Genomic DNA, 57,423 nt, shown 5'->3' on the forward strand with positions numbered 1-57,423 from the left:
ACCATCGTGCTGACCGGATACCTGGAAGGCGGCGGGTGGTTCCCGATCGCCGTGGTCATCAGCGTCACCGGATGGGCCTTCGGCGCCCGCCTGCAACGCGCCCAGACCCTTTCGCTGCGCAACCGCGACTACATCAAGGCCGCGAAGGCGATCGGTGAACGCCCGTGGCGCATCGTCACCGTCGAACTGGTGCCGAACCTCGGCGCGATCATCATCTCCGGCTTCCTCTTCACGTTCATCTTCGCCATCCTCACCGAGGCCAGCCTGTCGTTCCTGGGCCTCGGCGACCTCGGCGGCACGTGGAGCTGGGGCACGACGCTCTACTGGGCGCAGAACTCCAGCGCCTTCACCACCGGCGCGTGGTGGTGGTACATCCCGCCCGGGCTGTGCATCGCACTCGTGGGCGCCAGCCTCTCGCTCGTCAACTTCGGTGCGGACGAACTCATGAACCCGCGCCTGTCCCCGGTGGCCAAGCGCGAGCGCAAGCGCCGCCGCCACGCCGCCGGCCCCGTTCTCGGCGCCGCGACCGGTGCGGCGGCCGGGGCCGACGGGCCCGTCCCGCCGGCCCGGGGCGACGCGCCGGTGCCCGCCTCCGCAGGAAAGGAACCGACGCCGTGACCGCGACCGAGATCACCGCCGCATCCGCGGCACCGGCCGACCGCCCGGCTCTCGGGCGCGAACCCCTGCTGGAGATCCGGGGCCTCACCGTCGACTACGGCGAGGGTCCGGGGGCCGTGCACGCGGTCGACAACGTGGACATCACCCTGCACCGGTCCGAAACCCTCGGTCTGGCCGGGGAGTCCGGGTCGGGCAAGTCGACGCTCGCCCATGCGGTCACCAGGCTGCTGCGGCCGCCGGGGGCGATCACCGGCGGCCAGGTCCTCTACCACCGCCGAGCCAAGGAGGGCGCCGCGGCCGGCGGACACGTGTCGGCTCCGGTCGACGTACTCGCCATGAACCGCGCCGAACTCCGGGCGTTCCGCTGGGAGGAGATCGCGATCGTCTTCCAGAGCGCGATGAACGCGCTCAATCCGGTGCACAATGTGGTCGCCCAGATCAGCGACACCCTGCGCGCCCACCGGCCGGGCATCACGAAAGCCGAATGCCGGGAGCGGGCGGCGCAGTTGCTGACGACCGTGGGGGTGCCGGCGGCACGGATGCGGGCCTACCCGCACGAACTCTCGGGCGGCATGCGGCAGCGCGTGATGATCGCGATGGCGCTGGCCCTTGACCCCGACGTGCTGGTGCTCGACGAGCCGACCACCGCGCTGGACGTCGTGGTGCAGCGCGATGTCCTCGCGGAACTCGTGCGGCTGCGCGAGGAGTTCGGGTTCGCCGTGCTGTTCATCACGCACGACCTGTCGCTGCTGCTCGAAGTGGCCGACCGGGTCGCGATCATGTACGCGGGGCGCCTCGTCGAGTCGGCGCCCGCCTACGAGATCTACCACGACCCCCAACACCCCTATACCAAGGGGCTCGTGGGGTCCTTCCCGCCGCTGCGCGGGCCACGCCGCGAACTGACGGGTATCGGGGGCTCGCCCCCGGACCTGCGCTCGCTGCCGCCCGGTTGCGCGTTCTCGCCGCGCTGCGGCCACGCGTTCGACCGCTGCACGCGGGACGTTCCGCTGCTGCGGGTTCCCCCGGACGATCCCGAGCGCCTGGTCGCGTGCCACCTGGACGATCCGAACGGGAGCGCCGATGACAACCCCTGAGCGGAACACCCCGCAACTGGACGGACAGCCGGGCACCGCATCCGGAACAGGCCCCTCCCCGAGCGGGCCGGTCCTGGAGGCCCGCGACATCTCCCGCCACTACCCGGTCCGGCACACCGGGCGCGACGGGCTCATCGGCCCGCGCCGCGTGGTGCACGCGGTCGACGACGTGTCGATCGCGCTGCACCGGGGGCGGATCACCGCGGTGGTCGGCGAGTCGGGCTCGGGCAAGTCGACGATCGCCCGGGTGCTGGCACGCCTCGAGGCGCCCACGAAGGGCGAGTTGCGGCTCGACGGCCGGCCGGTGGGCAAGCCGCGGGGCCGGGCGTTCCGGGACTACCTCGGCCAGGTCCAGATGATCTTCCAGGACCCGTTCGCGTCCCTGAACCCGATCCACACGGTCGAGCACCACATCGCCCGGCCGCTCCGACTGCACGGCCCGCGGCGCACCAAGGCGGAACTGCACGACGAGGTGCTGGCACTGCTGGAACGTGTCAGCTTGACCCCCGCGGAACAGTTCGCCCGCAAACGCCCGCACGAACTGTCCGGCGGGCAGCGGCAGCGCGTCTCGATCGCCCGCGCGCTCGCGGTACGCCCCGAGGTGATCCTCGCCGACGAACCGGTGTCGATGCTCGACGTGTCGATCCGCCTCGGCGTGCTCAACCTGCTGCAGGGGCTCGGCCACGACGACGGGCTCGCGCTGCTCTACATCACCCACGACATCGCGTCGGCCCGGTACTTCGCCGACAGCGTCCAGGTGATGTACGCGGGGCGCCTGGTCGAGGGCGGCCCCGCCGAGGCGGTCACCCAGGAGCCGGCGCACCCGTACACGCGCCTGCTCATCGACTCGGCACCCGATCCGGACCGCCGGGGCTCGTTGGCCGGCGCACGGGGCGAACGCCTCGGCGAGGCACCCGACCTCGCCGATCCGCCCACCGGATGCCGCTTCCACCCGCGCTGCCCGCTGGCGATGCCGGTGTGCGCGGAGAAGGAGCCGCCCAAGTTCCCCGCGAAAGCCACCGGTTCCGCGGCCGCGGCCGGGACGGGGTCCGCGCCCGGGGCGGGGGCCGCGGGGGGCGCAGGGGGGACGGGGGCCGTCGGCGGTACGGGGGCCGTCGGCGGCGAGGAGCACTGGGCCGCGTGCTGGCTGCACGCCCCGGAGCAGGAACGGCACGACCAGCAGGACCAGCACCCGATGACGACCGGACGGCGGTGAGTGCTCGTGCTCAGATTCGGCAGGCCAGGCAGGCTCGGCGGAGCAGGCGGGACAGGCGGTTTCGCGGGGTTCGGCGGCATACGCCGCTCCCGGGCCGTGGTCCGGACCCTCGTGGGCGTGACGGCGCTCGCCCTCGCGGCGACCACCGCCGCGTGCAGTGACGAGAGCAGTTCGTCGGGTTCGACGATCCTGAACGTGGCGGGCGCTCCCACGGGTCCGTTGCAGCGCAACTTCAACCCGTTCCTGACGACGGGTCCGATGAACCTCATCGGCGGCGTCTCGATGATCAACGAGCCGCTGTTCATCCCGAGCGCCGTCGAAGTCGGCAAGACCACGCCCTGGCTGGCCAAGTCGTGGAAGTACTCGGCCGACGGCAAGGAGCTGACGCTCGACCTGCAGAGCGGCGTCAAGTGGAGCGACGGGCGGCCGTTCAGCGCCGAGGACGTCGTGTTCACCTTCAACATGCTGCAGAAGAACCCGGCGATGAACGTGTACGGCCTCGCCCTCGGCCCGGCGCGCGCCGAAGGCCCGGACAAGGTCGTCCTCACCTTCCCGGTGCCCGGTTTCACCCAGGAGGCGTTCATCGGTGCGACGTACATCGTGCCGAAGCACATCTGGGAGGCGGTGCCCGACCCGGCCGCCTTCACCAACGAGAACCCGGTGGGCACCGGGCCGTTCATGCTCGACACGTGGTCGCCGCAGGGCTATCTGCTGAAGAAGAACCCGGGTTACTGGCAGGCCGGGAAACCCAAGATCGACGGTCTGCGGTACGTCGTCTACAACTCCAACGTGAGTGCGAACCTCGCCTTGGCGCAAGGCGAGTTGGACTGGGCGGCGAACTTCGTCAACAACATCGAGAAGGAATACGTCGCCAAGGATCCGGCCAACAACAAGTACTGGTTCCCGCCGGTCGCGCCGACGTTCCTGGGGATGAACCTGACGAAGCCGCAATACCAGAACACCGACGTGCGCAAGGCGATCAGCCTCGCCCTCGACCGCGAGAAGCTCGTCGAGGTCGCCGAGCAGAACCAGCAGCCGGCCAACACGACTCCGACCGGCCTCGTATTCCCGCAGCACGAGAGGTTCGTCGCCGCAAAGTACAAAGGCGTGACGCTCAAGCAGGACATCCCCGCGGCCAAGGCGCTGATGGAGAAGGCCGGTTACCGCATCGGCGGCGACGGATATGCCGTCGGCCCGGACGGCAAGCGGTTCACGATGACCCTGCTCACCTCGTCGGGGTTCACCGACATCATCACGATGTACCAGGTGATGACGGACCAGCTGAAGCAGATCGGCATCGAGGTCAAGGTCGAGACCAAGGCGACCAGCGAGTTCATCGCGAACCAGTTCGTGGGGAACTTCGACGCCTCCACCGTCGGACCGCTGACCGGGGCGTTCACGCCGTTCCACGCCTACGAGCGCACGCTCGCCGGCTACCTGACGCAGGACATCGGCAAGCCGGCGTTCGCGAACCAGGTCCGGTGGAAGGACACCAGGACCGACCAGCTCCTGCAACAGTACGCCGCGACGCAGGACCCGGCCGCCCAGCAGGCCGCCTTGGACGGCATCCAGGACATCATGGTCGAACAGGTCCCGGTGATCCCGCTGTTCAACTTCGTCGCGTGGGCCGAGTACAACACCCGCAAGGTGGTCGGCTGGCCCGACGCCGGGAACCCGTACGCCACGGCCACGCCCATCGGCCCCGGCTCGGTCCTCGTGGCCACCTCGCTGGAGCCGAAGGCCAAGTAGGGACGTGCACGGCGGCGCGCAGGGGCCGCCGCCGCGCACCGGAACGGCCGGCCGGGACCTTGGAGGGTCCCGACCGGCCGTTCGCCGTCTGTGCGGGCCGCGAGCGGCGTGCCCGGGCTACCTCAGCGGGCGCCCAGCGGCACGTAGTCGCGGATCGGCGTACCGGTGTAGACCTGGCGCGGGCGGCCGATCTTCGACGCCGGGTCGGCGATCATCTCGCGCCAGTGCGCGATCCAGCCCGGCAGGCGGCCGAGCGCGAACAGCACCGTGAACATCGACGTCGGGAAGCCCATCGCGCGGTAGATGAGGCCGGTGTAGAAGTCGACGTTCGGGTACAGCTTGCGGGACACGAAGTAGTCGTCCGACAGCGCGACTTCCTCGAGGCGCATGGCGATGTCGAGGAGCTCGTCGCGCTTGCCGAGGCGGCTGAGCACGTCGTCGGCCGCCTTCTTGATGATGCGGGCACGCGGGTCGTGGTTCTTGTAGACCCGGTGGCCGAAGCCCATCAGACGGACGCCGTCCTCGCGGTCCTTGACCTTGCGGACGAACGCGTCGACGTCGCCGCCGTTGGCCTTGATGCCGTCGAGCATCTCCAGCACGGACTGGTTGGCACCGCCGTGCAGCGGACCCCACAGCGCGCTGATGCCCGCGGAGACCGACGCGAACAGGTTGGCGTGGCTGGAGCCGACCATGCGCACCGTGGACGTCGAGCAGTTCTGCTCGTGGTCGGCGTGCAGGATGAGCAGCTTGTCCAGCGCTGCGACGACGACCGGGTCCGCCTTGTACTCCTCGGACGGCACGGCAAAGGCGAGGCGCAGGAAGTTCTGCACGTAGTCGAGGGAGTTGTCCGGGTACAGGAGCGCCTGGCCGACCGACTTCTTGTACGCGTACGCCGCGATGGTCGGCAGCTTGGCGAGCAGCCTTATGGTCGAGATGTGGACCTGGCGCTCGTCGAACGGGTCGTGGCTGTCCTGGTAGAAGGTCGACAGCGCGCTGACCACCGACGAGAGCATCGCCATCGGGTGGGCGTCGCGCGGGAAGCCGTCGTAGAAGCGCTTGACGTCCTCGTGCAGCAGCGTGTGCTTGGTGACCTCGTCGCGGAATTCGTCGAGCTCCGACGGGGTGGGCAGCTCGCCGTAGATCAGCAGGTACGAGGTCTCCAGGAAGCTGCCCTGCTCGGCCAACTGCTCGATCGGGTAGCCGCGGTACCGCAGGATGCCTTCTTCGCCGTCGATGAAGGTGATCGCGGATTTACACGCGGCGGTGTTGACGAATCCGCCGTCGTACGTCACCAGACCGGTTTCGGCACGCAGCTTTCCGATGTCGATGGCGTTGTCGCCGATGGTCCCTGGGACCACCGGGTAGGTGTGTTCGTTCCCCTGATAGCGCAGTACTACCGAGTCCTCGCTCATGGCTGGTCCCCTACTTCTCGGCTCAGGCTCCGACACCCGTCCGGATCGTGTCCGGTCGGCCCCGGCTTTCGTGACATGTGTGCACCAGTACGAATAGCAGGCGCACAATGCCGCGCCGCAACCGGCTCCCAACTCGCGGATCAAACCGTGAGCCACATCACGTGACGGATCGTCACATGAGAATCATGCCCGGGTGGGCACCCGCATATCCCCTCGGAGCCGGGTCTACCTGCGCGGACCGCACGGTGGCGGTCCGACTCCCGCCCACGGTACGGGGTCGCCACAGGCCGGACCACTTGGGCCGAACGGGTTCCGCGGTGCACACGCAGTGTGACCGCGCGTGCCATCTCACGCCGCACGCAGGGGCGTTGTGAGATCGGGGGCCGGGGCGGGAACCGGTCGGGAGCACGTCGGAGGCATGGCGCCGGGGCCGGGCCGGGGGTCGGTGTGGGACGGGTCACGCCCGTCCCACAGGTCCACCGGGATCACTTCCGCACCGGCTCCAGCACGCCGGAGGTCAGGCCTTCCAGGAGCCCCGTGCCCAGGCGCGCACCGAAGTCCCCCACGCGGCTCAGTGCGGTGTTGAAGCGGTGCAGGGCGCGGAAGGTGGCCCCGTAGCTCCGCTGGACGTCCAGGGGCAGCAGGGGCACCTCGAAGCGGCGCACGTCCAGGCGGACGATGCTGGAGCCGTACGTCGCCTGCCGCGTATTCGCCGGGGCGGCCAGGAATCCGGCCAGGAACCACGCGTCGAGGACACCGGGGTCCGGGCGCAGCAGGTGCAGGTTGGGGCCGAGCAGCGCGCCCGCGTCGGCTGCCTCGGCCACGCGTACCGCGGTGCCCTCGGCGGTGAACACGGCGGGGATCACGACGTCGCCCGGCTCGATCCGGGTGCGCCGGTCGGATCCTGCGTCGCCGGGCGGCCACGAGCCGCTCGGGGCGGTCCCGGCGGTGACGTCGGCGGCGGTCAGGACGCGGTCGGCCGGGGCTCCGCCGGCGCCCGTGGCGGCGAATTCGGACTCGCCGCGGCCGGTGCGCACCGGCCCGCGGAACAGCGCCACACCGCCGCCGCGCGTCAGGTCGGCGATGGCGACGCGGCGCCAGGCCGGGGCGCCGGACCCCGCGCGGCGGGTGTCCGGGAGGAACTGCGGGACGGATTCGAGCGCGTCGGCGAGTGCGCCGCGCATGTCGGCGACGACGTCGGCGCTTTCCGTGCCGGCCGGGAGCGGCAGGTTGTGGGCCGGGGTGAGGTCGACGGCGTCGTCGAGGAGGTCGATGACGGGCACGGCCTTGCGTACGCCCGGGATTTCGGCGAGTGCGGCCGACTCGGCCGCGAAGGACCGCCAGGCGTCGACGGCGATTTCGGACAGTGCCGTCCAGTCCGGGTCGCGGCGGGAGTCCGGGGCGTGGCCGGCCGCCTCGTTCGCGGCCGCCGAACGGGCCGGGCCCGGCCGCGGCGCGGCGGCGGCGGCCTCGTGCGCGGCGGTGTCCACGAACAGCACGTGCGAGGAGGCCGTGCCGGGTTCGGGGCGGACGAGCAGCCAGATCTGCAGGGCCACTCCGGCCGGCGGCGCCGCGCCCGCGGGCAGGCCGACAACCGCGCGCAGGGCTCCGCTGCGCAGGAGTTCCGCCCTGATGCGGCGGCCCGATCCGCGTGAGGCGACGGCCGGCGGCATCAGGACGGCGACCGTGCCGCCGACCCGGGTGTGTGCCAGCGCGTGCTGGACCCAGGCGAGTTCACCCTCGGTCTTGGGCGGCAGGCCGTACTCCCAGCGCGGATCGTAGGCCAGTGCGTCGTGACCCCAGTTGCGTTCGTTGAACGGCGGGTTGCACAGGACGGCGTCGAACCGCACCGCCGGCCAGGCGTCGTGCCGAAGCGCGTCGCCGACGGCCACCGAGGGCGCGGCCACGGCGTCCGGACCGCGAACCGCGGCCGGATCGCCGCGGGTTGCCAGGAAGGCCAGGCGTACGGCGGCGAGCTGCGCCAGGCCCGCGTCCGGGTCCTGGCCGGCGACGGCCTCGGCGCCGTGGCCCGCGCGCCGGGCCGCGAGCAGCAGGTCTCCGGCGCCGCACGAGGGGTCGAGCACGGTACGGGCCGGTCCGAGCGCGGTGGCGAGTGCGGTCATGAGGGCGGCGGGGCCCGGCGGTGTGGTGGCGGCGGGGCGCGCGCCGGAGTCGGTGTAGCGGGCGTACAGCTCCTCGAACACCCGGGCGGAGCCCACCTCTTCAGCGCGGCGCGCGGCGTCGCGGAGCACCGCGGCGCGCGGTCCGCCGCGGGCCGGGTCGGACGGCTCTCCGGCACCGGGCCGCAGCAGGTGCTCGCCGACCTGGGCGAGCACGGCAGCGTGGTCCTCGTCGCCGGCCGCTTCGACCAGGGCACGCCACAACATTTCGTCGGGCGCCACTTCGGCGATCTTGCCCTGTTCGCGCAACCACCCCTCGACCTCGGCGAGGGAGAAGGTGGGGCTCGTCTCGGTGCCGCCGACCGGCTGCGGGAAGTCCGGGAATCTGCGCCGCCAGTTGCTGACCGCGGCACGGCCGACTCCCGCGATCCGGGCGATCTCGGCGGCGGTGACCTGGGGGCCTGGCATTCGCGGCGCCCTTTCGCTGGAGGGTCGTGAACTACTCAGCGCGAGCCTACCCTGACGTATTGCCGCCCGGACGGTTTGCCTGTTGACACTATTCACAGACGTTGTACATAGTGGCTACGTCATCAAGGAGCCAACATGAAGTCCGTGGCCACACCGGCGTCGCGGGCACCGTCGGAGGAGAAGATCCGCATGTCGCACACCAAGGCCCGCAAGCGCGTCGGCGTCATGGTCGCGGTCGGTGTGGCCGCCCTGCTGGCCACCGCCTGCGAGAGCAAGGACGAGAAGAACGCCGACAAGGCGCCTGCCGCGGCCACCGCCGGCGCAACCGACGGCGCCGCGAAGCCGAGCGACTCCGCGAAGGACGGCGGCGCCACCTCGGAGAAGCCGGCCGACAAGCCGGCGGTCGGCGACAAGGGCAAGTACACCGCCGACCTCAAGGCGTACCTCGCGACCACCAAGCTCGGCGCCCATGTCGTGGAGGTCCGGGCCGACAAGCAGACCGGCTCCGACTACACCATCACCGTGAACACCGACCTCCCGCCGACCCAGGGCGCGACCGACGACGCCGCCGTCAAGGCCATGGCCATGGGCGAGAAGCTGACCAACGAGGCCCACCAGTGGGTCCAGGAGCACAACGACCTGAAGGTCGGCTACATCGAGGTGCTCGACAAGGAGAAGGGCACCGCGGGCAACGAGAACCTGGACAACAAGCCCAAGGACAAGGCCGCCAACGACGCGTACGCGCAGAAGGTCGCCGCGGGCGTCAAGGGCACGACGTACGGCTCCGCGGTCACCGCGGTCTTCGTCTACGCGGGCCCGTACGGCGGCGACGGCAAGGTCGTCATCAACTCCACGCTCCCGGCCGCCTCCGACGACGTGGACGCGGACCTCGCACGGATGGACAAGGCGCAGAAGCTGGCCACCGAAGCCAAGCAGTGGATCCAGGACAACGCGGGCGTCAAGGTCGACTACATCGAGGTCCTGGACAGCGAAAAGGGCGTCGCCGGCAACGAGATGCTCTGACCTGGCACTTCACGACGCGAGTCGGGGGTCCGAGTCGGGGGGCGGGTGCGCTGGGGGCGAGCCCGGGGCTGAGCCGGGGGGCTGAGCCGGGGTGGGTGCGCGAGGGGGGCGAGCCCGGGGGTGGGTGCGCTGGGGGGAAAGCCCGGGGCTGGGCAGGGGGGCTGAGCCCGGGATGGGTGCGCTGGGGGGAAAGCCCGGGGCTGGGATGGGGGCTGGGCCGGAGTGGCGGGCTGGGCGTGCGCCTGGGGGGAAATGTGCCGCAGGCCGGGGTGGCGTGGCGCGGGGCCGGGCGGCGTCACGCGCCACTGGACTGCGGCGGCCCGTCCGGCAGATGGTCGCCGGGCCGCCCCGCACGCAGCAACTGCCGCCAGCGGACCGGGTCGTGGTCGGCGGCGGCGGTGGCCTCCACGAACTCCTCGACGGCCTTGGCGAATCCGGCGGGATCGTCGTGGTGCGGGAAGTGCCCGGAGTCGGGGAAGACCCGGAGCAGGCTGCCGGGCATGGCGGCGTGCGCGATGCGGGCGTGGGCGACGGGGATGACCGGGTCGAGCGCGCCCCACAGGATCAGCGTGGGCAGTCCCGCCGCCAGGTAGCTCCGGTCGAGCATCGTGATGACCTGGCCGCGGGCGTCGACCCCGGCCCGCAGCGTACGCAGGAATGCCTGGCGGGCAGTGGTGTCGGCCAGCGACTGGTACCGCCCGAGGACATAGTCGAAGTCCGCCCCGAGGCCCAGCCTGGTCCAGCCCGACAGGCGCCCGTCGCCCCACCGTCCGATCCCGCGCAGCAGCGGCACGAGCGCGCGGACCAGGCCGCGGACCGGCCCCGCGGTGGCGAGCGGCAGCGTCACCTCGGCCCCCGGCCCCGCCGCGAGGCGCAGCAGCGGGTGCACGTCGCGGCCGATGCCCGCGGTGCCGACCAGCACGAGGCGTTCGCAGCGCTCGGGGAACTGGTACGCGAACTGCATCGCCACCCCGCCGCCGAGCGAATGCCCCACGACCGTCACCCGCTCGATGTCCAGCACGCCGAGCAGGTCGCGCATGCCGCACGCGTACGCCGCCACCGCGTAGTCCGCCCGCGGATGCGCCGAACTCCCGTGCCCCAGCAGGTCCGGGGCGATCACGGTGTGCCGCCGGGCGAGTTCCGCGACGACGGGCAGCCAGGTCTCGGAGCTGTCGCCGATGCCGTGCACGAGCAGCAGCGGCGGCCCTTCGCCGGCGATGCGGTAGGCCCGCCGGTAGCCGTGCACCTCGCGGTACCGGAGCGGGATTTCGGCGCTGTCCCGCAACGACGCGTCGGTGAGGGGGCCGATCAGCGTCTCCCCCACGGCAGGAACGGCTTGGCTCATGCGCGGCACCCCGCTTTCGCACCCCTGTCCGGCAGGCCGAAGTCGCTGCCCGCAACCGATGGTTCCGAAGGGGCCTGTGGGTCCAGTACCCCCGACCATGGTCCGACCGGCCGGTTTCGTGGACACTTCCGACGTGTAAGGGCCGGGTGACTTCCCGTCATATCGGGGGCTACGCCCGGGGCCGGCCGTCGGGACCGCCACCACGTGCTGCCGGTGACGGGCCGCTACCCGGGGAAGTTCGGCTACTGAAGCAGTTCGACTACCGACGAAACCCGGCTACCAAGGAAGTTCGGCGAGCGCGGGCGCGGCGTCGTCGCGCAGCACGGTCCCCTCGATCAGCCCGTAGGGCCGGTCCGCCGCGTGGTAGACCTCACCGGGATTGTCCTGCCCGTACGGCGAGAGGTCGACCAGGAAGTGGTGCTTGTTCGGCAGCGCGAACCGTGCCTCGACAAGGCCGTTCTGCTCCGCGAGCACCGCCTCGCCCATCGCGTACAGGGTCTGCTGGAGCGCGAGGCTGTGCGTGTCGGCGAACACCCGCAGGAGCGTGGCGCGGGCCCGCGCGAACGACGCGCCCCAGTCGGCGGCCACGCCCGCGTGCCGCCAGCGCGCCTGGACCGAGGTCGCCAGGATGCGGTCGTCGGTCGGTCGGAGCGTGGTGTACCGGTCGGTGAGGAACCCGTGGAACTCCGAGCCGGTCGACTTCAGCACGGTGACGTCCTCCAGGCCCGACACGACCTGCGTGCCGTCGGGGCCGCACACCACCCCCGCGTACCGCGTGCCCGCCCCGCGTGACCACGCGTGCGGATGCGGCCCGTTCGCGGCGGTGATGCGCTCCCATGGGTAGGCATGGACGCGTACGCGTGCGGTGTGCACCGGCGCGTACGCGGCAACCAGGTGCCGGGCCAGCCGGAGCGCGAACTCCTCGATCTCGCCGACCGGCCACTCCCGTGCGAAGGAGTAGACGATGCCGCGCATGGTGTCCGTCGGCAGGACGTTCGCGTTGTCGCCGACCAGATGCGTCGCGGCGAGATCTCCCGACAGTGCGATCGACACGTTGAGATCGGTGATCTCGTGGCGCACGGCGTCCTCGCGGACGACGCGGACGAGCCGCACCTCCGCCTTGCCGTACCGGTTCGGCCCCAGCACGATTCCCATGCGGCCCGCCTCCTCGCGTTTCTCCCGATCATCCCCCGCCGCGCACTCCGGCCATGCCGACCCGCCCGTGCGTCGCGGCGGAAGCCCCGGATCGGTGCAACGCCCGACCACCGGAGCCGGGAGCGCCCGGGTCCGGAGCATCCCGGACGCTCCGTCACATCCCGGGCGCCGACCCGCGTCACAGCCTGGGAACAGCTGGGTGCCTCCTGTGCGGCACCCTCTGCCGCGGCTTCCGGCCGACGGTAGGCTGCCGCTCATTCACCGGACCCCACCTGCGCGTTCGCGGGCATTGCGCGACGCGTGGCGCGGCAGGCAGGGGCCACGGAAGGTCGGTCGGCGGAGTACGGAGGGCGGGCAATGGAAGCGCTGAAGCCGGGCGACCCGGGGGTGGTGGGCCGGTACCGCCTGTCCGCGCGACTCGCGCAGGGACGGCTCGGAGCCGTCTTCCTCGGAAAGGCCAAGGACGGTGGCACGGTCGCGGTCCGCCTGGTGCGGCCCGACCTCGCGTCGGACCCGAAGTTCGTGGCGCGGTTCCACCGGACCGTCGCCGCCGTGCGCGAGGTCGACGGCCTGCACCTGGCCCATGTGCTGGACGCGGACGCCGAGGCGAAGTGGCTGGTCACCGAGTACGCCCCCGGGCTGCCGTTGGACGCCGCGCTCCGCGAACACGGGGCGCTGCCGGAGGAGTCCGTACGCTCGCTGGGCACCGCGCTCGCCCGGGCCCTCGTCGCGGTGCACGAGGCCAAGGTGGTGCACCAGGGCCTCGGGACGGGCACCGTGACGCTCACCCAGGACGGCCCGCAGATCACCGACCTCGGACTGCCCGCCCTCCTCGGGGCGGACGCCGTCGGCGTGTTCCCGGCGCCGGAGCAGGCGACCGGCGGGTCCGTCTCGGCCGCGACCGACGTGTTCGCGCTGGCCGGGCTGTTGTGCCAGGCGGCGGGCGTGCACCCGTACGGCAAGGGCACTTCGGCGGAGTTGGCGCAGAAGGTGCTGCGTACGAACCCCGATCTCGCGGGACTGCCCGAGGACCTGGCCGAGGTGCTGGCCCGCTGCCTCGCACGCCGTCCGGACGCCCGGCCGACGGCGGCCGAACTGGTCGAACTCCTCGACGGCGCGGACGCCTCCGGCATCGCCTGGCTGCCCGAGGCACTGCGTGACCCGGTGACCACCGCCGCGCACAAGCCGCCGCCCAAGGCGGCGTCGAAGGCCCCCGCCAAGGCACCGGCGAAGGCGAAGGCCAAGAGCGGCGTGGCAAGCCCCCCGGCCAAGGCTGCCGAAGCGGACGAGGCGCACGAGGCACCCGCCGCGGGCGGGGCGGCGGCTTCCGCCGGCGTTCCCCAGCAGGCCGCGGCCCCGGCCGCACCCACGGTCCAGGTCCGCAAGCGCGAGGCGGGCAAGCCCGATGCGGCGGCCTCCCCCGAAGCCGTGGATGCCGTCGAAGCCGCGAAGGCCACCGTCGAGGCACCGCGTCGCGCCGCCGTGGCACAGGCCGCGGCCGTCTCGGCCGCCTCGGCCGACGATGCGGACACAGCCGAGGGCTCTGAGGCGGCGACCGTCGAGGTGCCCAAGCCGGCGGGCGGTGCGGCGCCCACGGTCCTCGCGGCACGTCGGCCGTCCACCCCCGCACAGCCGACCGACGCGGACACCGACCAGGACGGCGACACCACCGTGGAGGTGGACCGGGGAGCCGCCGCCGCGGGAGTCGCCGCACGCGCGGCCGCGGAGTCCGCGGTCGAAACCGTGCTCGCCGGCCAACCGCTCGACCAGCCGCGCCTGGTCAAGCCCCGGACCTCGGAACCCGGTACACCGGACGCCAGGCCGGCGGCGGCTTCCGCGGCACCCCCCGCGGCGCCTGCCGTTCCCACGCAGCGCGCTGACGCGGGTCCCCGGTGGAGCCCGGCGGAGGCTCCGGCGAGCGCGGCGTCCGCGGCCGCCGCGCCGACCGAACTGGCGCCGCGCCCGCCGGTGGCCGCCGCGTTCCCGCAGGCGGCCCCGGTCCAGGCCGCGCAGGTTCCGGCAGTCCGGGCCCACGCGCAGGCCCCGGCAGTCCAGGCTCCGGCAGCTCAGGCCCCGGCGGCCGCACAGCCGAAACGCCAGGCGAGCAACGCCGTCTGGTACGCCGTCATCGTGCTCGTCGGCCTGACCTCCGTCGGGCTCGCGGTCTACCGGCTGCTCGACAGCGAGTGGCGCGACCTGCAGAACCCCCTCATGGGACTCGTTCTGCCCGGCGTCTCCCTGGTGTTCGGCCTCGCCGGAATCGTCGTGCTGGCGCTGGCGGTGGCCCAGCGGCGGAAGACGCAGCAATCGACCTGATCGGGACGACGAGCCGGCGCGGTGTGCCGACGGGCTACATGTCGTGGTCCCGTCGGCCCGCCCGCCGGTCGACGGCCGTATCGGTCACGGCAGTATCGGTCACGGCAGTTCGCCGGTCGGTGCCCTCGCGGGCCTCGAAGAGCGCGTCGCCGTACTCACCGATCCACTGGGCCATCGCCACCAGGGGCCCGTCCACCAGCGATTCCCCCAGCACCGTCAGGCGGTACTCGACGCGGGGCGGGGCCTCGGCGTACGCCTGACGCGCAATCAGACCGGTGCCCAGCAAGCGGGTCAACGACTCCGTGAGCACCTTGTCGCTGATGCCGCCGATGGCGGAGCGCAGTTCGCCGCGTCGCCTCGGCCCCGAGCGGAGCGCCGCCAGGACCACCGGATCCCAGGTGTGGGCGAACAGCTCGGTGGCGGCACGCAGACGGCAGTCGGCGACAAAGCCGTGCGCCGCGGAGTCACTTGTCACGCCCCCATGGTCCCCCACGCGTTACGTACCGTTCGGTGCGGAACGAGTTGCCTACCGTGAGTGCGCCCGACAACACTCACGAGTTTGGAGCGACCATGCGCATCGGGATATTGGGGACCGGAACGCTCGCCACGGCGCTGGGCGAGGGCTGGGCCGGCGCCGGGCACGAGGTGGTGATCGGCGGGCGATCGGCCGCCAAGGCGGAGGAGGCCGCCGACCGGCTGGGACGCACGGCGCGCGCCGCCGCACCGCGCGACGTTGTCGCGGGGGCGGACGCGGTGCTGCTCGCCGTTTCCTGGGACGGCGCCGAGGAGATGCTGCGGACCGCGGGCGCCGGCGACGGTTCGCTGCGCGGCACCGCGCTCGTGGACCCCACGAACGCGGTGCGCCACGGCGTCGGCGTGCTGCTCACCGAACCCGGGGAGGCCATGGCACACCGGATCGCGCGGGCGGCTCCCGGGGCGCACGTCGTCAAGGCGTTCCACCTCTTCCCCGCCGCGCAGTGGACGCGGGCACGTGGTGTCGGCGAACCCCCGGTGACGGTGCCGATGTGCGGCGACGACCCGGAGGCGCTGCGCGTGGTCGGCGAACTCGTACGCGCGGTCGGCGGCTCACCGGCGGTCCTCGGCCCACTGGACCGGGTCCGTCAGCTCGAAGAGGTCGCGGGCTTCACCATCGGGCTGGCGTTTGCGGGCGTGGACCCCAACAGCGCGATCCCGCGCCTCGGGTAGCGGGAGGCAGCGCGAGTCGGCGCGGGTCGGCTCAGGTCGATGCGGGGTCAGCGCATCACCACCGCGCTCTGCATCTCGCTCTGCACGAACGTCGTCAGCGCGACGCCGTGCAGCCCGCCCAGTCCCCCGCACACCACGGGGACGAACTGGTCGGGCCGCTCGGCCACCGCGACCCGGCCCTTGTCGTCCACGCGGTCCTTGGCGGCCAGGATTTCGGCGTTCGCGGGGCGGAAGGCGTCGATCGGCTGCCAGGCGTGCTCCCACACGTACGTCTGGAAGTCCTCGGCCTTCGGGAACGCCGCGCCGAGGCGGCGGGCCCACATCGGATTGAGCAGCAGCACGATCTGTCCGCTGCTGCCGGTCAGTTCGAGGAACCAGTTGTTGAGCGGGAAGGCCACGGTCTTGGCGACCGCGTACGCGAGGTCGCGGGGGTCGTCGTTGTTGACGTCGGCGAACGGGAAGACGCCCTTGCCGCCGTGCACGGTGACGACCTCGGCGTCCGGGGACAGTCCGCGGCGGGCGGCCAGCGAAGGCCACGGCGAACGCTCCTCCCACTCGCCGAAGCACAGTCCCGTGCGGGCGGGTTGGCCGAAGACCGTACGCGAGGTCACGCCCGCCCGCTGGCCGCCGATGTTCCGCAGGCACAGGGCCACGGCGCGGCCGATGGTCATGGATCCGCGCCCGGCCGCGCCGCCGAGGCAGCCGGCCCGGTAGTCGATGCGCAGTTCGTCGCGCTCGGGGCCGTTGACGATGAGCATCGGGCAGACGCTCGACGTCGTCGTGGTCAGTGCCACCGCGTTCCACTCGGGGACGAGCATGGCCTCCAGGGCGGCCAGCACATAGGGGAAGGCATGCGGTTCGACACCGGCCAAGGCGGCGTTGACCGCCACCAGTTCGACCCGGGCCAGGCCGAAGCGCGGTGGGAGCGCGCCGAGCACGTGGTCCCCGGGGTACGGCGTCGCGGCGAGCAGCGCCCGCACCCGGTCGTCGGTGGCGGCGAGGACGGGCGCCCCGTCGCCCCAACCCCCGTGCAGGGAGGCCTCGTAGAGGGCGTGCCCGCCGTCGTCGTCCACTTCCAGGACCTCGGCGGTCAGCTCGTACTCCCCGGTGCCGCGCCCCGAGCCCGCCCCCTTGTCCCTCCCCTTGCCCTTGGCCTTGGACTTGTCCTTCGACTTGTCCTTGGCCCTGTCCTTCGCTCTGCTCGCTCTGCCGGATTCTTTGTCCTTGCCCGCTTTGCGGTCGCCCTTCGCGTTCACCTTGTCGCTCCCAGGAGTTCCACGAACCTCGGGTAGTACTCGGCGGCTATGCCACGCAGTTCGTCCGTAGGCCGGGCCTCCAGCGGGTACGGCAGGACGAGGATCTTGAGGCTGGGATGGCCCAGGTACGACGCCATGTTCCGGGCATGGGTCTCGAACTCGCTGCACACCGCGGCCACGGCCGGCCTGCGCAGACGCTCCAGCGCCACGGCGTCGCTCACGCTGTTGGACGTACACGAGCCGCACGTGCCGAGCCCGGACACACCGCAGTCGACGCTCTCGGCCCAGGCCGCGACGTCCTTGCGGGTGCGCTCCCCCTCGTCGCCGACGCGGCCTTTCGCCAGCAGCACGGACGGTTCGGCGCCGTCGTCCCGCAGGTAGCGCTGCCATTCCTCGACGATGGTGATCCAGGAGCGCCACGAACCCTCGTGGCGCAGGCCCACGGTCCGGCCGCGCAGCGGTCCGTCGACGGTGAACGACGGCGCGCCCACGTCGGACGGCGGTCGGGCGACCGGCAGGCGTACCCGCAGTTTCGGGCGCGGCGACGGGATGATCCCCATGGTTCCCCCTCCGGAGGATTCGGCAGAGAGGCGTCCGGGACGGGGACGCCTCAGGTGTGCCCGGCCGGGGCTGAGCTGCCCACTCAGGGTTCGGCCGTGTCCGGCTTGCGCCGGGGGTCGTGCAGGACGAGCTCGAACTCCTCTGCGAGGTCGCGGCGCAGGACGTCCGCCACCACCTCGGCGAGCCGGTCCGGCGGCAGGATGCACTCCGCGCAGCCCACGCCGTCCAGTTCCAGGCGGAGTTCGACGAGCGCGGTGCGGGGGTCGGCGCGGACCAGGACGAGGTCGGCGCCGTCCGCGCGCAAGGGTCGGCGAAGCTCCTCGACGGCGGCGGTCACGGTGCCCTGGTCCATCGCTCCTCCGGTGCTGCCGTATCGCCGTACCGCGCGCCGCTCCACACACCGGTTCGTTGGCGTTCCCGTGTCGCGGCGGCGGACTGATCTTGCCCACATGCCATACGTAGCACGGGAATTGACGGCCCGTCGACCTATCGGGACACAGTCCGCGAACTTCCGGTGAATCGGATCGCCGGGGATTCCGCACGGTATTCGGCACGGTACGCCGCGCGGTCGGCCCGCCGCCAGGCCGCTACGCCTCCACCCCGAACTCCGCGAGGACTTCGGCCGTGTGTTCGCCGACGGCGGGCCCCGGTGCGCCGATTCGGCCCGGGGTCGCGGAGAGGCGCGGTGCCGGCGCGGGCATCAGGACGCCCCCCGCCTCCGGGGTCGCGACCGTGCGCAGGTTCTCCCGCGCCGCGACGTGCGGGTCGGCGAGCAGTGCCGCCAGGTCGTTGACGGGGGCGACGGGGATGCGCGCGGCGACGAGCGCCGCCACGACGTCGGCCCGGTCGTGGCCGACGACCCACGCGGCCACCAGCGCGTCGAGTTCGTCGGCCGCCGCGAGCCGGGCCCCGGAGGTGCCGAAGCGTTCGTGGTCCTCGGCGCTGTCGCGGCCGATCACCCCGAGGACGCGGGCGACCTGGCGGTCGGTGGTCCCGGAGACGACGACCCAGTGGCCGTCCCGGGTGCGGTAGACGTTCCGCGGCACTCCGCCCGCCACGCGGCTTCCGGTACGCGCGGGGGCCGCGGCGCCGGGGTCCCACCCCGCGATGGTGGGGCCGAGCAGGCCGAGCACCGGCTCGTACATGCTGACGTCGACATGCTGTCCGCCGCCGCCCAGCACCTCCCGGTTGCGGCACGCCAGCAGGACCCCGATGACCCCGGAGAGCGCGGTGAGGCTGTCGCCGAGCGGCAGCGAGGGCAGCGTCGGCGGTCCGTCGGCCGCACCTGTGAGGTGGGTGAGCCCCGCGAACCCCTCCGCGAGCGAGCCGTTGCCGAAGCGGTCCGCGTACGGGCCGTCCGTGCCGTAGCAACTGACGCTCACCACCACGAGATCCGGGTTCAGCGCGTGCAGCGACGCACGGTCGGCCCCCCAACGCCGCAGCACCGGTTCCGGGTGGTTCGCGACGACGACGTCGACACCCGCGGCCAGTCCGCGCAGGGCCCGGGCACCCTCGGGGGTGTCCAGGTCGAGGACGACCGACCGTTTGTTGCGGTTGATGTACGGCCACAGCATCGACCGCCCGTCACGCTGCGCGCCGATGCGCCGCAGCGGATCCCCGCCCGGCGGCTCCCACTTGACGACGTCCGCGCCGAAGTCGCCGAGGATCGCCGCGATTTGCGGCGCCGCCAACAGTGTGGACAGGTCCAGGACCCGCAGTCCAGCGAGCGCTCCCGGGTTCGTTGTCGGCACGCCGCGTCCCTCCGCTCCCTCGCGCCTCGCACTCCGCCGACCGGGTCAGCGCAGGCGGCCGACGCCTCCGTAGTGCAGGATCAGCCGCAGTTCCTCGTCGGTGGGGCCGTCGCCGTCCGGGCGCCACAGCGGCAGGCGGACGATCCCCGGCTCCACCAGGTCGAAGCCCTCGAAGAACGCGGCGATCTCGGCGTGCGTGCGGCCGGTGACGCCCGCGGAGGCGTTCTTGTAGACCTCGACGGCCGCGTCGCCGAGGTCGTCGTCCACGAAGTCGCCGGTGCCGTGCGTCATCAGCATGTACGAGCCCGGCACCATCGCCTCGCGCAGCACCGCGATGATGCGCTCGGGGTCGTCCTCCGGCCCGATGAAGTGCATGATCGCCAGCAGGTTGAGGCACACCGGGCTGTCGAAGTCGATGACGTCGCGCACCTCGGGCGACGCCAGGATTTTCTCCGGCTCGCGCAGGTCGCCCTGGCTGAACGAGGTGCGCCCACGCCCGTCGGACGACATCAGCGCGCGGGCGTGGGCCAGCACGATGGGGTCGTTGTCGACATACGCGACGCGCGCCTCGGGCAGCACCGCCTGCGCGACCTCGTGGGTGTTTCCCGAGGTCGGGATGCCGGTCCCGATGTCGAGGAACTGCCGTACGCCCGCCCGCGCGACGTGCCGCACCGCCCGGCCCAGGAAGGCCCGGTTGGCGAGCGAGGTCTCGACGATGCCGGGCATGATGCCGATGATGCGGTCGCCCGCGGCGCGGTCGGCGGCGAAGTTCGTCTTGCCGCCGAGGAAGTAGTCGTACATCCGGGCGGTGTGCGGCGTGGACGTGTCGATGCCGGGCGGGGCGTACGTCTCGATCTCGTCGCCGCGCGGCAGACGCCACGCGGCGGCGGCGTCGTCGCGGTCCTCTGGCGTCATCGCGCGTCTCCCGGTCCCGTGCGGTGTGGTGTGCTGCGGTGTGGTGAGCGGCAGTCAGTTCTTGACCGCGACAGCCCCGAACACCGTGGTGTCCTCGAGCTCTTGCGGAGTCTGCTCCGGCGCGTCCGGCCCCGGGCGCCACTGCGACACACGGACCAGGCCCGGTTCGACCGGGGTGAACCCGTCGAGCAGCCCGGCGATCTCCTCGTGGGTGCGGGGCACGACGGGCGCGCTCGCGCGGTCGTAGACCGCCTCCGCGATGCGCTTCAACTCTTCGGTCTTGTACGTGACATGACTGAGAATCAGCACACTGCCGGGGACGAGCGCGGCGCTCAGCCGGGCGACGATGCCCGCCGGGTCCTCGTTGTCCCGTACGAAGTGCAGCACCATCGCGAGCACGAGCGCCACCGGCTGCCCGAAGTCGATGACGTCGCGCACCTCGGGCGAGCCCACGATCTTCTCCGGGTCGCGGAGGTCGGCCTGCACGAACGTGGTGCGGCCGCGCGGGTCACCGGTGATCAGCGCACGGGCGTGGGCCAGCACGATGGGGTCGTTGTCGACATACGCGACGCGCGCCTCGGGATACACCGACTGGGCGATCTCGTGGATGTTCCCCTCGGCGGGGATCCCGGTGCCGATGTCGAGGAACTGGCCGATGCCGTGTTCGGTGGCGGCGCAACGCACCGCGCGGGCCAGGAAGTCGCGGTTGGCGCGGACCACGTGCCGGGCCTCGGGCGCCACGTCGAGGATGAGTTCGGCGGCCTGACGGTCGGCGGCGAAGTTGTTCTTGCCGCCGAGGAAGTAGTCGTACATACGCGCGGGATGGGCGGTGGAAGTGTCGATGCCCTGGGGAACGTGGGTCTCGACTTCATCCCCTCGTGGCAGGCGCCACGGCTCCGATTCCCGCTGCGTCACGGCTTATCACTCCCGCCCGTACGTCCTGGGCCGCACGTCCCCGAGAGCTTACCGGGTGCCCTGCGGCGATAGTGATCCAACCCTGCGGCGCAACCGGTGTTTCAGGCTGGACTGCGCTGGTCTGTCCGGTAATTCCGCTGCGCTGGAGTGCGGGAAACCCCTCGAATCGGCGCCACAGGTGGATCGTGTGACGCCGCGTGCGGACCATGGGATCCGTCGGGGGGCGCGAACGCGGTGTCGGGGGGCGGGGTCTTATGCGAACGACCGGGATGCGGCGAGCAGTTGTCGCCTTGTTGGTTCCGCTGGTCGTGGCGGTGGCCGCGTGCTCCCCGGGGGACCGCCGGGTGGCTCCGGTGGTGCTGTCGTCGCCGTCGCTGGTACCGGCCGCGTGGCCCGCGACGGACGCCGACTACCCGGCGGCGTCCGGGGCCGCCGCGTGCGACCCGCGCGAAAGCCTGACCCCGCTCTCGACACTCCCGAAACCCGGCAACATGCCGCCGGGTTCGACGATGGAGCGAATCCGGAGGGACCAGCGGCTGAGGGTCGGGGTCGACCAGAACACGATGTTCTTCGCGTCGATCGACAGGCTGTCCAAGGAGAACGTCGGCTTCGACATCGACATGGCCGAGGCGGTCGGCCTGGCCATCTTCGGCGAGCCGGGCCACGTGGACTACCAGGTCATCACGCAGGCGCAGCGCATCCCCATGCTCCAGCAGGGCAAGGTCGACCTGGTGGTGGACACCATGACGATCACCTGCGACCGCAAGACGCAGGTCTCGTTCAGCGGCAACTACTACGACGACGGACAGCGGATCCTGGTGCCGCGCGACTCGCCCGCGCAGAACATCGCGGGACTGGCCGGGCAGCGGGTGTGCACGGCGCGCGTGACGACGTCGATCGTGACGCTGCGGAACTCGGGCGTGCTGCCGTACGCGGTCGACAACTGGACCGACTGCCTTGTCGCCCTTCAGCGCGGCGAGGTGGACGCGATCTCCACGACGGGTGCCCTGCTGGCCGGCCTCAAGGCGCAGGACGTCGACACCGAGATCCGGGGCCCGCGCTTCACCGACGAGCCGCACGGGATGGCCGTACCGCTGGGACAGGACGACTTCGTACGCTTCCTGAACCGGTTGTTGGCCGACATGATCGAGGACGGCCGCTGGCAGGCGATGTACGACCGCTGGCTCGCGGTCCCCCTCGCCGATCCCGCGAACCCCGACCCGGAGCCGCCGGTGACCCGCTACCGGGATTGATCCGTCCCGGCCCTGTCTTGCCGCGTGCGCCGCAGGGCAGCACCTGAGAATGAGCCCCATGGACGATCTCGCGACGCGCACCGCCGCCGGGCCGACGGCGTCGGAGCGCGAAAAGGCACGCGGAGTGCGCCGCATGAAGGCGATCGCGGTCGGTTTCCTGGTCTTCGCCACCATTGTCTTCGCGGTCACGCGCTGGCTGGAGTCGCGCGGCGCCGGGCCCTGGGCGGGGTACGTGCAGGCCGCCGCGGAGGCCGGCATGGTCGGCGCGATGGCCGACTGGTTCGCGGTCACGGCGCTGTTCCGCCGCCCGCTCGGCCTGCCGATCCCGCACACCGCGATCATCCCGACGCGCAAGGACGCGCTGGGCGACAGCCTCGGCGAGTTCGTCGGCGACAACTTCCTGTCCGACACAGTCGTGCGCGGCCGGCTCGCCCAGATGGACGTCTCGCGCCGCTTCGGCGCGTGGCTGGCCGACGAGGGCCACGCCGAACGGGTGACCGAGGAACTGGCCGCGCTGGCCCGCGCGGCGCTCACCATCCTGCGCGACGAGGACGTGCAGACCGTCTTCGGCCAGGCCATCACCCGCCGGGTCTCGGCGCGGCAGGTCGCGCAGCCCGTCGGGGCGCTGCTCGGCCGCGTGGTGGCGGACGGCGGGCACCACGGGCTGGTCGACCTGGTCACCGACAAGGCGTACGCCTGGCTGGTCGACAACCGCGAGGCGGTCCTGCGGGTCGTCGCGGAGGAGTCGCCCGGCTGGTCGCCGCGCTTCCTGGACCGCACGGTGGCCAACAAGGTGCACCGCGAACTGGTGCGCTTCGCGGGGGCGGTACGCGACGACCGCGACCACCCGGCGCGGGCCGCGGTCGACGCGTTCCTCGCCGACACGGCCGAGGACATGCAGCACGATCCGCGCATGATCGCGCAGATTGAGGGCCTGCGGGACCGTACGCTCGCGCACCCGCAGATCCAGGACCTGATCGCGTCGGTGTGGAGTGCGGCGCGCGCGATGCTGGTGGAGGCGACCGAGGACCCGGACAGCGAGCTGCGGGCGCGCAGCGCCAAGGCGGTCCGGGCGTTCGGGACGAAGCTGGCGGAGGACCCGCGCATGCGGGCGAAGGTCGACACGTGGCTGGCGGACGGGGCGGCGTACGTGGTGACGAATTACCAGGCGGAGATCACCGCGTTGATCAGCGACACCGTGCACGCGTGGGACCCGGCCGAGACGTCCGCCAAGATCGAGCTGCACGTCGGCCGGGACCTTCAGTTCATCCGCATCAACGGCACCGTCGTAGGCGCGCTGGTAGGGCTGGTGATCCACACTCTCGCCGAACTGGCGGGATGAACGCGGGCACCGCGTCGGGGGACGTGCTGTTCCTGCCCGACGCGGCGTCCCGGGCTGCGACGCGCCGACGCGCGCGTCCCTGGCGGGTCCTATCCGTTCGACAGTTCCTCGGCGCGGGCCTTTGCGGCGCGTAGGTCGACCTTGCCGGCCGCGGTGCGCTCGATGGCGTCGACGACGTGGATCTCCTTGGGCGCCTTGTAGCCGGCGATGAGGGTGCGCACGTGCGCGCTGAGGTCGTCGTACGCCGGCGCGGTGCCCTCGCGCGGCACGATCAGCGCCGTGACGCGCTGGCCGAACCGCGGGTCCGGGACGCCGACCACGACCGCGTCGAAGACGTCCGGGTGCGACTTGAGGGCGGACTCGACCTCGTCGGGGAAGACCTTCTCGCCACCGGTGTTGATGGTGGCGCTGCCGCGGCCGAGCAACGTGAGCGTGCCGTCGGCCTCGATGAGCGCGAAGTCGCCGGGGAGCACCCACCGGCGGCCCTCGCCGTCGACGAGGAACGTGGCGCGGGTCTTCTCGTCGTCGCCGTGGTAGCCGAGCGGGATGTGGCCGCTGACGGCGAGGCGTCCGACCGTGCCGGAGCCGGGCTCGACGGGCTTGAGGTCGTCGTCCAGGACGGTGGTCGTCTTGGAGGACGCGAATCGGGTCGCGCCGCCGGGGGCGCCGGCCTGCCGGGCCGCGGCGCCGGTCTCCGAGGCGCCGAAGCTGTCGATCACGAACAGTCCGGCGACCTTCTCCAGTTGGTTGCGGACCGGGGCGCTCATCGGGGCGCCGCCGTTGCTGACCGCCATGAGGGAGGAGAGGTCGTACTTGCCCTTGTGCTCCTCGTACCAGTCGGCCAGCGGCCTGGCCATGCCGTCGCCGACGACGGAGAGCGAGAGCACCTTCTCCTTCTCGACCAGTGCCATCACGGCGTCGGGCTCGAAGCGGCGGCCGGTCCACAGCAGGTACGTGTTGCCCATGTAGAAGGTGTTCCACATCGACCACTGCCCGCCGCCGTGCATCATCGGCGCGAGGCCCATCATCACGTGGCCGGCGGAGGCGAGTGCCTCGGCGGCGAGTTCCTCGTGTGTGGTGATCTTGGGCTTGCCGACCCGGCCGGCCTGGAGGGCCGCGAAGAAGATGTCCTCGCTGCGCCACAGCACGCACTTGGGCATGCCGGTGGTGCCGCCGGTGTAGAGGCCGTACAGGTCGTCGCCGCTGCGCTCGCCGAAGCCGCGCTCGGGCGACGCGGCGGCGAGGGCGTCCTCGTAGCCGACCGCGCCGGGGACGGTGTGCTCGGTGCCGGTGCCGTCCTCCAGGAGGACCACGTGCCTGAGCGCCGGGAACTTGGGGACGAGGCGGGCGACGGTGTCGGCGAAGGCGCGCTCGACGACGAGGGCGGCCATGCCGGAGTTGCCGTACAGGTAGTCGAGCTCGGCCTCGACGTACCGGTAGTTGATGTTGATCGGCACCGCGCGCGCCTTGTGCACGCCGACCATGGTCTCGATCCACTCGGCCCGGTTCCACGCGTGCACTCCGACGAAGTCCCCGGGCCGCACGCCGGCGCCGATCAGGTGGTGGGCGACGCGGTTCGCCCGCTCGTCCAGCTGCCGGTAGGTCAGGCGGACGTCGCCGGCGACGAGCGCGGCCCGGCCGGGCACGGCGTCGACCACGGCCTCGAACAGGTCGGCGAGGTTGAACGTCGGGCTGGTGCTCATGGGACTCCCCACGCGAGGACTGAGGACTGGCGCGAACTGACACGTGACTGCAACAGGTTTCAGAAACATACCCTTGACAAGGTCAAAAACATAGCCTGAGGCTGGAGGCCGGCACGGCCGACGAAGGTCCGGGCACACAGGGGAACACAGGAGTTTCGGGATGCGCGTTCACGACAAGATCTTCATCGGCGGCGAGTGGGTGGAGCCCACGGGCACCGACACGTTCGACGTGCACAACGCCTCGACGGAAGAGGTGATCGGCCGCGTTCCGGCCGGCACCGAGGAAGACGTGAACCGCGCGGTGGCCGCGGCTCGCAAGGCCTTCGAGGGCCCCTGGGCCGCCGCGACCCCGGACGAGCGCGGCGACGTCCTCGCCGCCCTGTCGGCCGGCATCATGGGCCGCCTCCAGGAGTTCGCCGAGGTCATCGCGCAGGAGACCGGCTGCCCGATCGACAACTCGGTCGGCGTCCAGGTCTTCAGCTCCACGATGGTGCTGGACTACTACGCCAAGCTGGTCCGCGAGTACCCGTTCGAGGAGCAGCGCCAGGGCGCGATCTTCAAGACGCTGGTACGCCGCGAGCCGGTCGGCGTCGTGGCGGCGATCGTGCCGTGGAACGTCCCGCTGTTCGTCACCGTCCTCAAGCTCGCCCCGGCGCTCGCCGCGGGCTGCACGGTGGTCCTGAAACCGTCCCCGGAGACCGCGCTCGACGCATACATGCTGGCCGAGGTCGCCCTCGAGGCGGGCGTGCCGGCCGGCGTGCTCAACATCGTCGTCGCCGACCGCGAGGTCAGCGAGAAGCTGGTCGTGCACCCGGACATCGACAAGGTGTCGTTCACCGGCTCCACCGCGGCGGGCCGCCGCATCGGCGCGCTGTGCGGCGAGCGCCTGCGCCCGCTGACCCTGGAGCTCGGCGGGAAGTCGGCGTGCATCCTCATGGAGGACGCCGACCTCGACGTGGCCGTCCCCGGCCTGCTGCCCGGCTCGTTCAACAACAACGGCCAGGCGTGCGTCGCGCAGACGCGCGTGCTCGCGCCGCGCTCGCGCTACGACGAGGTCGTCGCCAAGCTGGCCGAGCACGTGGGCGCCATGACGGTCGGCGACGCGCTGGAGAAGGGCCTCGCGATCGGCCCGCTGGTCTCCGAGCGGCAGCGCGACCGGGTGCTGGGCTACATCGAGAAGGGCAAGGCCGAGGGCGCCCGCGTGGTGGTCGGCGGCGGCCGTCCGGAGGGCCTCGACAAGGGCTGGTTCGTGCAGCCGACGGTGTTCGCGGACGTCACGAACGACATGACCATCGCGCAGGAGGAGATCTTCGGCCCGGTGCTCGCGGTCATCGCGTACGACGACATCGACGACGCGGTCGCCATCGCCAACGACTCGCCGTACGGCCTGTCCGGCGGCGTGTGGGGCACCGACGTCGAGGCGGCCACCGAGGTCTCGCGGCGCATGGAGACCGGCACGGTCAGCGTCAACTCGTGGGTGGCGATGGACTTCGGGGCGCCGTTCGGCGGCTACAAGCAGTCCGGCCTCGGCCGCGAGCTGGGCCCGGAGGGCCTGGACGCGCTGGTCGAACTGAAGACGGTCGTCCTGCCGTAACCCGTGCGGGGCGCCCCCCGCTACCGAACGGCCCGGAGCCTGGTGGTACTCCGGGCCGTTCGTCGTTTCGGCGGTGACGGCGGCTGCCGAAGCACGCCGCTGCCATGATGGCTCGGGTGGACAACGACGACAGCCTTCACGACAGCCCCGCCCACCCCCCGACGAACCGAACAGGCCCGCGACGCAGCCGTCTTGCCCTCGCCACGCTCGCCCTCGCGGCGACGCTGGCGGCGGTCTCCGCCTGCGGCTCGGACGACGAAGGCGCCCCCGACAAGGCGTTCCCGACGGGCGGCGGCAAACCGACCGGCCCGACGGTGACGGTGGTGCTCGGCGCCCCCACCGGGGCATCCGGCGCCGACCTGGAGCGGGCCCGCGAAATCCTGGACCGGCGCCTGGAGTTGGCGGGCGTACCCGGAACCGTGGAACTGCGCGACGGCCGGCTCGTGGTGACCGGCGCGGCCGCCGACCGGGAGGTCCTGACCGGCATCGAACGCCGCGGACGCCTGGAGTTCCGCCCGGTGTACGCCGCCGAGCCGGTCGGTGCGGCCGCACCCGCCCCGCCGGGCGCGACCGGGAGCGGCGAACTGCCGGGCGTCTCGGCGGAGTTGCGCGCCACGTACGCCGCTCTCGACTGCTCCCAGCCGACCGCGCCGCCGACCACCCTGCCGCCTGCCGACGCCCCCGCCGCCGCATGCGCGCAGGACACGACCGACGGAACGGTCGAACGCTTCCTGCTCGGCCCGACGGCACTCGACGGCGGCACGGTGCAGAAGGCCACTGCCGAGGAGCCGGACGAGATGCCCGGCCAGTGGCAGGTCACCATCTCGTTCAACAGCGCCGGCGCCGACAAGTTCGGCAAGCTGACCACCGACCTGAGCAGCGGCTCGCAGCCCACCGACCGCCTCGCGGTGACCCTCGACGGGGTCGTCCTGATCGCCCCCACCGTGGCCCAGCCGCTGAGCGGCGGCACCGCGGTCATCACCGGGAAGTTCACCCGCGCCGACGCCAGGCGCATCGCGGCGTCGCTGCAGACGGGCGCGCTGCCGGTGCCGCTGACCGTGGAGTCGACCACGTAGCAGCACGCAAGGACACGTGACACGGACCCGGACACGGGCACGAATACGGATACGGGCACGGGCTCGGGCGCGGCAGCCAAGACCGCGACCCGTGCCCGTTGCCTTGCCTTGCCCTGCCCTGCTTTGCCCTGCCTTGCCTTGCCTTGCCCTGCCCTGCCCGGCTCGGCTCGCAGCCGGGGCCGCGCCCAAAGTTCATATTCCGGGCACACCGTGGCCGACGCGCGCATGTCTCTGACACAGACGCGTGCACATCCCTGACCTATATGAGACGATCATGTCTCATATGAACAACGTCAGTCCTGAACCCGATCCCCGGCGGTGGGCGGTGCTCGCGATCCTCGCGGGCAGCCTGCTGCTGATTGCCATGGACACGACGATCCTCAACGTCGCGTTCCCGTCCCTCGTCGAGGACCTGCAACCGGGGTCGGTGCAGCAGCTGTGGATCATCGACGCGTACGCACTCGCGCTGTCCGGGCTGCTGGTCACCGCGGGCGCGCTCGGCGACCGCTGGGGACGCAAGAAGCTGCTGCTGATCGGCTTCGGGATCTTCGCGGCAGCTTCCCTCGGCGCGGCGTTCGCGACGGAGGCGTGGCACGTCATCGCGGCGCGGGCGATGCTCGGCGTCGGCGGGGCGGCCATCATGCCGTCGACGCTGTCGATCCTGCGGACGGTGTTCCACGACCCGAAGGAGCGGGCCCTCGCGTACGCCATCTGGGCCGCGGTCTTCGGCGGCGGCATGGCGGTCGGCCCGGTGGTCGGCGGCCTGCTGGTGGAACAGCACGGCTGGGAGTCGGCGTTCCTGCTCAACATCCCCGTCGCGCTCGCGGTGATCGGCTTCGGGGCGTGGCTCGTACCGGAGTCGCGCAAGCCGCGTGCCGGACGCTGGGACTGGTGGGGCGTCGCGCAGTCGATCATCGGCATGCTGGCGCTCGCGGGCGGCATCAAGCAGCTCGGCAAGGGCGGCGTGACCGATCCGGTCGCCTGGACCCTGCTCGCGATTGCGGCACTCGCCCTGACCGTCTTCATCCGCCGCCAACTGCGCATCGCGCATCCGCTGTTGCAGGTACGGCTGTTCGGCAGCCGGTCCTTCAGCATCGCGGCGTCGGCCATCTTCCTCAGCATGATCGCCATGGGCGCGGTGCTGTTCCTCGTGACGCAGTGGTTCCAGTACGCGGAGGGCTTCTCGCCGTTGGAGGCGGGCGTACGGCTGCTTCCGGCACCCGTGGCGCTCATCCTGACGTCGATCGTCACGCCCGTGCTGATGCACCGTTTCGCGATCCGGCACGTGCTGGGCGTGGGGCTGATGATGATGGCCGTGGCGCTGGCGCTGCCCTGGCTGGTGAACCACTCGGGGTCGATCAGCTACCTGGAGATCGCCGTCGCGCTCGCCCTGCTCGGCGCCGGAGCCGGCATCGCGACGACCGTCGCCTCGGTGACCCTCATGGCGGCGACTCCGTCCCGGGACGTCGGCGGAGCGGCGGCCATCGAGGAGACCTGCTACGAACTCGGCGCCGCCATGGGCGTGGCCATCCTCGGCAGTCTCGCGGCCGCCCTGTACCGCACCCACCTGCCCGACCTGGGCGACGGCCCGGTCGCCGACTCGGTGCAGGACTCGATCGGCGAAGCGGCCCACGTGGCGGCGGGGATCGGCGGCGCGGAAGGTGCGGCGCTGCTGGAGGAGGCCGCCTCGGCGTTCACGTCGGGCATGACCCCGACCTTCCTGATCGCCGCCGCACTCCCCTTCGCCGCCGCGGTGTTGGCCTGGACGCGCATCCCGAAGGACCTGCGGCCGACCGAGAACGCCGAGCACTGAGGCGGCGGTTGCCGCGGCCTCGGCATCAGGTCCCGTCGACGATGCGCAAGTCGCATCTACGCACGCCGTCTTCGACGTGCGCGACGATGTCACCTGCCTCGACCGCTTCGGCGAACCCGTCGAACGGCCATGACAAGCCCCCGCCGATCGACACCAAACCGTCCGCATACACGGAGAGTCCCACGAGCTCCTAGCGACCGTTGGTGCGGTGGAGGACGAGGCGGGTCTGCCCCTCCACCCGGTTGCCGTCGGCCAGTCGGTGAGTGGCTTCACGCGCCGAGTTCAGGACGGGCCGCGTTCGCATGATCAGATTGGTACCGAGATGGTGCGGGTACGGCAGCCCCGTCAGCCGGGCAACAGCCGAGCGATCGATGTGCGGGTATTCCAAGGGACCTGCACGCGGCCGTCGGTCAAGGCGTCGCGGCACGTGCCCCCGGCGATCAGCACCGCCTCGTGACCAGCGGCGTTGCGGAAGAACACGGCCTCCCCAGACATGGCGACGGAGCACGCCCGTTCCGCCGAACCCGGGCTCTGCGGGCTGCTGTTCACCATACTCGCGAACTGCTCGCTCGCCGCTGCCGACAGCGTTACCTCGGTCGGCTTCACCCCCGCGCCCGACCACGGGTATGAGCACAGCAGCGCCCTGCCGGGACGGTCGGGCAGCATCGCCCCCTGCGTCACACCGGGGTTGGACGGTTCGGGCGCCGTGTCCGGGCAGGCGGCAACCGCCGTGCCCGAAGCCTCCGGCGGCACTTTGGTTGTGTCCGAATCCGGCGCTGCGGCGTCCACCTGGTCGCCGCCGCCTCCGCGCCATTCGAACGGGTCGCCCACACCGACGCCGACAGCCGCCCCCAGGGCCAACACCACTGCCCCGGCTCCGACCTGCACCCGGGCCCGCTGCCGTTTGCGCGCCGAACCGGCCACCTGCTCGTACAGGTTGAGAGGCGCGGCAACCTCCGCGACGGCGTGCCGCATGCAGGTACGCAGATCGCCGTCGTCCATGTCGTGTTCCCGCTCGTCGTGTTCCCGGATCATGGGTCCGCCCTCTCCGCCTGCGTCATCGCGTCCTGTCGATCCCGCCGGGCGGCGCGTTCCCGCAACGTGCCCAGCGCCCTGTGCAGTTGGCTTTTGACCGTCCCCACGCTGCACCCCAGCGCCTCGGCGCACTCGTCCAGCGTCAGGTCGTCGTAGAAGCGCAGCACGACCACGGCCCGCTGCCTCGGCGGCAGGCGGCGCAGATCGGCGAGCAGCGCCTCGGCGTCGTCCCACCGGGTGAACGCGTCGCCGCCGTCCGGGAGGGCGAGGATCGCGGCGTCCGCCGCCACGTCGGTCGGGTATTCGCCGTGCCACTTGCGTCTTCGCCAGTTCAGGAACGTGCTGGTCATGATCCGGCGCACGTACGCGTCGACGTTCTCGCCCCTGCTGACCCGCGCCCAGCGCGGCCACACACGTACCAACGCGGCCTGCACCAAGTCCTCGGCCAGGTGCCGGTCCCCGGTCAGAAGAACGCCGATACGCACCAAGTGGTCCCTTCGTGCCGCGACGTACTCCCGGAACCCGGGCGGATCCTGCATGAGGTCGGTCCTTCCTCCGTCGACGTGCCGCCACCCCCTGAACAACCCAGGGCCCCGAAAGCGTTGCCACGGGACGGTCGTGGTCCGTGAATCGCGTATCAGTCACGGAATTCCGAAACCGCCCATCCGGTCGGTCGGATTCCGCTACGGTCGCGGCCTGACCTTGGGGGTGGGGAATATGCGCGTAACAGTCGCGCCCGAAAACAGTCGGCGCCACGGAAGAGCGTTCCGGGGGTGGGACGCATGACGTACCCGTCGCAGCAGCCGTGGGGAGCACCGCCGCCACCGCCGCCGATGCGGCAGCCGTGGCACACGAAGACCGGGTGGATCGTCGTTCTCCTGATCGTGTTCGCGCCGGTGGGGATATTCCTGCTCTACCGCGCGGGCATATGGCGCGGGACCGCGCGGCACGTCGTCGCCGCGGTGGCGGGCATCTGGTTCCTGATCATCGCTATTGGAAGCGCCGCCGGCGACCCGAAGGACAAGGAGGCTGACAAGCCGACCGAGCCAGCCGCGGTCATCAGCACCACACCGGCGGCGCCCGGCAGTTCCGCGCCGCCGTCCACAGAAGCGGCCCCCGTTCCGGCGACCACCGCACCGGAGCCGACGACGGCCGCACCGGAGCCGCCGCCCACGAGCGCACAGCCCGTCACGGTGGCACCGCCGGCACCCGTGGAAACAAAGCCCGCACCGCCGCCCGCGACAAAGCCGGCCCCCGCTCCGACGACACGTGAGCCGACGCCCGAGCCTGAGCCGACTCCGGAGGAAGAGTCCGTCTATTACAAGAACTGCAAGGCGGCGAAGGACGCAGGCGCTGCACCGGTCCGCATCGGACAACCTGGCTACGGCCGCCACTTGGACAGCGACGGAGACGGCGTCGGCTGCGAAAGCTAGTCAGGGCGGTTCACGAATGCGAGTTCGGGCCGGTGCCATCTGTGGCGCCGGCCCGGCTCAACCGTTCGACACGCCGAGCGACGAGGTCAACGCCGACCAGGAGCTCAACGGCAACGCGAGGTGAGCGCGATGAGGCAGCTTGGAGTCGCGGACCAGCATCGCCGAAGCCCCCACGGCAACTTCGACACACTCTCCGCCGTTGCCACCGCTGTGGCTGCTCTTGCGCCACGCGACGGCTTGGGTGCCAGCTTGTCCGCTGTTGCTCATAGTTCTCGCCGCACTTTCTCGATCAACGCCAAGGATTGGACGGGGTCGAGCGCCTGCGCCCGGATGCTGCCGTATCGTGCGGCCAGGATACGAACTTGCTCCTGGTCAGTCACCAGTCTGCTGACGTCTTGCACCTCCACATAGGCAACTGGCTGCCTCCCCTTGGGGGTCAGCAGGATGAACGGGCCCTCCATTCCGGCATGGCCCTCGCAAGTCAGCGGCAACACTTGCAAATGGACGTTCCGCATGGCGCCGATGCGAAGCAGACTCGCGAGCTGATCCTGCTGGACAAGCGCACCGCCGATGCAGCGCCGCAATACCGCTTCCTCGATGACCACGCTGACCGTCGGAAGGGGCCACACGGTCAGGATCTCCTGCCTCGACAGCCGCGCGGCCACTCGTTCGTCGATCTCGCCTTCACCCAGCAGCGGCTGACGAGCAGTGAAGATGGCACGGGCGTACGACTCGGTCTGCAACAGCCCTGGGATCGTCAGCGTTGCGTAGAAGTGCAGTTCGACGGCGGCCTTCTCCAAGCGCGCATAGTCCAGGAACCAGGCTGGGTGCCGCACTCGGGACCGCGACTTCGCGCGTTCGACATCCTCGACCGCGACCGACAGCAGTCCCCTGCCGTCCACCAGGCGGTCGACCGCTTCCAGGAACTCCGGTTGCGGGGTGCGCCGACCGCGTTCCACCGAGAACACCGTCTCCTCGCTGTACCCGAGCTGATCGCCCAGCTCGCGTCGCGACAGCCCCGCGCGTTCGCGCAGCACCTGGACTTGGCGACCGAGTGCCCGGAACAGGTCCGCGCCGCCGGCCTCGTCGAGTGGTTCGTTTTCCGCCATGGGCACCGTGCCTTCTTCAGTCGCGCAGCGCACCCCCACCGGCACTCATCGTAGTCAACGCCACGTCCACGCACGGGGGTTCTCCGTACGCGTCGTACAGTTCGGCGCGTACGTCCCGTACATCCGCGCGGCGTACGGTGGCCGGGACTGGCCGTCTGCCAACCGGAACGTCCACGCTCCTCGCCATGGACACCAGCACACACCGCGACGAACAGCGCCGCACACTGTGTCAGTTCGCCTGCGAGGCCGAGGCCGGTCCGCTCGGCGTACGCCGACTCCGTACCGCCGCCGGGGCCCAACTCGCCGCGTGGGGTTGGCCCGCGCGGTCCGACGTCGCTCAGGCCGTCGCGTTGGTCGTGGCCGAGTTGGGCGCGAACGCGGCGACACACGGGGCCCGAGGCGGCGCGGTGATCGTGCTGCGCATGGGGGTGCTCCCGGACCTCGCCGCGCCTGAAGCAGTGCGGGTGGAGGTGACCGACGCGCGCGGGGACGTCGCGCCGCGAACCGGCTGTCCTTCGGCCGAGGCGGTGTGCGGGCGCGGGTTGCTCTTGGTGTCGGCGCTCGCACGCCGGTGGGGTTGGTACCGGAACGGAGTCGAGGCGAAGACGGTGTGGGCCGAGGTCGCCGTCGGATGACGACCGTCAGAGGAAGCGCGCGACTCGTTCGGCCATCATCACGCAGCCGAGGTAGGTGTTTCCGGCCGGGAGCTTCGGCATTGCGGAGGCGTCCACCACGCGCAGGCCGTCGACGCCGCGCACGCGGCAGCGGGCGTCGAGGACCGCGAGTGGATCGCCGTCCGGGCCCATGGCGCACGTGCTGCCCAGGTGGCCGTAGCTGATGAGGCCGGAGGCGACGAGGGTGGCGGCCGCGTCCGGTGCGCGGAGGTCGGCGACCGGGTGCACGCGTTCGGCGGCGAGCGAGGTGAAGGGCTCGGACTCCTCGAGTTCGGCGATGCGGCCCAACAGCCAGTCGAATCGGGCGAGATCGTGGTCGGTGAGCGTCGGCATGACGACGTCGGGTTCGCTGTCGGGATCCGTGGACGCGATGGACACCCTGCCTCGGCCCGTGACGTCGAGCAGGAACGGCACGACGGAGAAGTGCGTGCCGTGCTCTCCCGGTTCGCCGACGGGGAGGTTGAGGACGTGGAAGTCGATCATCGTCGCCTCGGGTGTCCGACCGACCCAGACGGGCTGAACCGGACCGCCGCGCAACGGTGTTCCTCCCGGGTGGCGGTAGAGCAGGGCTATGCCCAGGTGGTCCTGGAGGTTCGCGCCCACGCCGGGAAGGTCGACGGCCACCGGCACGCCCAGGGCGTCGAGGACGGACTTGGGCCCGATGCCGGAGCGCTGGAGGAGCGCGGGGGATCCGGTGGCGCCGCAGCACAGGACGATCTCGGTTGCGGTGTAGGCGCGGTCGTCGGAGGTGACGACGGAGGTCGCCCGGCCGTCGACGACGGTGACGCGGGCGGCGGTGGCCGCGGTGACGATCCGCAGGTTGGGGCGTGCGCGCACCTCGTCGGGGAGGTACGCGCGGCTGACCGTCAGGCGCTCGGCCCCGTCGGGCGAGGTCGTGAGCGGGAAGATGCCGATGCCCGGCAGGCGGCGCGGGTCGTTGACGTCGTCGGCCCATGGCACGCCGAGCGTCCGCACCGCGGCCTGGAACGCCCGGTGCGACTCGGACTGTTCGTCGAGCGGGGACCGGCGTACGACCAACGGTCCGCTGCCGCCGTGCAGTTCCGTGTCACCGAAGTCGAGGTCCTGTTCCATGCCCCGGAATGTGGCCAGGATGTCGGGCCAGCTCCAGCCGTCGAGGCCGCGCGCGGCCCACGCGTCGTAGTCGGACGGCTGGCCGCGCATGGTGGCGAGGTAGTTGACCGCCGACGTCCCGCCGAGGACTCGGCCCCGCACCATCTGCACGGTGCGGTCGGCGCCGGCGGACATCGCGTAGGGCCGCGCGAAGGGCGTGCCCGCCCACACGTCCCCGGCCGAGGCGGGCCGCAGCACGCTCGCGTCGTACTCGGCGTCGTCCGGCCCCTGTTCGAGCAGCAGGACGCGCCGCTCCGGGTCCTCCGAAAGCCGCGCCGCGAGGACCGCGCCGCTGGTGCCGCCGCCGACGACGATCACATCCGCGTCCATCGCCACTCCCCTGCCTACGCGGGCCGTGGCCCAACTGCTTGACCGCGTCACCTTATGCGGCAAAGGGAGGCGAGTCGAGGGTGATCGGCGTGCCGTCAGGCGGTCGCCGCGCCGGCCGGGCCCTCGCCCTCCGCGGTCCGTTCCGCGTACGCCAGCAGCAGGTCGGTGGTCAGGTTGATGTGGTCGGCCAGCAGCGCCACGGCCCGGTCCGCGTCGTGGGCCAGCGCCGCGTCCATCATCGCCCGGTGCTCGCAGGCGACGTCGCGCGTGGCGGCCTCGGCGGCGAGCGGCCCGGACCAGCGGCGGTACAGCTCGGCCCGGTCGCGCAGGCTCGCCGCCATGCTCCGCAGGCGCGGGCTCGGCGAGGCGCTGATCAGCGCGTCGTGGAAGATCGCGTGCGCGGCCGCCCACTCCTCCGTCACGGTCAGCGTGGCGAGGTCGCTGAGGAACGGGGTGCGCGTGAGGCGGTGGTGCGCCCCGACCACCAGGGACTCGTACTCCACGTCCGCATGTTCGACGGCCTCGCGCAGCGCGGCCCCCTCGATGAGCACACGCACCTTGGTCAGGTCGATCAGGTCGGCCACGTCGAGGGAGACGACGGAGAAGCCGAGTTGCGGGGCCGCGACGACGAGGCCCTGCTCGGCCAGCCGGCTGAGCGCCTCGCGCACCACCGAGAGGCTGACGCCGAAGTCGTCGGCCAGCGCACGCGGGCTCAGGCGCGCTCCCGGGGCGAACCGCCCGGCGAGCACCCGCGCGCGCAGCTCGGTCTGGACCGCGACGGTACGGCTGGGGGCGGCGTCGCCCTCACCCGCCTTGTCGGTTCTGCGGACAGGCCGACGGTCCTTGTCCTGTCGTGCCGCCACGGTTGTGCCCCCTGCCTAGGTTCTTCCCGCCGGCGATACGCGCCGCCGAGCGCTTCGGCCGACTTTCCGGCAGATGACCCTCAACTTTACGCCTGATCGATTTCCTGAGGGTCTTCCCCTCCCCTCCCGGTGGCAGCGGAGACCAGCGGGCAGCCGACGGCCCCGGGCAACAGACCCGACCGAGGTCAGCGGTCCAGGCCGGGGGGGCGGGGCCTGGGCAGGAGGTCGGGCAGAGGGCCACGGTGGGGGCCCGGGTCGGGCCCGGTCGGTGGGAGCACCGGCGGGGGCCCGGTCGGGGCCGGACGGTGGGAGCCCCGGCGGCGGGGGTCCGGGTCGGCCCGGACAGTAGGAGCGCCGGCGGGGGCCCGGTCGAGCGACGTCGGATCCGACATCGGACAGCAGGTCGGCCGATCAGTTCGCCGGCCGGCGCCCGGTCAGCCCCCGTTCCGTGGCCCGGGCCACCGCGACGAGCCGGTCCAGAGCCTCCGGGTCGTCAACGGCGTCGCGGCTCACCGCGGCGTCCGGCTCCGCCCCGAGCAGAATGCGCTTGACCGGCACTTCGAGCTTCTTGCCGGTGCGGGTACGCGGGATCGCGTCCACGGCCAAGATCTCGTCCGGCACGTGCCGCGGCGACGCGTCGCGGCGCAGGCGCTCGACCACCTCGGCGCGGAGGTCGTCGTCGAGTCCCCCGTCGACCACCACGAAGAGCGGCATCCAGTACGTCCCGTCCGGCCGCTCGACGCCGACCACGAGGCTGTCCAGCACACGCGGGACCTTCTCCACCACGTCGTAGATGTCGGCGCTGCCGAGCCGTACCCCCTGCCTGTTGAGCGTGGCGTCGGCGCGGCCGTGGATGACGACGCTGCCGCGCTCCGTGATGGTGATCCAGTCGCCGTGCCGCCAAATGCCGTCGTACACCCCGAAGTAGGCGTCCCGGTACTTGGCGCCGTCGGGGTCGTTCCAGAAGTACAGCGGCATCGTCGGCATCGGGGCCGTCACGACCAGTTCGCCGACGCCGCCGCGCACCGGCCGGCCCGCCGGGTCGTACGCGTCCAGCGCGACGCCGAGCGCCGCCGCGGAGATCTCCCCCGGCCAGATCGGCAGGTTCGGCGCCCAGCCGGCGAGCGCGGTGACCACGTCGGTGCCGCCGGACACGGACGCCAACGGCACCCGGCCGCCGAACTGTTCGCGCACCCACTCGTACGCCGCAACCGAAACCGGCGACCCGGTCGCGCCGATGGCCCGGAGGGCCGCCAGGTCGTGGGCGTCCGCCGGGCGGTGGCCCGCCTTCTCACTGGCCGTCAGATAGGCCGGACTGGTCCCGAACACCGTGACCCGGTGCCGGCCCGCCAGTTCCCACAGCCGGTCGACGCGCGGGTGCGCCGGATTGCCGTCGTACAGCACCAGCGACGCGCCGACCAGCAGCGCCTCGACGCAGAAGTTCCACATCATCCAGTTGGTGGTGGTGTACCAGAACAACCGGTCCCGGTCGGTCATGTCGAGGCCCAGCACAAGCGTCTTCAGGCCGTCCAGGACGACGCCCCCGTGCCCGTGCACGATCGCCTTGGGCACCCCGGTGGTTCCCGAGGAGTAGAGGATCCACAGCGGATGGCCGAACGGCAGGGGCTCGGCACGCAGCGGCCCGGGCGCGGGGTCGCGGGCGGCGTCCCAGTCCAGGACCGGCACCGGGAACTCCGGGGCGTCCAGGCCGAGATGGCGTACGTGCAGCACCGTCCCGACGGAGGGCAGCAGTTCGGCGAGGCGCGCGGCCTCGGCCCGGCGGTCGTGTGTGCGGCCGCCGAAGTGGTAGCCGTCCGCGCAGACCAGCACGGCGGGTTCGAGCTGCGCGAGGCGGCTCGCGGCGGCGCCGGCGGCGTAGTCGGGGCCGCAGCACGACCAGACCGCGCCGATGCTCGCCGCCGCCAGGAACGCGACCACGGCGGCGGCGCAGTTCGGCAGGTACCCGGCCACCCGGTCGCCGGGGCCGACCCCGAGGTCGCGCAGCAGTTCGGCGGCTCCGGCCACCTGCCGCTCCAGGTCCCGCCAGGTCAGGTTTTGTACGCCGCCGTCCTCGGTGACCGCCGTCAGCACCATCGCGTCCGGGGTGCGACCCGTAAACACCCTGTCCACGAAGTTGAGTTCGGCGTCGGGGAACCAGGTGGCTCCGGGCATGTCGGGGTGCGTCAGGACGGTTGCGGGCGCGGGGCCGGGGGCGACCGAGAAGAACGTCCAGACGTCCGACCAGAAGTCCTCGGCGCGGTCCACGGACCACTGCCACAGGTCCTGGTAGGAGTTCAGCTCCAGGCCGCGCCTGGCCGCGACGTCGCGCATGAAGGCCGCGATGGCGGTCTCCGCCACGGCTGCCGGATCGGGGCGCCAGACGGGCTCCGTCCCCTGCCCGGACCCCGGTGTCGCTCCTCGGCCGTTTCCCGCTGTCCCGCTCACGCGCCGCCTCCTGTCGTATCCCGGTCACGCTAGGCCGACTGAGAAACGATTGTCCAGGCTCATAAAATCTTCCGCACAAGAAATCGATTTTGTCTTGACGATGCCCGAAACGAGGCGCAGGCTGACGGCATCCGGCCGTCAGGATGTGGTCACACGGCCGTCACACAACCCCTAGACCGTGCACCGGAGCCCTGAATGCGCATCGCGAACGTCGCCGGACGTGCCACCCTCCTGGACCGGGACGGAGGCGGCCTCGACGTCGAGAAGGCGAGCGGCGGCCGCTTCCCCTCCGACCCGCAGGCCATCTTCGAGTCCTGGGACGCCCTGCGCGACTGGGCAGCCTCCGCCGCCCCCGCGGACTTCGCCGTCGACGAGTCCCAGTTGCGGGCCCCTACGCCCCTGCCGCGCCAGGTCTTCGCGATCGGCCTGAACTACGCCGAGCACGCCGCCGAGGCCAGCTTGTCCCGGCCCGAATCCCCGCCCGTCTTCACCAAGTTCCCCACGTCGATCACCGGGCCGCGCGCACAGGTGGTCCTGCCGAGCGAAAACGTGGACTGGGAGGTGGAGTTGGTGGTGGCGATCGGCCGCACCGCCGTCGCGGTCGACGAGGGAGCCGCCTGGGACCACGTCGCGGGGCTCACCATCGGCCAGGACCTGTCCGAGCGCGTCGTGCAACTGAGCGGTCCTGTACCGCAGTTCTCGCTCGGCAAGTCCTATCCCGGCTTCGCGCCGCTCGGCCCCTGCCTGGTGACCCCCGACGAGGTGGACGACCCGGAGGATCTGGAGCTCGGCTGCGCCGTGGACGGCGAGGTGCTCCAGCACGGCCGCACGGGCGACATGATCTTCGGCGTCGCGGAGCTGGTCGCCCGGCTCTCCGCGGTCTGCCCGCTCCTCCCCGGCGACATCATCTTCACCGGCACGCCCTCCGGCGTCGGCATGGCCCGCGACCCGCAGCGGTACCTGCGCCCCGGAGAAACCCTGGTCAGCCACGTGACAGGTATAGGCGAACTGCGGAACGCCCTCGTCGACGGGCGCACCGCCGATGTACGCGACTGACCGACAGGAGACACGGACATGCCCCTGCACCGGCTGAACCAGATCACCGTCGCGGTGCCCGACGTGGCCGCGACCGGCGCGTACTACACCGACTTCGGACTCTCGGCGGCCCCGGGTGATACAGGCACACCGGCCGGCACAGGCGGTACGGGCACTCCCGACGGTACGGCGGCCTCCGGCGGGGCGGCCCCGCCCCTCGCCGAGCCCACGACGGGCGCCGCGACGTACGCGACCGCCGACGGCGGCGCCCAGCTCGTCCTGGTGCCCGGCCACCGCCGCCGCCTGCTGGAGATCCGCGTCGGGGCGGACGACCCCGACGACATCGACGCCATCGCCTTCCGGCTCGCCCGCCTCGACATCCCCGCCACCCGCGTCCCCGGCGGCATCCGCGCCCAGGATCCGGGGACGGAGGCGGCCGTGGTCGTCGAGGTCACCGCGCGGGTGACGCAGCGCGCGACCCCGACCCCGCCGTACAACGCGCCCGGCGACGCTCCCCGGCTGGACAGCCGCGCGCCCGGCGTGTTGCGCGAGACTCCGGTACGGCCGCGCAAGCTCGGACACGTGGTGGTCGGCTCGACCGACCAGGAAGGCTCGCAGCGGTTCTTCACCGAAGGTCTCGGATTCCGCACCAGCGACACCGTCCCGGGCCTCGCCGCCTTCATGCGGTGCTCGACGGACCACCACAACGTCCTGGTGCAGCAGGCCCCCATCGCGTTCCTCCACCACACCGCCTGGGAGGTCGACGACGTCGACGAGGTCGGGCGGGGCGCGTCCGCGATGCTGGAGGGGCATCCGGAACGCCACGTATGGGGCCTGGGCCGCCATCACATCGGCTCGAACTTCTTCTGGTACCTGCGCGATCCCGCCGGGAACTTCTCGGAGTACTACTCCGACCTGGACTGCATCGTCGACGAGGCACTGTGGAAGCCGGAAACACTGGAAGGCATGCGCGGCCTCTACAACTGGGGTCCACCGCCTCCGCCTTCCTTCCTCGCCCCGGACGATCTGGCCGACCTGATGACCGGCAGCCACGGAGCCGGGGCATGACCGTCGCGGACGGCCTCGACTGCGACGTGGCCGTGGTCGGCTACGGCCCGGTCGGCCAGGCGCTCGCCATCCGCCTCGCCGGACTCGGACACCGCGTCACCGTCGTCGAACGCAGGACCACCCCCTACCTGTTGCCTCGGGCCGTGCACTTCGACGACGAAATCGCGCGGTTCCTGGGCGAGATGGAGCTCGGCCCGCGACTGGCGGACGTCAGCGAGCCGGCCGTCGACTACGACTGGCGCAACGCAGCAGGCGAAACCCTCCTGCACTTCGACTGGTCGGGTTTCGGCCCCAGCGGATGGCCGACCGCCAACATGTTCTCGCAGCCGGCACTGGAGGCGGTGCTCACGGCGAAGGCCGAGAGCCTCCCCGGCGTAACGGTGCTGCGCGGTCACCAGGCCGTCGCCCTCACCGACCGCGGAGACCACGCCGAACTCCGCGTCCGCGCCGCGGGCGCCGACGGTGACCGTGACGGCAGCGACGAACTCACGCTGCGGGCAAGCTACGTCGTCGGCTGCGACGGCGCAAACAGCTTCGTGCGCGACGTGCTCGGCACCACGGTCACCGACCTCGGCTTCCACTACGACTGGCTCATCGTGGACGTCATACCGCACGAGGAGCGCGTGTGGCGGCCGTTCAACCTCCAGGTATGCGACCCGGCCCGCCCCTCGACCGCCGTCTCGGGCGGACCGGGCCGCAGGCGCTGGGAGTTCATGCGCCTGCCCGGCGAGACGATCGCCGACCTCGACGACGCCGGGACCGCGTGGCGGCTGCTCGCGGACTGGGGCATCACTGCGGACAACGCGACGCTGGAGCGCCACACGGTCTACACCTTCGAGGCCCGCTGGGCGGACACGTGGCGGTCCGGTCGCCTGCTGATCGCGGGCGACGCCGCCCACCTGATGCCGCCGTTCGCGGGACAGGGCATGTGCTCGGGAATGCGCGACGTCGCCAACCTGGCCTGGAAGCTCGACCTCGTGCTGAGTGGCAGGTCCGGAGACGCGCTGCTGGACACGTACGGCAGCGAACGCTCCGCGCACGTCCGCAACGCCATCGGCATCTCGGTCGAACTCGGCAACGTCATCTGCCTCACCGACCCGGAGGCCGCGAAGGGCCGCGACGAGTACCTGCTCGGGGCAGGCGGGGATCCGGAGACGGCACTGCCGCCGGTCCCCCCGGCCGTGCTCGGCCCGGGCGTCGTACGGGCCGACGCGCACGGCGCGCCGGTCGGCTCGGCCGGGCAGCCGACGCCCCAGGGCCGCGTCGCCGACGCGGCCGGCCGCACCGGCCTGTTCGACCAGATCGCCGGGCCCGGGTTCGTCATCGCCACCACCGTCGACCCGCGGGACGCCCTCACTGCCGAGGCACGCGCCTTGGTACAGCTGATCGGTGCCCGCGTGGTGCACATCGTTCCGGAGGGGTCGCCTCTCACGGCTGCGGAACCCGTATCGGCGAACGACTCGACAGACTTGGAAATATTGCGAGTTGCCGACGTCGAGGGGTTCTACCTCCCACACATGCGCGCCGTCGGCCACGAGGTGGCGATCGTACGTCCCGACCATTACCTGTTCGGCGCCGCGGCGTCGTCGGCGGACCTCCCCGGACTGCTGGCGGACCTGGCGGCCCGGCTCCACCTCCACCCGCTGGGAGACGCGGCATGACCACGACCACCGGCGCCGCGACCGGCGCGGCCACCCCTGCCTTCCCGGACGCCGCGGATGCAGACGAACTGCTCGCTCGAATAAGGGCCTTGCAGCCCCTGATCGCCGGCAATGCCGCCCAAGGCGAGCGCGACCGCCGCGTCGTCGAGGAGAGCATCGCCGCGCTCACCGAGGCGGGCGCGTTCAGGACCGCCCAGCCGCGGCGGCACGGAGGCTACGAGACGTCCCTCCGGACCATGCTCGACGTCTCCGCGACCGTGGCGGAGGCCGACGGCGGCACGTCCTGGGTCGTCACCTTGTGCAACGTCTGCGCCTGGATGGCCGGGCTGATGTCCGGGCAGGCCCAGGACGACGTCTGGGGCGCCAATCCCGACGCCAAGGTCTCCGGCGTGCTGACGCCGTCCGCCGAGGCCGTCCGCGTCGAGGGCGGGTACCGGATTACCGGGCGGTGGTTCTACAACTCCGGCTCCTGGCACGCGGACTGGGCCGGCGTCGGATTCCCGGTCACCGACGAGAACGGCCAACTCGTGGACCAGGGACTCGCCCTGATCCCGCGCTCGGACCTGGGTCTCGAGGACACGTGGTTCGTCGCCGGAATGGCGTCGTCGGGATCGAACTGCCTCATCGCCGAGGACGTGTTCGTGCCGGACCACCGGATCATGTCGACGGGCGCCGCACTGGGCGGCAAGTACCCGACGGAATACGGTGACGAGGCGCTGTACCGGTCCGCACTGGTGCCCGTACTGGCTCTGGTCCTCGTCGGTCCGCAACTCGGCTTGGGGCGCAGGGCGTTGGAGATCGTGAAGACGAAGGCGGCGGGCAAGAGCATCGCCTACACCCACTTTGCCGCGCAGTCCGACTCCGTGGCCTTCCAACTCCAGCTCGCCGAGGCCGCGATGATGATCGACACGGCACACCTCCACGCGTACCGCGCCGCCGACGCCATCGACAGCGCCGCCCGGGCGGGAACGTACCCCGACGTCCTGGAGCGCGCCCGGATGCGCGCGGACGCCGCCTGGGCGCTGGAGCACGTCACCAAGGCGATCGACATCCTGCTGTCCGCGCACGGCGCGGCTGCGTTCGCGAGCGCCAACCCTCTGCAGCGCATCTGGCGGGACTCGGCGGTGGCCGCCCGGCATGCGGTGACCCTGCCGGCGGTCAACTACGAGATCTACGGGAAGGCGCTGCTGGGTCGGGACGACCAGATCACGCCGATGATCTGAGCGCGCCCCCGACCCTGCGCGCCGGCACCGCGCCACGCCGCGCTTCACCCGTCATCGACCCCACGGAGCAGAACCATGTCCGCCACGCGCCACAGCCTCGACCTTGCCGCGGGACGCATCACCGGGCTGGCCGCCGTGCCCGGCCCGGCCGCCCCCGGCACGGCCCCGGGCAAGCCGCTGCTGGTGTTCGTCCACGGCGGCGGAGCCGGCGCCGCGTCCTTCGACATCCCGGGCCACTCGCAACTCGAGGAGTCCGCGCACAACGGCTTCCCGGCGTTCGCCCTCGACCGGCCGGGGGCCGACGGCAGCCCGCTGCTCCCGTTCGCACCGGATTCGGATGCGGGCCTGATGCGCGCCAACGCGGAGCTGTTGCACGAGGCGATCGCCGAACTCTGGGCGGAGCACGGCCGGGAGCACCCCGGCGTGGTGGTCGTCGGCTGTTCCATCGGCGGCGCCATCACCCTGTATCTGGCCGCCCTATGGGCCGAACGGGCAACTGCCGCATGGCCGCTGCTCGGCGTCGCGGTCGCGGACATCGGGCAGGTCCCGCCGCCGGGTGTCGTCGGCGCCTGGGACGACGGCCCGCTGACGGACTACGGGGACCCCGCACAGCTCTTCGGCCGCGTCGACGTGCCGCCCATGTGGACGCTTCCGGACTACGTACGCGCACGCTTCGCGACCGGCGAGGGCTTCCAACCCCCGGTACGCGCCGAGGTCAAGGAGGTCATCGGCGGCTGGCTGCGGGAGTGGGACAAGGTGGCCGCCGCCGTGACCGTGCCGACGCACTACCGGCTCGGCTCGCTGGACAATCTGTGGGACCCGGCTCCCGAGCACGTGACCGCATTCGCCGCCGCGCTGCGCACGCGTTCGCCGTACGTCGACGCCGCGCTCTTCCCGGGCTCCTCGCACGTGGTCGCCAACAGCGTCGCGGGCTACGAATACCGGTTCCAGGTCCTGGGATTCGCGGAACGGTGCGCCGCGGCGTCGACCACGCCCGAGCTCCTTGGCCCCTGACCACGTGAACGACGTGAATGACGCGAACCACGCGAACCACGTAACGGACGAGAGGGCGCCAATGACCGCCAGGCCCGACCAACTCATCGACGTGCACACGCACTTCGTCACCTCCGAGTACCGCGAAGCGGCGGTGGCGGCGGGGCACGGCCTTCCGGACGGCATGCCGGGCTGGCCGTCGTGGGACGCGACCGCCCATCTGGAGCTGATGGACCGGTGCGGGATCGGCAGGGCCGTGCTGTCCATCTCCTCGCCGGGCACACACTTCGGCGACGACAAGGCGGCCCGCGCGCTATCCCGTGCGGTCAACGAGGCCGGGCGCGGTGTGGTTCTCGCGCATCCCGATCGCTTCGGCCACTTCGCCGCACTGCCGCTGCCTGATGTGGACGGAGCGATCGCCGAAGCCCGGTACGCGCTGGACGTGCTGGGCAGCGACGGAGTCGCGGTCCTGTCCAACGCCGCCGGACGCTACCTCGGAGATTCCGACCTGGCGCCGCTGTGGCGGGAGCTGGACGAGCGCGGTGCCACGGTATTCGTCCATCCCACGTCGCCGATCTGCCACGAGGCGGTCAGCCTGGGACGCCCGCGCCCGATGCTGGAGTTCCTGTTCGACGCCACCCGCACCGCGGCCGACCTGGCACTGGCCGGCGTCGTAGACCGGCACCCGGGCATCAGGTGGATCCTCACGCACGGCGGAGGCGCGCTTCCGCTGTTGGCCGACCGCGTCGAGCTGTTCCAACTCGCCTTCGGCGGAGCCCTCGAAGGGGCGGGTGTCGTCGATCAGTTGCGGCGCGTGTGGTTCGACATGGCGGGAACTCCGTTTCCCAACCAGGTTCCGGCCCTGGTCCGGGCGTTCGGCAGCGAACGCGTTCTCTACGGCAGCGATTTCTGCTGGACCCCGGCCTTCGCCGCACAGGCCCAGGCCGACTCGCTCGCCGCCGCCGAGCAGCCCGACGGTGACACCTGGCGCGCCCTGACCACGCGCAACGCGCAAACCCTCTTCCCCCGGTTCGCGTGACCAGCTCCGGAGCATCGCGGGGAGTCGTCGTGGCCGTGGGTGACGACCTGTACGGCGACGACCGGCCCTACGAGGCTGCCGAGTTGGATCACTGCGTCTTCGCGTGTCTGCACGGCTGATTGACGCCGATTGCGGCTGACGACCGATAGCACCAAAGAACGTCCAAGGGCCTGTGCGCCCGCCGATACGGCGGGGGCACAGGCCCTCGAAGGTTCACCGAATCACCCGGACCACGCGCTCACCCGGTCCGACGCGATCCGACGCGATCCGTGGATCAGACGTACTCGCCCGCCGGCGTGGCCGCGAAGCCCGCGCCGATGCGCAGCGCGTGCTCGTTGGCGCCGCCGAGGGAGAACTCGATCTGCTTGGCGTGCACGAAGTAGCGGTGCACGAAGTACTCCTCCGCGATGCCCATGCCGCCGTGCACGTGCACGACCGCGTGCGCGACACGGTGGCCGCCCTCCGCCGCCCAGAACTTGGCCGTGGAGATGGCCTCGGTGGCGTCCAGTCCCTCGCCGACCTGCCAGGCTGCCTGCCACGTCGTCAGGCGGATCGCCTCGACGTCGATGTAGCAGTCCGCGAGGCGGTGTCCGACGGCCTGGAACGAGCCGACCGGGCGCTTGAACTGCTCGCGCGTGCTGGTGTATTCGGCCGCCGAGCGCATCGCCTTCTCGGTGACGCCGAGTTGCAGCGCGCACAGGCCCAGCGTCGCGCGGTCGCGCAGCCAGACGGCCACCGCCGTGTCGACCGCGCCGCCGAGCAGTGCCGAGTCGGCCACCGCCGCGCCGTCGAGGGTGAGTTCGCCCGCGATCTCCTTGGCGGTGGTCAGCTGCGGGGTCAGCGTGACGCCTTCACCGTCGGGCGAGACCAGGAAGACGCCCACGCCGTCGTCCGTCGCGGCCGGGACCAGGATGACGTCGGCGAAAGTCCCGGCCGGGACCGCGGTCTTGACGCCGTCCAGCTTCCAGCCGCCGTCCACGCGCGTGGCCTTGACCGCCGGCGCGGCGGCGTCGCGGCCCAGGCGTTCGGCGAGCGCGGCGGTGAGGATCTTCTCGCCGGACACCGCGCCCGGCAGCCAGGTGGTCTTCTGCTCGTCGGTGCCGTGCGCGGCGATCGCGGCGGCGGCGACGGAGGAGGCGTACACCGGAACGGGGGCGAGCGTGCGGCCGACCTCTTCGAGGACCAGCACCTGCTCCAGGACGCCGAGGCCCGAGCCACCGTACTCCTCGGGCAGCGAGATGCCGAGGATGTTCGCCTTGCCCAGCTCGGCCCACAGTTCGCGGTCGAAGCGCGGCGCGCCCTCGCCGGTGACCTTCGCCTCCAACGCGGTCAGCGACTCGTGCGTCACGCGCTCGGTGAGGATCTGCCGGACCAGACCCACCAGGTCCTGCTGCTCTTCGGTGTATGCGAAGTCCATTTCGCATCTCCCTTTTCTGACAGTGACAGTGGTTGACGGTGGGTCGGGTTCAGCGCGGCGGACGGGGCATCCGCAGGCCGAACATCGCGATCATGTCGCGCTGGATCTCGTTCGTGCCGCCGCCGAAGGTGAGGATCAGCGCCGAGCGGTACATCTTCTCGATCCGGCCGCGCAGCACCACGCCCGGGGCTTCGGCGGTGAGGTACGCGTCCTCGCCGAAGCACTCCATGAGCAGCCGGTACGCCTCGGTCGCGAACTCCGTGCCGAAGATCTTGGTGGCCGACGCGTCGGCCGGTCCGACCTTCGCGCCGTGGTCGACCGCCCAGGCGATCTTCCAGTTGATCAGCTTGAGGTACTCGACCTTGGCGTGCACGCGGCCGAGGTTGAGCTGCACCTGCTCCTGGTCGATGACCCGGGTGCCGTCCGGCAGCCGGGTCTGCTCGGCCCAGCGGCGCGTCTCGTGCAGCGCGAGCTGTACGGCCGCCGCCGAACACAGCGCCACGCGCTCGCGGTTGAGCTGCCCGGTCATCAGCGCCCAGCCGCCGTTCACCTCGCCGACGACCGCCGAGGCCGGCACCCGCATGTCCTCGAAGGTCAGTTGGCTGACGGTCTGGCCGCCGAGCGTCCTGACCTCGCTCCACGACATGCCCGGCGTGTTCGTGGGCACCAGGAAGATGGTGAGGCCCTTGTGCGCCTTGACGTCCGGGTCGGTGCGCGCGGCCAGCCACAGGTAGTCGGCGACGTGGATCAGCGAGATCCACATCTTCTGCCCGTTGACCACGAAGTCGTCGCCGTCGCGTACCGCCCGCGTACGCAGGTTCGCGAGGTCGGTGCCCGCCTCCGGCTCGGAGTAGCCGATGGAGAAGTGCATGTCGCCGGACAGGATCTTGGGGAGGAAGAAGTCCCGCTGCTCCTGCGTGCCGTACTCCATCAGCGTCGGGCCGACCGTGTTGATGGTCAGGAACGGCACTGCCGCGCCGGCAAGGGTGGCCTCGTCGGTGAAGATCAGCTGCTCCATCATGGAGCGGTCCTGGCCGCCGTACTCCTTGGGCCAGCCGATGCCGAGCCAGCCGTCGCGTCCCATGCGGTTCGCGACCTGCCAGTACGCGCCGTCGCGGCCCTGGAGCGTGGTCTCGCCGGATGCCTGCGACTCGCGGACCTCCGGCGTCATGATCCCGGCGAAGTACTCGCGGAGCTCCCGGCGCAGCTCATCCTGCTCCGGTGTATAGGCGATGTGCACGGTTACCTCCCGGGACCGCGGTCCCTTGTGGATGCGTTCGTCGTACGAAGCGGACGGGTACGGACGGCGGTTCCGCCGGGTTCCGCGAAGTCGCCCCGTACCGGGCGGCCTTGCGGACCCCGACGGCGCCTAGGGGGCCACGGACGTGAAGTCCGCGAACCCGGAGGGATCGTGGCGGCCGAGGCAGCCGTGCTCGAACAGGCCCCAGCCCTCCGCGCCGTCGCAGGTGGCGCGGGCGACGTGGTCGATGATGCTGAACTTGGCGCGTCCGGCGGCGGCTTCGTCGTTCGCGGTGTCGACGACGACGCCCTCGCTCCAGTCCCGACCGCGCCACTGGCCGTGCGTCCAGGTGGGGTCCATGCCGTAGCCGGGGCCGCAGTTGAGGACCACGTGGCCGAGCGGCTCGACCTCGACGACGACCGGCTTGCCGGTCAGGTCCTTCATGCGCAGGGTGGCGCGCACCGGGTTGCGGGTGCCGGAGGCGTACTCGATGTCGAACTCGGGCCAGCCGAGCTGCTCGGGGCGGCGCCCGGTCGCGGCGGGCCAGACGCGGGTGGCCTGGTTGAGGGTGCGGGTGCCGTCCGGCTCCTCCTGCACGATCACGATGATCGCGAAGTCCTCGAAGCGCAGCGGCACGTACGTCCACCACATGCCGCCGTCGGGGTCGCGTTCGGCGGCGGCGCGCCCGGGCGGCTCGGCCTCGCCGCTCGGCCGGATGCCCCACGAGCGGTCGCGGGTGCCCAGCCAGGTGTCGGGCGTGACCGCGTAGTCGGTGCCCTCGACGTTGAGCGTGCCCTCCCAGGTGCCCACCTGCGCGAACCGCTGCGCGTCCAGGATCACCCGGCCGTCGCGCAGCAGGACGTGCGGCTCCTCGTCGACGGCCGGGAAGCTGCCGCGCCACGTGAGGTCCATCGCGATGCCCTGGTCGGACGCGTCGCACACCACGCGCAGTTCGTTCAGCGGCTCCTTGACCTCGATGCGGTACGCGCCGACGGCCGGGTTGAGCCGGTCGTCGTTCGCCGCGTCGAAGGCGTCGGACAGCCGGACGGTGGTGTGCCGCCCGCGCCGGCCGACGGTGACGAACGCGTCCTTGACCCCGAGATTGGGGTAGACGCCGTACCCGGTCACGACGAACACGTCACCCGTGCGGTCGTGCGCGTTGAAGTAGTAGCGGTCGTAGAAGTTGCGGTCGCTGCTGGCGACGCGCGCCATGGACAGCGGCGTCTGGTGGACCGGGAACTCGTCGAGCGGAGCGGGCAAGGCAACGTCCTTTCGGGTGCGGGCCGGTCGCCGGGGGTGCCCCGGCGCCCGGCCCGTGGGTCAGCCGCGCGGCAGTCCGAGGATGCGCTCGGCCACCACGTTGAGCTGGATCTCGCGGGTTCCGCCGCCCAGCAGGACCGCGGGGACCGACAGGTACGCCGTGACCAGTTCGCCCGCGAGCCCGTCCAGGCACTCGTCGGCGAGTCCGGCCTCGGCCACGCGTTCGAGCCGGGCGGTGACCACGGCCCGCTGGTGCTCGGTGACGGCCAGCTTGAGCACGCTGGACGCGGCGCCGGGGTTGAGGCCGGACAGCTGCTGGAGGGTGGAGCGCAGGGTGAGGGCGCGCAGCGCCCAGTTCTCCGCGGCGAACCCGCCGAGCCGGACCGCGGTCGCCTGCGAGGCACCCGCGGCACCGGAGGCCCCGATGTCCTGGAGCAGCTTGCCGAACGCCGCCATGCCGGGGCCGCCCGCGATCATGACGCGCTCGTTGGCGAGCGTGGTGCGGGTGATGACCCAGCCCTGGTTGACCTCGCCGACGACGGACTCGTCCGGGACGAAGACGTCCTCGAGGAAGACCTCGTTGAACTCGGACTGCCCGTTGGACTGCTTGAGCGGGCGTACGTCGATGCCCGGCGTCGCCATGTCGACGATGAAGTACGTGATGCCCTTGTGCTTGGGCACGTCCTGGTCGGTGCGGGCCAGGCAGATGCCGAAGTGCGCCTCGTGGGCCTTGGAGTTCCAGACCTTCTGGCCGTTGAGCTTCCAGCCGCCCTCGACCTTCTCGGCGCGGGTGGCGAGCGACGCGAGGTCGGAGCCGGCGCCGGGCTCGCTGAAGAGCTGGCACCAGACGATGTCGCCGCGGAGCGTCGCGGGAACGTAGCGGTCCTTCTGCGCGTCGGTGCCGTGCGCCATGAGCGTCGGGAGGGCGAACTCGCCGATGACCGTGGACGGCTGGGTCAGGCCCGCGGCGGCGAACTCCTGCTGGATGACGATCTGCTGGGCCGGGTTCGCGGCCATGCCGTAGGGCTTGGGGTAGTGCGGGGACACGTACCCGCACTCGTCGGCGAGGAACTGACGCCGCGCCGGCTCGTCGAGCTCCTTGGCCCGGACCAGGTTGGCGGCCACCTCGGCACGGAAGTCGTCGAGCCCGCCGCCCACTTCGAGGTCGAAGCGGCGCTCCGGGCCGCCGTCGAGCGTGGCCAGCGCGCGGCGGCCCAGCAGTTCGGCCCAGTCGCCGGTGGGGCCGAGCAACTGCGCGAGGAACACGCCGCGCCGCCAGTAGAAGTGGATGTCGTGCTCCCACGTGAAGCCGATGCCGCCCAGCATCGTGATGCAGTCGAGGGCGATCTCGCGGGCTACCGGCAGGCAGACGATCGCGGCCTCGGCGGCGGCCAGTTCGAGCTGGTCCTCGGCGTCCGCGCCGGTCTCGTCGGCGGCCCGGGCGGCGTCCCACGCGGCGGCCGTGGCGACCTGGAGACGGGTGAAGAGGTTGGCGGCCTTGTGCTTGACGGCCTGGAAGGAGCCGACCGCGCGGCCGAACTGCTCGCGGACCTTGACGTACTCGACGGCGGTCTCGAAGCACCAGCGGGCGACGCCGACGGCCTCGGCGGAGGCGAGGACGGCCGCGAGGCGGCGTACCCGCTCCGTGGTGACGCCGGGCAGCACCTGCGACGAGGTGACCTCCAGGGCATGCGCCGTCACGCTGCCCACGCCGCGGGCGAGGTCGACACCGGTGAGCGGCGCGACCTCGATCGCGTCGCGCCCTCCGGGGGCCACGACGAACCAGATCTCCTCGCTCTCGCCGGTACGCGCGCCCAGCAGCAGGTACCGCGCGTTGACGGCACCGGGCACCGGGCCGACCGTGCCGTCGACCTGCCAGCCGACCGGCGTCGCCCGTGCGGTCAGGGTGGGCGCGACGGCCACCGCTCCGGTCGCCCCCTCGGCGAACTTGGGCAGCAGGGCCTTTGCGGGCTCGGGGCCGGCGTACCGCGCCAGCAGCGCGCTGGTGAGCACGGTGGGCAGCAGCGGCCCGGGCAGCAGCCCGCGGCCGGTCTCCTCGAGTGCCACCGCGAGGTCGAGGATCCCGGCGCCGGCGCCGTCGTACTCCTCGGGAAGGTGGATGGCCGGCACCCCGGAACCCACGAGCCCGTCCCAGAAACCGGGCACGGCTCCGGCGGAGAGCGCCTCGATGTCGCGGCGGGTCGACTCGACCGTCGCGTGGCGCTTCGCGAATCCGGCGACCGACTCGGCGAAGGTCCGGTGCTCGGGCGTGTATCCGATGGGCACGTTGAATCCCCTATCTCTGCGGGCTCCGGCCCTGAGGGGGCCAGGCCCGCCGATCCTGATGATCCGACAATATCCTTGTCAAGGTCAAAGGAAAAGACAGGTGACCTTCGCTTATCCCCCAGGCCGAGGCGTCTCGAATGTGCGAGGCAATCCACCGGGGCAATCCACCGAGGCCATCCGCCGAGGGCCCGGCAGATGGCCTCGTGCGCATCAGGCGCCGGCGGGGCGGGTGCTGGGGAGGCCGAGCTTGCGGTGGTCCCAGGAGACGATCTTGTCGGGGATCACCTTGATGACGATGCGCTTGTTGAGCATCATCTCCACGGCCGGACGCATGGCCTCGGTGTACGGCGTGGTGTAGCGGCTGAAGACGTCGACGCCCAACTCCCAGATGCGCTCGGGCTCCTCGACGATCTCGGCCTTGCCGACGATCGAGACGCCGCGCAGTTCCTCGTAGTAGTCGCCGGCCTCGACCAGGAGCGTGATGTTCGGGTTGCGGCGCAGGTTGAGGACCTTCTGCGCCTTGGCCTTGCTCTCCAGGGCGATCTCGCCCTCCAGGAAGCCGTACCACATGCCGATCGAGTGGATGCTGCCGTCGGGATTCAGCGTGGACATCGTCATCGAGTGCCGCTCGGCGAGGAACGCCGTCACCTCCTCGGGGGTCATCTTGACCTTGTCGCGCTGCTTGACGCCGTGGCCCATGTGCTCGCCCATGCCGACCCTCCGGGGAAATGTGGTTGCTTCAGTCAAACAATGCCACAGAGTGCACCGGCGGACGCGTACGCGACAACCCCCGCCGCCACACCGCCCCCTTGCTCCTTGACGGTCCGTCAGATAGTCCTGGACGCATGACTCGCACCGATGACTCCGAAGTCCCCGACTACCCCGGGCGCCTGCGCCTCGACGGCAAGGGCGTCGTCGTCCTCGGCGCGGGCCAGGGCATCGGACGGCAGGCCTCGCACGCCCTCGCGCAGAGCGGCGCGAAGGTCCTCGCCGTCGACCTGGACGCGGACCTCGCGGCCGACATCGCCAAGGAGGTCGACGGCTTCGCGTGGTCCGGGGACGCCACGTCGCGCGAGGACGTCGCGGCGCTGTGGCAGCAGGCGGAGACGCAGTTGGGCCGCGTGCACGCCGTCGTCGACATCATCGGCATGAGCCGCTACAAGGACCTGCTCTCGACGACCGACGAGGACTGGGCCTGGCACCACGACATCGTGCTGCGGCACGCGTTGCTCGCCGTGCAGTTCGGCGGCGCGCACATGGCCCGGAACGGGGGCGGCACCATCACGTTCGTCGCCTCGGTGTCGGGGCTGACGGGTGCGCCGATGCACGCCGCCTACGGTGCCGCGAAGGCGGGGCTGATGTCGCTCGTACGCTCGGCCGCGGTCGAACTGGGCCCGTCCGGCGTACGCGTCAACGCGGTGGCGCCCGGCGTGGTGTGGACGCCGCGCGTTTCGGCGTACCTCGGCGAGGCGGGCCGCGCCGCCAACGCCGCGAACGCCCCGGTGCGCGACGTGGCCCGGCCCGCGGACATCGCCGGCCCGCTGCTGTTCCTGACGAGCGACCTGTCGCGGTACGTCTCCGGCCAGGTGCTGAGCGTCGACGGCGGCGTGGGCGTCAAGTTCCCGTACCCGCTGCCGGACATGGACGTCGCGCCGCACTGACCGCCCGCGATGGTCTTCGGCCCGGATCTTCGACACCTGCCGCAAGGCGCCGCTGCGGTACGCCGCATCACGCCGCATATGGCGCGGCCCCGTCCGCTTCGGGGGATAGCAGACGGGGCCTTGCCGTGCCGCCGCCGTGGGAGCTGAGAAGGCTCGACGGGGCACGCTTTCGGGTGGGGACGACGGGAACGGGAAGAAGCGGGGCCGGACGAGACCGGGACCGGGGTGCCGGGTCAGGTCCGCGGGGCTCCCGCGGCCGCGTCCCGCCGGCTCTCCGCCGCTTCCGAAGGGCTGCTGGCCGAACCGGTGGCAGCTGAACCGTCGGCAGCCGCGCCGTCCGGGACCGCCGCGGCCGAGCCGCCCTGCGCCGGGCCGTCGGCCGCCTGCGCGGCGACCTGCTTGGCGGTCTGCAACGGCTGCTCCTTGATCAGCAGCACGGCAAGCAGGGCCACCAGCCCGAACGGTGCGGCGACCATGAAGATGTCGCCGATGGCGTGGCCGTACGCGCTCTCCACCACAGTGCGTACGCCCGGCGGAAGGTGGCGGACATCCGGGATGCCGCCGCCCGCACCGCCTCCGCCCGCCCCGCCGTCCGCGAGGTAGCCGGCCACGCGGTGCGACATGACGGCACCCAGGATGGACACGCCGACCGCGCCACCGAGGCTGCGGAAGAACGCGACGATCGAGCTCGCGGCGCCCAGTTGGTGCAGCGGCACGGCGTTCTGCACGGCGAGCACCAGGTTCTGCTGGAGCGCGCCCACGCCGACGCCGACGAGGAACATGAACGCGCCGAGCAGCACCAGGTTGGTGTCGTACCGTGCGGTGCCCATGAGGACCAGCCCCGCGGTGAGGGCGACGCCGCCGCCCACGAGGTAGCGCTTCCAGCGGCCGGTCGCGGTGATGAGGCGGCCGACGACCGTGGAGGTGAGGGCGAGGCCGAGGATCATCGGCATGGTCATGAGGCCGGAGACCGTCGGGGACTTGCCGCGGGCGATCTGGAAGTACTGGCTGAGGAACACCGAGGCGCCCATCATCGCGAGGCCGACGGCAAGGCTGCCGATGACCGCCAGGACGACGGTGCGGTCGCGGAACAGCCACAGCGGGATGACCGGTTCGGCGGCGCGCTGTTCGACGGCGAGGGCGAGGCCGAGCAGGACCAGGGCGCCGCCGATCATGGCGCCGGTCTGCCACGAGAGCCAGTCGTACTGCTCGCCGGCAAGAGTGACCCAGATGAGCAGGAGGGCGACGCCGCCGCTGATGAGCGTGGCGCCGAGGTAGTCGATGCGCACGCCTTCGCGGCGGACCACCGGCAGGTGCAGCGTCTTCTGCAGGATCACCAGCGCCACGACCGCGAAGGGCACGCCCACGTAGAAGCAGCCGCGCCAGCCGAGCGCCGAGTCGACGATGACGCCGCCGATCAGGGGGCCGCCGACGGTGGCCAGGGCGAAGGTCGCGCCGAGGTAGCCGGTGTACCGGCCGCGCTCCCGCGGCGAGATCATCGCGGCCATGATGACCTGGGCGAGCGCGGTCAGGCCGCCGACGCCGACGCCCTGGATGACGCGGAAGCCGATCAGCATGCCCGAGCTCTGCGCGAGCCCGGCGAGCATCGAGCCGACGACGTAGATGGTGAGCGCGAGCTGGACCAGCAGCTTCTTGCTGAACAGGTCGGACAGCTTGCCCCAGATGGGCGTCGTGCAGGTCATCGCGAGCAGCGTCGCGGTGACGACCCAGGTGTACGCGGACTGCCCGCCGCCCAGGTCACCGATGATCCGCGGCAGTGCGGTGCTGACGATCGTCGACGACAGGATGGCCACGAACATGCCGAGCAGGAGCCCCGACAGGGCCTCCATGATGCGGCGGTGCGTCATCGGCTCCCCGGAGGTGCCTCCGGGCCCGGCGACGGCAGGTGTCGCGGCTGATGCGGCGGAGCTCGCCATGCGTACTACTTCCCTTCGAGCCCGCCTCCGGCGGATCGCGCCGGGGCCGGGCACCCCTTACCGAGTCTTCTTCGCATGCCTTGGGGGCAACGCGGCAAAGTCGTTGCCGGGTACAACTGTAGGGCACATTAGTTGCGGAATGCAACTTTAACAACTCTTGGCATTCGGGCGACGCCGCGCGTCCGCCCGCCGCGCCTGCGGGGCATACGGCCGGAATCGGACTTAGCCTGAAAACATGTCAGGCACCAGCAAAAGCGGAGGAAACAGCAACTTCCTCGCGCAGATCGACAACCGAACCTGGCTGACGATCGCGATCGTCATCCTCAGCGTGTGGTTCGTGCTGGCCAACACCGCGTCCGCGTCGATCCGGTTCTGGATCCCCACGGTCGAGGCGCCGATGTGGATCGTGCTGATCGGGACCTTCGCGGTCGGCGCGTTCACCGGCTGGATGGTCAAGACGCGCCGCGGCTGACCCCGCGGCCGACCCCCCGCGGCCCGCCGCCCGCTATTGTTCGGGGCGTGTCCACGCAGGCCCGAACCCCCCGTTTGCCGCGCCCGGTACGACGGGCGCCGTCCGCGCGCGCCCTCGCGGCAGGTGTCGCCGCCGCCGCGCTTCTGAGTGCCTGCGGGGTGGAGGGGAAGGCCAAGGCCCAGCCGGTCCCGGCCGAGGTGTGCTCGGGCCTGCTGAACACCGACGAGGTCACCGCGCTGCTGCCGAAGGGCAAGCCCACCGTCCGCGACGAGCAGCGGCCCATCTTCAAGTACCCGTTGCAGCGCTGCGAGGTCACGGTCGACGGCGTCAGCTTCGTCGGCTCCGCCTACCTGCCCAACATGGCCGGCTCCGAACTCGTGCAGCTCGCCGGGTCGACCGGGTCGGTCGCGTCGCCGTTCGTCGGCGACAACTTCAACGGCATGGCCGGGCCGGACGACGTGTGGATCACCACCGAGTGCACGCTTGGGATCACGGACGACGCCGGACGCGCGGTCAAGGCGCCCGTGGTCGTCCGCGGCCGCATCGTCGGCGACCCGGCGGCCGACCGCCGCGAACAACTCGGCGCGGTGACCCAGAAGTTGGCCGCGGGCGTCTACGACGCCTCGCGCTGCGGCCAGACGGCGCCCGCCAACCCCGCGCCGATCGCCCCCGCGCCGCCGCGCGTACCGCTCACCGACGCGCCCATCTGCGAGGTCCTGCCGCCGAGCGCGCTCGGCGCCGCGGCGGCCGGCGACCAGCGGGGCCGGTGGACCGCCGCGCGTACGCCCGGCCGTGAGGGCTACGTGCAGACCTGCGACCTCTACCTCGACGGCGTACGCGCCCTCTCCTTCACCGTGGCGCACGGCTACATCGCGCCCTCCGCGGAGATCCCCGGCGAGCGCCCGCGCCTTTCCCAGCGCCTGCCGGTGCCGCCGGACTCGACGCCCGCACCGCCCAAGGACACGAAGGTCACCACGGCCACGCCGCCCGGCACGGTCGTCGGCGCGGTCGACGGCACCGGCCGCAAGAAGGACGTGGCGACGGGCCAGGAGACGGGCTGCCGCGTGGCGTACCGCATGTCGCGGCACGACGGGCCCGGGCTGCCCGCCGACGCCGCGAAGGTGCCCGTCGAGGCGGCGTTCCGCGCGTTCGTCGCCGGGGCGTCGGTGCTCGACTACACCTGCCCGGTGACGCCCGACGCGGAGTGGAC

49 protein-coding genes (2 of these 49 running past the window's edge) are annotated in these 57,423 nt (G+C 71.9%); 23 read left to right on the top strand and 26 right to left on the bottom strand.

Annotated elements, in window-relative coordinates; all coding sequences use genetic code 11:
• From AB0C36_RS01995 to AB0C36_RS02010, 4 genes are all read left to right on the top strand, one after another.
• Positions 1-618, top strand: partial view of an ABC transporter permease gene (locus AB0C36_RS01995; protein ID WP_358347784.1) — the 3' portion only. Its footprint begins 423 nt before the window's first position; 618 of the gene's 1,041 nt are visible here — the last part of the coding sequence; its start codon lies beyond the left edge, outside the window; its stop codon occupies positions 616-618.
• Positions 619-629: 11 nt separating this feature from the next.
• Positions 630-1,712, top strand: coding sequence for an ABC transporter ATP-binding protein (locus tag AB0C36_RS02000; protein ID WP_358347988.1), 1,083 nt, complete (start codon positions 630-632; stop codon positions 1,710-1,712).
• Positions 1,699-2,928, top strand: coding sequence for an ABC transporter ATP-binding protein (locus tag AB0C36_RS02005; protein WP_358347787.1), 1,230 nt, complete (start codon positions 1,699-1,701; stop codon positions 2,926-2,928). The genes AB0C36_RS02000 and AB0C36_RS02005 overlap by 14 nt, the downstream gene beginning before the upstream one ends.
• 117 nt (positions 2,929-3,045) lie before the next feature.
• Entirely contained in the window at positions 3,046-4,677 is a 1,632-nt protein-coding gene (locus AB0C36_RS02010; protein WP_358347789.1) for an ABC transporter substrate-binding protein, read from the top strand.
• Positions 4,678-4,799: 122 nt separating this feature from the next.
• On the opposite strand, the gene AB0C36_RS02015 is transcribed toward AB0C36_RS02010, so the two are convergent.
• Together AB0C36_RS02015 and AB0C36_RS02020 are read right to left on the bottom strand one after the other, a co-directional pair.
• Complete coding sequence (locus AB0C36_RS02015; protein ID WP_358347792.1) at positions 4,800-6,089, bottom strand: citrate synthase; 1,290 nt, start codon at positions 6,087-6,089, stop codon at positions 4,800-4,802.
• A gap of 485 nt (positions 6,090-6,574) precedes the next feature.
• Positions 6,575-8,677: an N-6 DNA methylase gene (locus AB0C36_RS02020; protein ID WP_358347795.1), complete on the bottom strand. Its 2,103-nt coding sequence runs from the start codon at positions 8,675-8,677 to the stop codon at positions 6,575-6,577.
• Positions 8,678-8,812: 135 nt separating this feature from the next.
• On the opposite strand from AB0C36_RS02020, the gene AB0C36_RS02025 reads away from it, so the two are divergent.
• Positions 8,813-9,700 (top strand): hypothetical protein, encoded by an 888-nt coding sequence (locus AB0C36_RS02025; protein WP_358347798.1) that lies wholly within the window; start codon positions 8,813-8,815, stop codon positions 9,698-9,700.
• Positions 9,701-9,995: 295 nt separating this feature from the next.
• On the opposite strand, the gene AB0C36_RS02030 is transcribed toward AB0C36_RS02025, so the two are convergent.
• Both AB0C36_RS02030 and pucL read right to left on the bottom strand, forming a co-directional pair.
• A complete protein-coding gene (locus tag AB0C36_RS02030) occupies positions 9,996-11,045 on the bottom strand; it encodes an alpha/beta fold hydrolase (protein ID WP_358347801.1) in 1,050 nt (349 codons plus the stop codon).
• A gap of 276 nt (positions 11,046-11,321) precedes the next feature.
• Positions 11,322-12,200 (bottom strand): factor-independent urate hydroxylase, encoded by an 879-nt coding sequence (gene pucL, locus AB0C36_RS02035; RefSeq protein ID WP_358347804.1) that lies wholly within the window; start codon positions 12,198-12,200, stop codon positions 11,322-11,324.
• Positions 12,201-12,557: 357 nt separating this feature from the next.
• Between pucL and AB0C36_RS02040 the strand changes: the two genes are divergently transcribed.
• The gene (locus AB0C36_RS02040) at positions 12,558-14,516 is read left to right on the top strand and encodes a serine/threonine-protein kinase (RefSeq protein ID WP_358347807.1); all 1,959 of its coding nucleotides are present in this window, start codon (positions 12,558-12,560) and stop codon (positions 14,514-14,516) included.
• A gap of 34 nt (positions 14,517-14,550) precedes the next feature.
• Here the strand turns inward: AB0C36_RS02040 and AB0C36_RS02045 are convergent, their stop codons facing one another.
• Entirely contained in the window at positions 14,551-14,991 is a 441-nt protein-coding gene (locus tag AB0C36_RS02045; RefSeq protein ID WP_358347809.1) for a winged helix-turn-helix transcriptional regulator, read from the bottom strand.
• Between the two features lie 95 nt (positions 14,992-15,086).
• On the opposite strand from AB0C36_RS02045, the gene AB0C36_RS02050 reads away from it, so the two are divergent.
• On the top strand, positions 15,087-15,722 hold the full coding sequence (locus tag AB0C36_RS02050; RefSeq protein ID WP_358347812.1) for an NADPH-dependent F420 reductase: 636 nt from the start codon (positions 15,087-15,089) through the stop codon (positions 15,720-15,722).
• Positions 15,723-15,769: 47 nt separating this feature from the next.
• On the opposite strand, the gene AB0C36_RS02055 is transcribed toward AB0C36_RS02050, so the two are convergent.
• The 6 genes from AB0C36_RS02055 to AB0C36_RS02080 form a co-directional block, all read right to left on the bottom strand.
• Positions 15,770-16,978, bottom strand: coding sequence for a hypothetical protein (locus AB0C36_RS02055; protein ID WP_358347814.1), 1,209 nt, complete (start codon positions 16,976-16,978; stop codon positions 15,770-15,772).
• Positions 16,975-17,538, bottom strand: coding sequence for a UGSC family (seleno)protein (locus AB0C36_RS02060; RefSeq protein ID WP_358347816.1), 564 nt, complete (start codon positions 17,536-17,538; stop codon positions 16,975-16,977). Before AB0C36_RS02060 ends, AB0C36_RS02055 begins: the two co-directional genes overlap by 4 nt.
• An 83-nt stretch (positions 17,539-17,621) precedes the next feature.
• Complete coding sequence (locus tag AB0C36_RS02065) at positions 17,622-17,891, bottom strand: hypothetical protein (RefSeq protein ID WP_358347819.1); 270 nt, start codon at positions 17,889-17,891, stop codon at positions 17,622-17,624.
• 235 nt (positions 17,892-18,126) lie between these two features.
• Positions 18,127-19,290, bottom strand: coding sequence for a CaiB/BaiF CoA transferase family protein (locus AB0C36_RS02070; protein WP_358347822.1), 1,164 nt, complete (start codon positions 19,288-19,290; stop codon positions 18,127-18,129).
• A gap of 45 nt (positions 19,291-19,335) precedes the next feature.
• Positions 19,336-20,205 carry an SAM-dependent methyltransferase gene (locus AB0C36_RS02075; protein ID WP_358347824.1) on the bottom strand — a complete coding sequence of 290 codons (870 nt, stop codon included), beginning with the start codon at positions 20,203-20,205 and terminating at the stop codon, positions 19,336-19,338.
• A gap of 54 nt (positions 20,206-20,259) precedes the next feature.
• The gene (locus AB0C36_RS02080) at positions 20,260-21,120 is read right to left on the bottom strand and encodes an SAM-dependent methyltransferase (protein ID WP_358347827.1); all 861 of its coding nucleotides are present in this window, start codon (positions 21,118-21,120) and stop codon (positions 20,260-20,262) included.
• A gap of 290 nt (positions 21,121-21,410) precedes the next feature.
• On the opposite strand from AB0C36_RS02080, the gene AB0C36_RS02085 reads away from it, so the two are divergent.
• On the top strand, positions 21,411-22,373 hold the full coding sequence (locus AB0C36_RS02085) for a glutamate ABC transporter substrate-binding protein (RefSeq protein WP_358347829.1): 963 nt from the start codon (positions 21,411-21,413) through the stop codon (positions 22,371-22,373).
• Between the two features lie 58 nt (positions 22,374-22,431).
• Positions 22,432-23,715: a DUF445 domain-containing protein gene (locus AB0C36_RS02090; RefSeq protein ID WP_358347831.1), complete on the top strand. Its 1,284-nt coding sequence runs from the start codon at positions 22,432-22,434 to the stop codon at positions 23,713-23,715.
• 89 nt (positions 23,716-23,804) lie between these two features.
• Here AB0C36_RS02090 and AB0C36_RS02095 read toward each other — a convergent pair whose 3' ends face one another.
• Complete coding sequence (locus AB0C36_RS02095; protein WP_358347833.1) at positions 23,805-25,418, bottom strand: acyl-CoA synthetase; 1,614 nt, start codon at positions 25,416-25,418, stop codon at positions 23,805-23,807.
• 160 nt (positions 25,419-25,578) lie between these two features.
• Here AB0C36_RS02095 and AB0C36_RS02100 point away from each other — a divergent pair, with 160 nt between their 5' ends.
• The 3 genes from AB0C36_RS02100 (at position 25,579) to AB0C36_RS02110 (ending at position 29,901) form a co-directional block, all read left to right on the top strand.
• On the top strand, positions 25,579-27,012 hold the full coding sequence (locus AB0C36_RS02100) for an aldehyde dehydrogenase (protein ID WP_358347835.1): 1,434 nt from the start codon (positions 25,579-25,581) through the stop codon (positions 27,010-27,012).
• Positions 27,013-27,128: 116 nt separating this feature from the next.
• Entirely contained in the window at positions 27,129-28,088 is a 960-nt protein-coding gene (locus AB0C36_RS02105) for a SecDF P1 head subdomain-containing protein (RefSeq protein WP_358347837.1), read from the top strand.
• Positions 28,089-28,371: 283 nt separating this feature from the next.
• Complete coding sequence (locus tag AB0C36_RS02110; protein ID WP_358347840.1) at positions 28,372-29,901, top strand: MFS transporter; 1,530 nt, start codon at positions 28,372-28,374, stop codon at positions 29,899-29,901.
• A gap of 25 nt (positions 29,902-29,926) precedes the next feature.
• Here the strand turns inward: AB0C36_RS02110 and AB0C36_RS02115 are convergent, their stop codons facing one another.
• From AB0C36_RS02115 to AB0C36_RS02125, 3 genes are all read right to left on the bottom strand, one after another.
• Entirely contained in the window at positions 29,927-30,085 is a 159-nt protein-coding gene (locus tag AB0C36_RS02115; RefSeq protein WP_358347843.1) for a hypothetical protein, read from the bottom strand.
• Positions 30,086-30,246: 161 nt separating this feature from the next.
• A complete protein-coding gene (locus AB0C36_RS02120) occupies positions 30,247-30,936 on the bottom strand; it encodes a hypothetical protein (protein ID WP_358347845.1) in 690 nt (229 codons plus the stop codon).
• The gene (locus AB0C36_RS02125; RefSeq protein ID WP_358347847.1) at positions 30,933-31,475 is read right to left on the bottom strand and encodes a SigE family RNA polymerase sigma factor; all 543 of its coding nucleotides are present in this window, start codon (positions 31,473-31,475) and stop codon (positions 30,933-30,935) included. Before AB0C36_RS02125 ends, AB0C36_RS02120 begins: the two co-directional genes overlap by 4 nt.
• A gap of 243 nt (positions 31,476-31,718) precedes the next feature.
• On the opposite strand from AB0C36_RS02125, the gene AB0C36_RS02130 reads away from it, so the two are divergent.
• Positions 31,719-32,369, top strand: a complete 651-nt coding sequence (locus tag AB0C36_RS02130; protein ID WP_358347849.1) for an excalibur calcium-binding domain-containing protein — start codon at positions 31,719-31,721, stop codon at positions 32,367-32,369.
• A 57-nt stretch (positions 32,370-32,426) separates the two neighbouring features.
• Here AB0C36_RS02130 and AB0C36_RS02135 read toward each other — a convergent pair whose 3' ends face one another.
• Positions 32,427-32,636 (bottom strand): DUF397 domain-containing protein, encoded by a 210-nt coding sequence (locus tag AB0C36_RS02135; protein WP_358347852.1) that lies wholly within the window; start codon positions 32,634-32,636, stop codon positions 32,427-32,429.
• Complete coding sequence (locus AB0C36_RS02140; protein ID WP_358347855.1) at positions 32,633-33,478, bottom strand: helix-turn-helix domain-containing protein; 846 nt, start codon at positions 33,476-33,478, stop codon at positions 32,633-32,635. The genes AB0C36_RS02135 and AB0C36_RS02140 overlap by 4 nt, the downstream gene beginning before the upstream one ends.
• A gap of 185 nt (positions 33,479-33,663) precedes the next feature.
• Here AB0C36_RS02140 and AB0C36_RS02145 point away from each other — a divergent pair, with 185 nt between their 5' ends.
• Positions 33,664-34,113: an ATP-binding protein gene (locus tag AB0C36_RS02145; protein ID WP_358347857.1), complete on the top strand. Its 450-nt coding sequence runs from the start codon at positions 33,664-33,666 to the stop codon at positions 34,111-34,113.
• A gap of 6 nt (positions 34,114-34,119) precedes the next feature.
• Here AB0C36_RS02145 and AB0C36_RS02150 read toward each other — a convergent pair whose 3' ends face one another.
• The 3 genes from AB0C36_RS02150 to AB0C36_RS02160 form a co-directional block, all read right to left on the bottom strand.
• Positions 34,120-35,613: a GMC family oxidoreductase gene (locus tag AB0C36_RS02150; protein WP_358347860.1), complete on the bottom strand. Its 1,494-nt coding sequence runs from the start codon at positions 35,611-35,613 to the stop codon at positions 34,120-34,122.
• 95 nt (positions 35,614-35,708) lie between these two features.
• Positions 35,709-36,476, bottom strand: a complete 768-nt coding sequence (locus tag AB0C36_RS02155) for a GntR family transcriptional regulator (protein ID WP_358347863.1) — start codon at positions 36,474-36,476, stop codon at positions 35,709-35,711.
• A gap of 411 nt (positions 36,477-36,887) precedes the next feature.
• Positions 36,888-38,921: an acetoacetate--CoA ligase gene (locus AB0C36_RS02160; protein ID WP_358347866.1), complete on the bottom strand. Its 2,034-nt coding sequence runs from the start codon at positions 38,919-38,921 to the stop codon at positions 36,888-36,890.
• A gap of 195 nt (positions 38,922-39,116) precedes the next feature.
• On the opposite strand from AB0C36_RS02160, the gene AB0C36_RS02165 reads away from it, so the two are divergent.
• From AB0C36_RS02165 to AB0C36_RS02190, 6 genes are all read left to right on the top strand, one after another.
• On the top strand, positions 39,117-39,977 hold the full coding sequence (locus tag AB0C36_RS02165) for a fumarylacetoacetate hydrolase family protein (RefSeq protein ID WP_358347869.1): 861 nt from the start codon (positions 39,117-39,119) through the stop codon (positions 39,975-39,977).
• 18 nt (positions 39,978-39,995) lie between these two features.
• The gene (locus AB0C36_RS02170) at positions 39,996-41,024 is read left to right on the top strand and encodes a VOC family protein (protein ID WP_358347872.1); all 1,029 of its coding nucleotides are present in this window, start codon (positions 39,996-39,998) and stop codon (positions 41,022-41,024) included.
• Entirely contained in the window at positions 41,021-42,685 is a 1,665-nt protein-coding gene (gene mhpA, locus AB0C36_RS02175; RefSeq protein ID WP_358347874.1) for a bifunctional 3-(3-hydroxy-phenyl)propionate/3-hydroxycinnamic acid hydroxylase MhpA, read from the top strand. Before AB0C36_RS02170 ends, mhpA begins: the two co-directional genes overlap by 4 nt.
• Positions 42,682-43,908 carry an acyl-CoA dehydrogenase family protein gene (locus tag AB0C36_RS02180; protein WP_358347877.1) on the top strand — a complete coding sequence of 409 codons (1,227 nt, stop codon included), beginning with the start codon at positions 42,682-42,684 and terminating at the stop codon, positions 43,906-43,908. Before mhpA ends, AB0C36_RS02180 begins: the two co-directional genes overlap by 4 nt.
• Positions 43,909-43,983: 75 nt before the next feature.
• Positions 43,984-44,922 (top strand): alpha/beta hydrolase, encoded by a 939-nt coding sequence (locus AB0C36_RS02185; protein WP_358347880.1) that lies wholly within the window; start codon positions 43,984-43,986, stop codon positions 44,920-44,922.
• A gap of 61 nt (positions 44,923-44,983) precedes the next feature.
• A complete protein-coding gene (locus tag AB0C36_RS02190) occupies positions 44,984-45,940 on the top strand; it encodes an amidohydrolase family protein (protein ID WP_358347883.1) in 957 nt (318 codons plus the stop codon).
• Positions 45,941-46,214: 274 nt separating this feature from the next.
• Here AB0C36_RS02190 and AB0C36_RS02195 read toward each other — a convergent pair whose 3' ends face one another.
• The 5 genes from AB0C36_RS02195 to AB0C36_RS02215 all read right to left on the bottom strand — a co-directional run bounded on the left by AB0C36_RS02195 (position 46,215) and on the right by AB0C36_RS02215 (position 52,854).
• Complete coding sequence (locus tag AB0C36_RS02195) at positions 46,215-47,357, bottom strand: acyl-CoA dehydrogenase family protein (RefSeq protein WP_358347886.1); 1,143 nt, start codon at positions 47,355-47,357, stop codon at positions 46,215-46,217.
• Between the two features lie 49 nt (positions 47,358-47,406).
• A complete protein-coding gene (locus tag AB0C36_RS02200) occupies positions 47,407-48,597 on the bottom strand; it encodes an acyl-CoA dehydrogenase family protein (RefSeq protein ID WP_358347889.1) in 1,191 nt (396 codons plus the stop codon).
• Between the two features lie 129 nt (positions 48,598-48,726).
• A complete protein-coding gene (locus AB0C36_RS02205; protein WP_358347891.1) occupies positions 48,727-49,857 on the bottom strand; it encodes an Rv3169 family protein in 1,131 nt (376 codons plus the stop codon).
• A gap of 60 nt (positions 49,858-49,917) precedes the next feature.
• Positions 49,918-52,143 carry an acyl-CoA dehydrogenase family protein gene (locus AB0C36_RS02210; protein WP_358347894.1) on the bottom strand — a complete coding sequence of 742 codons (2,226 nt, stop codon included), beginning with the start codon at positions 52,141-52,143 and terminating at the stop codon, positions 49,918-49,920.
• A gap of 210 nt (positions 52,144-52,353) precedes the next feature.
• Complete coding sequence (locus AB0C36_RS02215; protein ID WP_358347897.1) at positions 52,354-52,854, bottom strand: pyridoxamine 5'-phosphate oxidase family protein; 501 nt, start codon at positions 52,852-52,854, stop codon at positions 52,354-52,356.
• A gap of 134 nt (positions 52,855-52,988) precedes the next feature.
• Between AB0C36_RS02215 and AB0C36_RS02220 the strand changes: the two genes are divergently transcribed.
• Positions 52,989-53,804 carry an SDR family NAD(P)-dependent oxidoreductase gene (locus tag AB0C36_RS02220; RefSeq protein WP_358347900.1) on the top strand — a complete coding sequence of 272 codons (816 nt, stop codon included), beginning with the start codon at positions 52,989-52,991 and terminating at the stop codon, positions 53,802-53,804.
• A 233-nt stretch (positions 53,805-54,037) separates the two neighbouring features.
• Here the strand turns inward: AB0C36_RS02220 and AB0C36_RS02225 are convergent, their stop codons facing one another.
• A complete protein-coding gene (locus AB0C36_RS02225) occupies positions 54,038-55,672 on the bottom strand; it encodes an MDR family MFS transporter (RefSeq protein WP_494410241.1) in 1,635 nt (544 codons plus the stop codon).
• A 304-nt stretch (positions 55,673-55,976) separates the two neighbouring features.
• Between AB0C36_RS02225 and AB0C36_RS02230 the strand changes: the two genes are divergently transcribed.
• Positions 55,977-56,213, top strand: a complete 237-nt coding sequence (locus AB0C36_RS02230; RefSeq protein WP_358347906.1) for a lipopolysaccharide assembly protein LapA domain-containing protein — start codon at positions 55,977-55,979, stop codon at positions 56,211-56,213.
• A 47-nt stretch (positions 56,214-56,260) separates the two neighbouring features.
• Positions 56,261-57,423, top strand: partial view of a hypothetical protein gene (locus tag AB0C36_RS02235; RefSeq protein WP_358347909.1) — the 5' portion only. It continues 10 nt past the right edge of the window; only the first 1,163 of its 1,173 coding nucleotides appear in the window; its start codon is at positions 56,261-56,263; the stop codon falls past the right edge of the window.

It is taken from the genome of Streptodolium elevatio (assembly GCF_040649515.1).
Classification (GTDB): Bacteria; Actinomycetota; Actinomycetes; order Streptomycetales; family Streptomycetaceae; genus Yinghuangia; species Yinghuangia elevatio.

Coding starts and splice junctions, on each gene's coding strand:
- AB0C36_RS02040 (WP_358347807.1), top strand. CDS start 12,558: ATGGAAGCGCTGAAGCCGGGCGACCCGGGGGTGGTGGGCCGGTACCGC.
- AB0C36_RS02135 (WP_358347852.1), bottom strand. CDS start 32,636: ATGAGCAACAGCGGACAAGCTGGCACCCAAGCCGTCGCGTGGCGCAAG.
- AB0C36_RS02015 (WP_358347792.1), bottom strand. CDS start 6,089: ATGAGCGAGGACTCGGTAGTACTGCGCTATCAGGGGAACGAACACACC.
- AB0C36_RS02145 (WP_358347857.1), top strand. CDS start 33,664: ATGGACACCAGCACACACCGCGACGAACAGCGCCGCACACTGTGTCAG.
- AB0C36_RS02025 (WP_358347798.1), top strand. CDS start 8,813: ATGAAGTCCGTGGCCACACCGGCGTCGCGGGCACCGTCGGAGGAGAAG.
- AB0C36_RS02065 (WP_358347819.1), bottom strand. CDS start 17,891: ATGGACCAGGGCACCGTGACCGCCGCCGTCGAGGAGCTTCGCCGACCC.
- pucL (WP_358347804.1), bottom strand. CDS start 12,200: ATGGGAATCGTGCTGGGGCCGAACCGGTACGGCAAGGCGGAGGTGCGG.
- AB0C36_RS02150 (WP_358347860.1), bottom strand. CDS start 35,613: ATGGACGCGGATGTGATCGTCGTCGGCGGCGGCACCAGCGGCGCGGTC.
- AB0C36_RS02195 (WP_358347886.1), bottom strand. CDS start 47,357: ATGGACTTCGCATACACCGAAGAGCAGCAGGACCTGGTGGGTCTGGTC.
- AB0C36_RS02170 (WP_358347872.1), top strand. CDS start 39,996: ATGCCCCTGCACCGGCTGAACCAGATCACCGTCGCGGTGCCCGACGTG.
- AB0C36_RS02020 (WP_358347795.1), bottom strand. CDS start 8,677: ATGCCAGGCCCCCAGGTCACCGCCGCCGAGATCGCCCGGATCGCGGGA.
- AB0C36_RS02140 (WP_358347855.1), bottom strand. CDS start 33,478: ATGGCGGAAAACGAACCACTCGACGAGGCCGGCGGCGCGGACCTGTTC.
- AB0C36_RS02120 (WP_358347845.1), bottom strand. CDS start 30,936: ATGATCCGGGAACACGACGAGCGGGAACACGACATGGACGACGGCGAT.
- AB0C36_RS02030 (WP_358347801.1), bottom strand. CDS start 11,045: ATGAGCCAAGCCGTTCCTGCCGTGGGGGAGACGCTGATCGGCCCCCTC.
- AB0C36_RS02220 (WP_358347900.1), top strand. CDS start 52,989: ATGACTCGCACCGATGACTCCGAAGTCCCCGACTACCCCGGGCGCCTG.
- AB0C36_RS02110 (WP_358347840.1), top strand. CDS start 28,372: ATGAACAACGTCAGTCCTGAACCCGATCCCCGGCGGTGGGCGGTGCTC.
- AB0C36_RS02050 (WP_358347812.1), top strand. CDS start 15,087: ATGCGCATCGGGATATTGGGGACCGGAACGCTCGCCACGGCGCTGGGC.
- AB0C36_RS02060 (WP_358347816.1), bottom strand. CDS start 17,538: ATGGGGATCATCCCGTCGCCGCGCCCGAAACTGCGGGTACGCCTGCCG.
- AB0C36_RS02185 (WP_358347880.1), top strand. CDS start 43,984: ATGTCCGCCACGCGCCACAGCCTCGACCTTGCCGCGGGACGCATCACC.
- AB0C36_RS02090 (WP_358347831.1), top strand. CDS start 22,432: ATGGACGATCTCGCGACGCGCACCGCCGCCGGGCCGACGGCGTCGGAG.
- AB0C36_RS02165 (WP_358347869.1), top strand. CDS start 39,117: ATGCGCATCGCGAACGTCGCCGGACGTGCCACCCTCCTGGACCGGGAC.
- AB0C36_RS02130 (WP_358347849.1), top strand. CDS start 31,719: ATGACGTACCCGTCGCAGCAGCCGTGGGGAGCACCGCCGCCACCGCCG.
- AB0C36_RS02005 (WP_358347787.1), top strand. CDS start 1,699: ATGACAACCCCTGAGCGGAACACCCCGCAACTGGACGGACAGCCGGGC.
- AB0C36_RS02075 (WP_358347824.1), bottom strand. CDS start 20,205: ATGACGCCAGAGGACCGCGACGACGCCGCCGCCGCGTGGCGTCTGCCG.
- AB0C36_RS02215 (WP_358347897.1), bottom strand. CDS start 52,854: ATGGGCGAGCACATGGGCCACGGCGTCAAGCAGCGCGACAAGGTCAAG.
- AB0C36_RS02190 (WP_358347883.1), top strand. CDS start 44,984: ATGACCGCCAGGCCCGACCAACTCATCGACGTGCACACGCACTTCGTC.
- mhpA (WP_358347874.1), top strand. CDS start 41,021: ATGACCGTCGCGGACGGCCTCGACTGCGACGTGGCCGTGGTCGGCTAC.
- AB0C36_RS02180 (WP_358347877.1), top strand. CDS start 42,682: ATGACCACGACCACCGGCGCCGCGACCGGCGCGGCCACCCCTGCCTTC.
- AB0C36_RS02095 (WP_358347833.1), bottom strand. CDS start 25,418: ATGAGCACCAGCCCGACGTTCAACCTCGCCGACCTGTTCGAGGCCGTG.
- AB0C36_RS02230 (WP_358347906.1), top strand. CDS start 55,977: ATGTCAGGCACCAGCAAAAGCGGAGGAAACAGCAACTTCCTCGCGCAG.
- AB0C36_RS02125 (WP_358347847.1), bottom strand. CDS start 31,475: ATGCAGGATCCGCCCGGGTTCCGGGAGTACGTCGCGGCACGAAGGGAC.
- AB0C36_RS02100 (WP_358347835.1), top strand. CDS start 25,579: ATGCGCGTTCACGACAAGATCTTCATCGGCGGCGAGTGGGTGGAGCCC.
- AB0C36_RS02225 (WP_494410241.1), bottom strand. CDS start 55,672: ATGACGCACCGCCGCATCATGGAGGCCCTGTCGGGGCTCCTGCTCGGC.